Here is a 57671-nt window from a genome sequence, read left to right as displayed (position 1 = left end):
ATGTGTGCGTATGAACATAGAAAACTATACCCTATGCAGATTAGGTGCCTGATGAAATAATCAGAACAGATCTTACTGCAATTTTTATGAATATACCATAGATGATTTCATAAAAAAACAAAGAGCTATACATCAAAAAAGTAAAAAAAATGATGACGTACATTGTACCTGAAATAGATACCATGGACAAAATAAATTTAATTCGTCTACGATTCCAATTTTTGGTTTGCACAGAATATTATTATTTAAAGAAATTCTTCAATTGTTTTCTTAAATTCAATGATATCAATCGGTTTTGAAATATAGCCGTCACATCCAACACTAACAAATTTTTCATCACCCCGCCATTTCCAGGATGGTAAAACCATCATTCCCTTCATTTCATGAGCCGTTATGGCAATGGCTGGAATATCCCTGGTCTTTTCAGAACTTTTGAGTCTCTGAAGAACCTCAAGACCATCCATTTTCGGCATTTGTATATCCATCAGTATGAGGTCAAATTCATTTTTATTAGCAAATTCCAATGCCTGAAATCCATTTTCAGCCTGTGAAACTTTATGTCCTTCTACTTCCAAAAGGTCTACTACAAACTCCCTATTCATAGAATTATCTTCAACAACCAATATGTTTGCCATTTATTGCATACTCCTGAAACGGTATTAATTAATTTATACGGTTATATAATATTAGTTTTTGCTTCTGTCAAATTTATCTTTTCTAATTTAGAATATAATATACAGATATGGTAACAGTAAATCATACGCATAAATTGACACCTAAAAAACAAATGTATAAATGTATTATAACTAACAATTATTTAAATTTTGTTAAACCCACATACAAATAACGAGACCATGGAGCGAACAATATATACTATTGAAATTGATTCAAATGTATTTAGAAGTACTATTGTAGCTTTTGATATTCATGGCGAAAATAAGCAATCCAGAAATAAAAATGACATTGAAAATAGACTGTTCTAAATCAAAGAGTTATTATAAAACTGATAACGTATTAAAGAGTTGATTAAATTACTTTTTGTTAGAAAAATTATTAAATCTGAAGCCTATTTCATAACTGTTTGCTTTAGCAATAAATACAATTAATTCAATCATGACCATAAATGAAACTTAAGAGCCTATTAACACAATAACGGCCAGTTTCAAGAGGAATAACGTATGGAACTTAAATTCAACCTGAAAGGAGCATTCAAGACCAGCGCCGATCCGACCGACGCAAAAGATATTATTGCCCAGTATATCAATGAGGCAAATGAGACCATCCTTACAAAAGGAGCACCAGAAGGACAGGGTGCAAGGATCACAGAATGGAATATTGTTGATAACAGTGTCGAGGTTTCTATAGAATCAGGAAGGTTCGTCAGGGCACATGACGCAATAATCCGTCTCAGGAAACCCCTTGCAGGAAAGCTTGGGAAAGAGTTCCACATAGGCATTCGTGGAATCGATGTGAAAGAATTCACCATTGAAATGCCTGCAGAAGAGAAAATTGACAATATAAAGATCCCACACGTAAGCAACATCACAAATGTTGAAGGCGGCATAGTCCTTGAGCTTGAAGTCGGAGAATCCGAGCTTGAGAACCGTATCCCTGACAGGATACTGACCCTTATGGAAGAAAAGGTCAGGGCAAAGGATTACGGTGGCAAAGCAGAGCACTGGCAGGTCCTCTGGGAAAGTGAAAAGAAGGAACACACATTCCATGGCGATCCAACACAGGAAATGATGAAAGAAGGATGGATCAAACGAGGAGCAAGCCGCGGACAGTGGATCCATGGCCCGCAGTCCACAAAGATGTTCAGGACCTTCGAAAGGATCGTTATGGAAGAGCTCCTTGGACCTCTGGGATACAGGGAAATGATCTTCCCGAAACTGATCCCATGGGAGGTCTGGCAGAAGTCCGGGCATGCAAAAGGCGTGTATCCTGAGATCTACTACGTCTGCCCTCCAAAGACAAGGGATCCTGAGTTCTGGGAAGAGGTCTCTGATCACTACAAGGTCACACATGAGGTGCCCACTGCACTTATCAAAGAGAAGATCGGCGATCCTATCGGCGGCCTGTGCTATGCACAATGTCCTCCATTCTGGATGTACCTGCAGGGAGAAACGATCCCTACTGAGGACTTCCCGATAAAGGTATTTGACAGGTCCGGCACATCACACCGATATGAGAGCGGTGGCATTCATGGAATGGAGCGCGTGGACGAGTTCCACCGTGTGGAGATCGTATGGCTTGGTACAAAGGAACAGGTTGTGGCAACTGCAAAGGAACTGCATGAAAAGTACATGCACATCTTCAATGAGATCCTTGACCTTGAATGGAGAAAGGCATGGGTAACCCCATGGTTCATGGCACAGGAAGGTCTTACAGGCCTTTCAGAGCAGGGTGAAGCAGGTACCACAGACTATGAAGCACCACTGCCTTACAGAGGAGAGGACGGCGAATGGCTTGAGTTCCAGAATGTCAGTATCAACGGTAACAAGTACCCATCAGGATTCAATGTGAAATCCCAGTCAGGTGAAGAACTATGGTCAGGCTGTTCAGGTGTGGGACTTGAGCGCTGGGCATCAGCATTCTTTGCACAGAAGGGGCTTGATCCCGAAAACTGGCCAGAGGAGTTCAGAAAGAGAGTCGGTGAAATGCCAAAGGGAATTCATTTCCTCTGATACCCCTTTTCATCGTACCGATTTATTTATATAGAGACATGTACAGTATTGACCCGCTATTAATAACCATTCACACGGGAATTATAACGGTCAGAATCACGAACATCAAAACTTAATTAGATCAATTTATTGATCAAAAACAACTATCACAATAATAAGGAGGAATTGCTTGGCAAAAAAGAGAGTACAAAGGAAGCTGGATAAGTGGAAATCAAAAGAGTGGTATAACATCGTTGCACCAAAGTTCATCGGTAGCAACCATATCGGTGTAACCCCAACTGACGAACCGGAGAAACTTCTCGGTCGTATTGTGGAGACCACCGTTGGTGAACTCACCAACGATTTCTCAAAGCACAACATCAAACTCAAACTTGAGATCGATAACGTAACCGGTGATGTGGCAAACACAAGATTCATTGGCCACGAGATCACAACCGATTATCTGCGTTCCATCGTAAAGCGCCAGACTTCCAGAATTGATGCAAATCTCAATGTCAAGACAAAGGATGGTTACAAGATAAGGGTCAAACCTATCTGCTTTACAGTCAAGAGAGCAAGGACAAGCCAGATCAAAGGCCTCAGGGATGTCATGACCGAAACAGTAGTAAAACGAGCATCAGAACTCGACTTCGAGCAGTTCGTAGAAGAAGCTATTGTCGGTAAACTTTCCGCAAACATCTACAGGAAATCAAAATCCATCTACCCACTGAGAAGGGTAGAGATCAGGAAGACCGAAGTTCAGGTAGTCCCACCACACGCAGTAGCAACTCCAGTAGTTGAAGAAGCTCCAGTAGTTGAAGAAGCTCCAGTAGTTGAAGAAACTCCAGTAGTTGAAGAAGCTCCGGAAGTTGTAGAAACACCTACAACTGAGGAATGATCTTTTAAAACATAATGGTGACCCATCGGTCACCGTTAACATCTTTTTTAACAATATTCATTTTCAATTAGCTTTAGCTAGGCTTGCAAACGTATGTGCAATGCAGGAATATCCATTTGCTCCAAGATGAAGCAAGTGACCCCGATCATCAATTTGAGAACACACTTTCAGCTAACCAGCCCATATTGCTAAAATAAAAAGAGAAATGGCTGGTTAACCCAGCCTTATAGAAGGATCCAGATCCAGAATTGCAACTTTACTTATGTGTGAAGTATGCAACAACGCCATCATCCACTGAATCGATCTTGCAGAAGCCAAACCTTTCAAACTGGACAACATTGTTAAGCTCTTCAACAACCTGCTTCTCGCCAACACCTGTGAACTCACCATGTGGTGCCAGCACCTTTATAGCGATGTTGCCCTCAGGTGCCCAATGGATTATGCGCATCTTCCTGGTTTTAGCATCTTCCATGGAGTTTCCAATGCAACGACCTTTCAGCGGACTTACAGATGTAACCTCAATATTATAAAGATCCTTCAAACGCAGGACATCACCTTCTTTGACAGACCCTACATCATCATTGCAGACAAATACATTTGATCCGACATTGATGCTACGCCTTCCCCTTTCTTCAGTAGGATGCAATGAAGGTTCCACAACACAGGCTTCTGCATTTTCGATCTCAAGTTCAACAGGATCCCACACGAAGAAATACCTGTTAGCAACAGGATCAATGATCTTCCTGTTCTCTGCGTATAGAGTGTCCATACTGATACTGACATCGGTTTCACCCACACCCATTTCGATCATGAATTTACGGATCGCTTCAGGCTTGATACCACGTCTTCGGAGTGCACGCAGTGTTGGAAGTCTTGGATCATCCCACCCTGAATACTCCCCTTCCTCTATTGCCTGCCGGAGTCCGCTTGTACTGAACTTGCCGAACTCATGCACCTTGATACGGCCCCAGTGAGTAGTCTTTGGATAGTCCCAGCCGAAATAATTATAGATATAACCCTGGCGCTTCTCACTGTCCATCAGGTCCTTACCCCTGATAATATGGGTCATGCCAAGCTCATGGTCCTCAATAGCACCTTCAAAGTCAAGCAAAGGCCAGACCACATATTTGTCACCGATCTCAGGACGTGGGTGAGGGGTCTTGACAATCCTGAAAGCACCATAATCACGAAGTGCAGGATCCTTGTGCTTGATATCGGTCTTTATTCTGACCACTGCAGCCTTTTCCTCATATTCGCCTGCAAGCATCTTATCCCAGTGTTCAAGGTTCACCACAGGACTCTGGCCACGATGAGGGCAGGGTTCCTTGGCATCCTTGAACTTCTTGAAGTCACCGCCTTCACAGAAGCAGACATAGGCATGGCCCATCTCAATAAGCTGCCTTGCATAATCATAATAGACCTCCATCTGATCTGATGCAATTACCACCTGATCCGGTTTTGCATCAAGCCATGTGCAGTCCTCGATGTACCAGTCATAAGCCTCAAGCATCGGACGCTTGGTCTGTGGGTCCGTATCATCGAAACGAATGATGAACTTGCCACCATACTTCTTAACATATTCAGAGTTTACCACAATGCCACGGGTACTTCCAAGTGTAGGAGGACCATTGGGGTTTGGTGCAAAACGCATGACAACGTTCTCACCCTCTGCAACGTCAAGAGGTTTGAGCCCTTTATCAGGCACTTTTTTCGTGTTAAGCTCCTCGATAAGTTCAGGTGCTATCGCTTCAAGGCGGGATTGCCACTGCTCAGGACTCTCTTTTGAAACCTCGTCCAGTATCTGCTGGATGATAGGTCCAACATCCTTTGCAAGAGGACGCAGATGAGGACACGAGCCCATAACACGCCCCATAACAGCTCCAAGCTGAGGGGTCTTTCCATATTTTACAGCGTTTTGAAGCGCAAATTTCTCTATAGTAATCTTATCTTCATCAATCAGGGTCATCTAAAATCCCTCGTAGGATCAAATAATTTTTAGTCTATAATGTATGAATTTAAAAACAGATGAATATCAGAGCCTGTCACCCAGATCGCTGATCAGATTCACCTTTTCCAGAATACTGCCTATATTCTCATTGAACTTTACAACGAACTCTTCTGCCATGTCCCCCGCCATTGCACCGTGTGATGAAGGCTTGATAAGATGTTCCTGCTCCAGTACACGCAACGAATACCTTACCTTATGAGTTGGCATTCCTGTCTCTTCGGCTAACTTCAATATGCCAATAGGTCCTTTTTCAACGACCTTCTGGAGAACGATCAAATGCCTTTCAGTAAGCTCGAGTTCCCTGTTGATCTGGTCAAATAGCATTATACAACCTCATTCATCAAAGTACCAATTCCTTCGATCTTAACTTCCACAATGTCACCACGTTCCAGCTCGCCTACTCCCGGCGGAGTACCTGTCGCGATCACATCACCGACCTCAAGGGTCATGATGCCGGATATGAACTCGATCAGGTATGGAATATCAAATATCAGATTCGATGTGCTTGAACTTTGCCTGACCTCACCGTTCACAAAACTGCTGACATTAACATCAGAAGGATCAAGTTCCTCTTTTGGAACAATGAACGGACCTAAAGGTGCAAATGTATCAAAGCTCTTGGAGCGTGTCCATTGGCCATCTTTTTGCTGCAGGTCACGAGCTGTCACATCATTAAAGCAAGTATAACCTGCAATAACATCCATTGCATTATCTGAGCTGATGTTCCTGCACTTTTTCCCGATCACAACGGCCAGTTCTGCCTCATAGTCCACGCGCTGACTCATGGCAGGATAAGCAATTTTACCACCAGGGCCGATCAACGAAGAGGAAGGCTTCATGAATATTACAGGCTCTGTAGGAATCTCCATATCAAGTTCAATAGCATGATCAACATAGTTCAGACCAATACATATAATCTTAGAAGGAGTTGCAGGAGGAAGTAAAGAAAGCTCGGATAGCTCAAATGTCCTGCCCTCATGGTCCATGGATGTAACGAGCTCCCCGCTGACACTACCATAGAAAACATCATCACCGTGTTTGAATCGACCTATCATAATTGCACATTCTCTATTCTGGTTGTAGTTAAGAACAGAATTGTAGTATAAATTATTTGTTAAACATTCCCCATTACCTGAAATCGGATGAGAACAGCGGGGAATTCCGGAAGAATATAACATGAAAAATAAATATATAAAATATATTTCCCAATATTATATTCGATGAGTGCGAAGGGTAACGACTTTGGGACCATATATGGCAAGAAGAACTACGATATTTTCGCAACGTTGCTGGGATTCGAGTATTCCTTCTATGAAAGAGCCGCATCAGAGATGCCAATTGAAAAAGGAATGAAAGTGCTCGATCTTGGATGCAGTACTGCATCACTCGATCTTGAAAGAGAAGAGAAGATGGAACATAACGGAAAGATCCTGGGAATCGACCTCTCAAATAACCAGCTTGCTTATGCCCATTCAAAAATAAAAGAAGCTTTCAGAGTACTGATCAGAGGCGGATATTTTGTCCTGATAGACTGTGCACGACCACGATTTTCAATAACCAGTATGATGCTGCTGCCATTCTTCATGTTCAAGACCAATGAAGATAACTGGAACAATGCTTATGTGGATATCTGTGAAGAGAACTCCATGACCCTGAAAAGAGAAGCCTATCTGAAATCATACATCAGATGCCAGATCTTCAAAAAGCAAGTTTAAGCCGCAGACTCGTGCTGCGACTCTTCAAGATCTTTTTTGTAAACGATGGTCCTGTATGGGAATGGTATCTCAACTCCTTCAGCATCGAACCTTTTCTTGATAGCCTCTTTCAATTCACAACCAGTGCTAAATGCAACTGAACGGTCATGAACCCACACATATAATTTGAGATTCACTGCGAAATCACCCAGTTCTGTGACAAGCACAGAGATCTCTTCACCATTTAGTGTATTAGGCAGATAATGCAGGAGTTGTTCATAATTCATGACCTTTGGATGTTTACGAGCCTCAGCGATCATTATACTGCGTGCAAGATCGATATCTGAATCATAGCTTATCCCGATCTCAACTGTCCAGTTAACGGAAGGGTCATCAATGGACCAGTTAATGATGGCCTCATCACTTATGATATGATTAGGAATGTTCAGCCTCCTGTTGTCCCATGTCCTGATCTTTGTATAACCCAGCGTGATATCCGTCACACGACCATATTCATCATGTATGGTCAGCAGGTCACCTACACGAAATGGCCTGAAGGTTGCAAGGGAAATACCTGCAATGATATTGGAAAGCGTGCTCTGGGCAGCCATACCAATAACAATACCTGCAAATCCTGCCCCTGCAAAAAGGGCTAGGGACAGGTCACGAAGGCTTTGATTGCTAAAAACGATCACAAGGAAACCGGAGAAATAGACTAGCGCAACTATTATTCGTCTTACAAGCCCATAAGTTGTCTCATCGATGTTCATTTTCTTGCTGGCCAATACAAAATATGCCTTTAGCAACCGATCTATTAGCTTAGCTAACAGGAAGGTCAATATTATGACCAGAACGGAAAAAATTATCGCAACATCCCATGAGAGCCAGGAAGGGATAAGATCCAGAATACCCATAGAATATCATTAGGCACAGATAATATACATATTTGACTATTGGCAGTAGATAAGATCAGGCAAAAGTCACTTTTTAAGCCAGATATATACTTTGAATTTAAGATCCGGCACATAACCAAGTAATTACATCCTACTGTATAAGTAGAACAAAGCAAAGAGCACAGTGACACCAAGGATCAGAAAACTGATGGTGAAGACCAGAAGTGTCCTTTGAAGCCTTTTTTCTTCATCTGTCAGTTCCCGGATGTTATTTTTATGTTTCTTTTCAAGTATAGATCCTATAGCACTTCCAAAGCCTATTCCAAATACAGGACCAAGAGCAATACCAAGTCCGAGATTTCCGGTTAAGATGCCTGCACCAAGACCCAGCGGCACACCAAGCAGGAGACCAAGGGCAATACCCCTTCCAAGCCAGTAGCCTTTGGGATACATTACTGAGCCCTGATCAGTGTCAGAGTTATTCTTTACACCGATCCCAAGCAGAATAACCGCAATTAATACTAAAACAGCAAATAATCCCAATATAAGTAGAAATGCCATGGATACATGATAAGACTGACTGATATAAGCATTTGCGGTAGGAACTAATACATCAAGAACTGTAGCAAAATTGTTCAAATCTAGAATAATAGCGGTCTTACATATTTACGAAGACCTTGCCATCCTCTACTTTGAGCTCGTATGCTTTCTGGTCACCACATTTGCCTGAAAACGTCTCAACTAAAAAACCTGCGCCCCTTTTGACCTTCCCCGAAGTCACATCATAACGGCACCTGTGAACAGGACATATGACAAGGTTATCCCTGAGCCTTCCTTCGACCAATTTGCCACCCATGTGATTGCAGATGGCATCAAGACCATAGAACTCCCCTTTCAGGTTAACCACCAGAACCTCGTTACCCCCGGCTGTGAAGCTCCTCATTTCCCCTTCCGGCACATCAGTTGTACTGCATAGTTCTATATATTCCGCCATGATAGATCACCCCCTTAATTATTTGTGGCATCCGTATAAGAACATTCCCCCGTCCAAAATATATGAATTACATATTATGTATTTATACAAGGATAAAATATACCACAGTGACGTTAATTATTACATAAAGTACTTATCTTCAAGATCCAATTTTTATACATTATTTTTCTGCTAAAGGGGGTTTTAGCATAATAGAGAAAATAAAGAGGTCAGAAGAGGAGTGGAAAAAGCTACTGACACCTGAACAGTATGCAATTTTAAGGGAAAAGAGAACGGAAATGCCGTTTACAGGGAAACTGTTGTCAAACAAGAAAAAGGGAACATACAACTGTGGTGCCTGTGGCCAGGTCATATTTGCATCAGATAAGAAGTTCGATTCACAATCCGGGTGGCCAAGCTTTTACGATGTGATCTCCAGTGATCGTGTGGAACTTGTCACTGATGATAGCCACTTCATGCACCGGATAGAAGTGATCTGCTCCAATTGTGGAAGCCACCTGGGACATGTTTTTGATGACGGTCCGGAACCCACAGGGAAGCGTTATTGTATAAATTCTGCAGCCCTGCAGTTCGGGGAAGATGAATAAAAAACACATCGAGAGAATGGTGAGTAACAATGATGGAAAAAGCCACATTTGCAGCAGGATGCTTCTGGGGAGTGGAGGAAAACTTCAGCCGGATAAAGGGAGTAACATCAACAAAAGTAGGATACACAGGCGGTTTAATGGCAGATCCCGGATACTATGATGTAGCCACAGGAACCACCGGACACGCCGAATCCATAGAGATCATTTTCGATCCGGATATAATTTCATACGAAGAACTGCTGGAAGTGTTCTGGAGCATACATGACCCCACCACAAAGAACAAGCAGGGACCTGATATCGGCACACAATACAGGTCTGCGATCTTTTACCATGATGAGAAGCAAAAAAAAGCTGCCCTGAGTTCAAAGAAAAAGCAGGAAGAAAGCAAAAGATATGATAGCGATATAAAAACCGAAATAGTCCCGGCTTCAATTTTTTATCCTGCAGAAGAATATCATCAGAAATACTTCGAAAAGATGAGATCAAGATAATTTATTTCAAAAAAGAAAATGGAAAATAATGGAGAATAATAAAAAGACTATGAAATAAAGGAGTTTCCGGATCACCGGAAATTCCCTTTACTTCAAAAGAGGTTTACATAAGATGCAAGTCTGAGGAAGGCCATAAGAGCAATGGACACGGTAAGTGTGGCAATGAATGCACCTTTGCCATCAACATTAAGTCCTCTAGCAGTCCATTCAAGAATGTTGTCTTCGTCGTCCATCATGGAACCTTCGTAGTATGTGTCCATTTCTTATTTCCTCCTATTTTTATGAGTGATGATTAATTGTCATGATTAATCATTTCACACATATATAATGATTAATCGTTTATTAAGGTTTCTGTTGCAGACCTCTGAGATGAGGATGTATTAGATATGAAGTGTATCAGGATTACAAACAGATATGATCAAACCACAGCTATTCTTGGATCCTGACCCACATTATTCAAACAAGGCTGGCATAAGATGCAAAACGTAGGAAGGCCATAAGGGCAATTGAAACTGAAAGAGTAACAATGAATGCGCCGTTGCCATCAACATTAAGTCCTCTAGCAGTCCATTCAAGAATGTTGTCTTCCTCGTCCATCATAGAACCTTCGTGGTATGTATCCATTTGTTATTTCCCCCAATTTTAGTTTTTACTTGTTGTGTAGTCAATGATTAATTATCACGATTAATCATTGCACACATATATAATGATTAATCATTTATTAAGGTTTCTATTGCCATCCCAAGCATATAGCCCAACAATCCAATATCAGAATGAGATCAAACTCCCATAAACACAAGGAATCGAGGACATGGACAATAGAGTAGAGCAGTAATCAAAAAGCAAGGGCCACCACAAAGAAAGATCATCGAGAAATTAAGAAATATAATTCTGAATACATGTCCTGACATAAAGGAAGAGCTCAAAATGGGCATCCTCCGTTATGAAGGGAAATATTACCCCGTGGGCCTCAAAGATCATGCGAACATTGGTTTTTCAATTGAAGAAATGTCAGAAGATGAAAAGAAACTTTTTGAAGGTACAGGAAAAACAATGAAACATATCAAGACATTTTCCCAGAAAGAGATAAACGAAGAAGAGATCGTAAAGCTGCTGAAAGTGATAAAGAAAGATTAAGCTGAGAATCAAATGAATGAAATAGAGAAATCAATAAATGAATAAATAAACAACCATTGGGCAAGCCATTGAAAATATAATAGATATGTTTATGTAAAACATCATTATAAATTTCTGCTATGAATAAACTGACAACATCTGATCAGACATTTCTGGGTTTGATAGTGTTAATGCTGCTTGGCAAGGCCACATGGGAATACTTTGATGTTAACCATCCCATCGTGCAACAATGGACAGGCACTTGGTCAGTGATCATTACAGTAGCAGTTCTCGGAGCCATATGCATAAAACTTGCCGGAAAAGCAGGTTTTCCAGAGATATGGGATAAGAGCATCACGAACAAACAGAGGTTCACAATACCAATAGCTCTGGGAGTTAGTTTTTCTATAATAGAGATACTCTTTGGGTTAGCCCTTCAATTGCCCAATATTCATGTGGGATTTCCATACTCAATTCCCGTTTACCTAAGCGGAGGAATCTTTCTTGAGATATTATACCACCTTGTCCCGGTAGTAGCTCTCACATGGATGATCTCGACAGTTGTGTTAAAAGGAGAAAAACAAACTCAGGCATTCGTATCAATTGCGATCATTGCAAGCCTGTGGGAACCCATCATGCAGATTATGGGGATGTCCCAGATGGGGATGCTTACAAGCCCATTCTTCGCAGGAGGGGTGTTCATATTCATTTTCGCAGGCAACCTGATACCGATCACGCTTTTCAGAAAGTACGGATTCCTGGCACCTGTGGTCTGGCGTCTTGCAGACTACAGCATCTGGCACGTGATCTGGCCAATGATATACTACTGACATAATATCAATAGTATTACAGGACAAGATCAATACCAAAATTCTAAGATCACAACGATTTTCTGTCTGATCTCATGACAAGATCCTGTTGGCAAGCCAGGGAGATATTGCGGTTACAATAAGCACAAGCAACCAGATGCGTCCTTGGAGAAAATTGTAATCATGTAGCAGGCGTTCCCATGAATGACCTATGACAAAATGCCCGAAGAGGAATTCAAAGGATATTGTCAGGAATAACCACATCAGGCCTACATATATGAACTGCACAGGAATTCCGGCCACTCCCGAATATTTCAGGAAAACATAGGTAACTGCAAATATGACCGTGCTGAAGATAACCGAACTTATCTGGTGTGCAAGAAGTTCGCCGGCATAAGGCGCATAAAGACCTCTTAATGTACCATTGATTATTGCGAGGAATACAAAAAGCACCCAGACAGCAAGGGCGTAGAAGTAAAGAGTAGAAGACATAATATGAAATTTATACACAAATAATAAAAACTTAATTCATTATTAAAAATAGACAGCCCATTGATCCCTCTAATGAGCCGAAAAATAAATGATCGGAATTAACCGATCAGACCATATATCTTCATCACGAGAGGCATAATTGCAAGAGAGATCTTTGTTCCCATACTCGCATCCTCAGAGGCCTCAATGGTAATAAGACCGGCATCATATGCCTGCCTGAACGTGTCCCCAGGAGTTTCTGAATCCAGAAGTGCTCTTGCAGTATCCTCGTTTGTGGTCACGAGGATCGTTTCAGCAAAAGGCACACCATCCCAATTGTAGTCATCATCCAGTTCACTCCACCTGCCAAAGTCAACAACTGAAGCATCTGAATCAGTGACCGCTACAACCTTCATAGTGACACCACTTTCAGTGACGAACGGACCGGGACTAAGAGTAACATCAAACTCTGGACCCCCCGTAGTCTCGTCTTCAGCATTGTTCATATAAACAGCAAGAACGACATGTTGATCCGCAAGAATTCCCCTCAGAGTCCCAGGTACCTGATCAATTTTCTCATTGTATTCAGGTACTGCTGCATCCATATCATCGAACAGATCTGCACTCGCAGGCACCATTAAAAGCATAGCCACAAGCACCATTGGAATAATTAATCTTGATTTCATGTATAACACCCCAATAGATAATTAGTAAATAAATGGATTTTAACTTAACCCATATTTAAAAGATAAAAGAGGTGGTGAGAGGATAAGGCAAAGTCGTCCGGAAAAGGTATTATGGGCTCTACAAAAATAGATATTCCACCAGTAATAAAATAGAATTGATTGAAAGGAGATAAATCTACATAGATCATAAAGAGAAATAAAAGATAATGGGAAGCTATAAACTATATTAATAATAATTACAGATACAAAAAAGTAAAGTATACTTGAGCTATATTATTTATATTCGTTAGATATAATTATATATTGAAACACACAATATAGTGTATTAGGGCATGACACGGTTGGAAAAAGATTCAGATGAGTGGGGGCTCATCTTTTCACATATCACGATTGATTCTTTGATTATTTGGAAAAACGAAAAACGTTATGGAGATTCAACCTCACAAACAACATGAGATTTGAACCAAAATGATAACTTTACTAAATTACCACCTGGTGATTCGAATTTAAAATGGTGCGGGGGGTGCGATTCGAACGCACGAACTCCTACGAGACAGGGTCCTAAGCCCTGCGCCTTTGGCCTGGCTGGGCAACCCCCGCAAACAGAAACAATCTGTAAACTCATTTTTTATATTTAATCTTATGCAATGGATGCGACAGGATATATTTCCCATGCAACCATATCGCAGCCCGCACAGTTCTCAATTAAAAGATTCAGTCGAAGCTTGTTTGAGGGATCTTACTTCCTTTAAGAACATGACCCCCACAACCAGGAACATCAGATATATACCGAGCGGAGCTGCCATCCAGACACCAATAAGACCGTATTGTTTCGGCAAGATGAACAGTAAGGGGATAATGAAGATGAAGATCTTACCGAAATGAATGAACAATGACGGTTTTATCTTGTTCACGGACTGGTAATAGACAGCGGAGGAGATTATGATACCTTCAACGATTATTCCGAAAATGAATATCCTCATACCTTCAACAGCGGTCACCAACAACTCCGGATCATTGCGGTTGAAAAGCTGGATGATCGTTTCCGGGAACATGTATAGTATGATAAATCCTGAAAGACCTACCAAAAAACAGGATAGCATTGCCATCCTGATCGCACTATAGACGCGGGCATAGAGTTTTGCACCGTAATTGAAACCGATTATTGGCTGGACACCTGCAGAGATGCCCTCGAATATCATGTAGAAGATCGCGAACGAATATTCGATGACACCATAGGAAGATACCGCGACCTCTGAGCCGTATTTCAAGAGCATGTAATTATAGCTCAACACAAGCACTGCGAGAGATATCTGCATGACAAATGCAGGAAAACCGGTCTTTAATATACCGGCAATTATTTTCATATCAGGACTGATATCTGAAAGATGAAGTCTCAAATTTGCATAGCTACTGAAGAAATATGCCGTGAAGACAGCAGCAGAAGCTACAAAAGCTACCACCGTAGCAATAGCTGCACCCTGCATGCCCATCCCCCAGCGCATGACGAAAAGGTAATCAAGAACAATGTTGACCAATGCACTCGCCACCATGACCTTCATGGCGAATGAAGGGCGTCCATCGTTGCGCACAAGAGAATCGAGACCGATACCTGCAATGAGACCGAACGAACCTATGAACATGATACGAAGATAGTCGTTGGCCATATCAAAAACAATCCCACTGGCACCCACCATCCTAAGCAATGGTCCAGTAAAGAATATGCCTAAAATGGCAAAGAACGTACCTACCACAGCTATTAAAGGCAGCATGTCGGAAGCTATGCGATGAGCACGCTTCTTGTTACCCTTTCCAAGCTCAATGGCCACAAGTGAAGCACCGCCAGTGCCGATCAGCAAAGCTGTTGCCACCATGCCAATAAGCAAAGGATAGACGAGCGTCACTGATGTGAGCCCAAGAGTGCCGACGCCATTGCCGATGAAAAAGCCATCAATGGTAATCTGAACGCCACTGATAATGAAACCAAAGACAGCAGGGAGTGCAAATTTACGAAATAGCTTCCCAATACTTTCAACTGCCAGTTCATCTTCACTCATTTCTCACGACCCACTTCAAGATTGGAAGTTATCTTTCCCCACAAACCTGCAAAGACCTCGAACTCATCATCGTTGAGTATTTCCTCGATTTTTTCAAAGAATAGATCATCAGCAGATCTGCTCAGTTCGATCACTTCATTTCCTTCTGCAGAGAGGGTCAACTTTACCACACGTTTATCGCTGTTCGAGCGTTCGACCTCCAGCAGACCCATATCAACAAGTTTTCTGACCATATTGCTTGCAGAAGGTTTCTTAACATCCATTGCAGATGCAAGCTCTGATATTGTAGGGTTCACGAGTGATCGAACCTCCCTAAGATACAATAAAGAAATAAAGCTCACATCGGCATACTTCTCAAGCTTTTCATTAGTATTAAGGATCTTCTGGTAGTATTTATCGAGCTTTTCAAATGAAAGTTGTGCGGGCATTATGATTAGTTAGTCTAACTAATATTTAATCATGATGGGGAGTCACCGGGCAAACAAGAACTTGATACATCTATGAAGATCCTCAGACATCAGCAATCTGACTTGCTGACTTGAACATGAACAATGCCATTTCCCGCTCCTTGCTGTGGTCAACAATAGGTTTTGGATAGTTCAGGACCTCTAACCAACCATCCTTTTCCAGCTTGTGAATATCCGGTGATTCAACATCTGCAAGCTCCGGGACCCACTCTTTGATGTATTCACAATCCCTGTCGAACTTCTTCTGCTGACGCCAGGGATTGAATATCCTGAAATATGGCTGGGAATCCGCACCTGTTGAAGCAGCCCATTGCCAGTTCCCATTGTTCACACAAGGATCATAATCCACCAGTTTACTTGCGAAATAGCGCTCACCCCACCTCCAGTCTATGTGAAGGTCTTTTACAAGGAAGGAAGCTACGATCATCCTCACACGATTATGCATGTAGCCAGTGCTGTTAAGCTGCCTCATCCCTGCATCCACAATGGGGAAACCTGTGTTTCCCGAACACCATGCTTCGAATAACTTCCGGTCATTGATCCACTCAAGATCATCGAACTTTCTTTTGAATGCATGTCTGAAGACCTCAGGGAACTCAAAAGCAAGTTGTGTGAAAAAATCCCGCCAGTACAGTTCACTGATTAGTATGTGATCCCTGCCAAGTTCATGAAGGACCGAATAATAGAACTCCCTTATGGAGATCGTACCCAGCTTGTTGTGTGCAGAAAGGCCGGTCGTCCCCCTTATGTAAGGCAGATCACGTTCACGACCATAGTTCGAGAACTCAGAAAGAGACTTCAGGACGGGCAGGGCATTGCTTCTCCCACCATGTGTAAACAGTTGATCATTGTTCTCAGGAAGCGAGCCTTTCAAAAAAGCTACATCTGAAACAACATAGACCTCACCTGCCCCGAGACCCCCGGTGTAAAAATGATCAGTAATGTCTTCACTTGCACCATTTAACATTGAAGGAGTAAGAACATCCCATTTCGAGGCCGACCGGAAGAACTGTGTGAATACCTTGTACGGAGTACCCTGTTTAGTACGCACGGTTCCGGGCTCAGTGAGCAGGCAATCGTGGAATTGAAGCAGGTCAACATTCCTATTATTGCACAAACTTGCGATTACTTCATCCCTTTTAAAACTGAAAGGAGTGTAATCATGGTTCATGAAGATCGCATCAATACCGGCCCTTTCCAGAAGGTTACCGATCACATCTTCCGGAAGACCTGAAAAGAAGTACAACCTGCCACCCACAGCTTCCAGTTGCTCCCTGAGGTCGTCAAGCGATTCCAGAAGGAACTGAAAGGCATTGCTGTTGAAGTTCTTCCTAGAAGGATCGCTCAGACGAGGATCGAAGACGAAACAAGGGATCACCTCTTCGGACATATCAAAGGCTGCAAGAAGAGCAGTGTTGTCATCGACCCGCAAATCCCTCCTGAAAACAAAGAGAGAACGCTGGAAGCGGGACATTACTCGATCTCCACTGCAAGTTCATTCTTCATAATAAGAGGTGGCACCCACGGTGGATTGTACCTCATGAGGAAGACCTCGCCTTTTGTATCCAGGCCATTCTCGGAGATCTTTTCCTCAAGTATGGCCCTGTGCGATTCAATTTTAGAATCTGTGACATAGCCGGAGAACTTGATCGCCACAAGTTTTCTTGGAGGCACATCATGGATCAGAATATCGTCATCCATAGGAGTGGGTGCATTTTTAGAATCATAACCTTCCGGCAGCACGAAGGACATATGCATAACATCCCCATCCTGCCTTGATATCACAGGAGCTGTCATCGCTATCTTTGTATTTTGTTCATTCTTTCCAAATATGTAGCCGGAGAGTATCCTGAAACCAGAGTTCGAGCCACCTGCGTCTGCAGAGATGAAAGTATTCCCTTCATACTGCCTTATCTCAACACCACCGCCAAGCTCTTCGATCACTGTATAATTAACCTGTTCAGTACCCATAGATATCCTGACCCCCATCAGGAACCAGATTGCAACAAGTACCAACAATGTTGCCACTATCACAAATACTGCCCCCTTATTTTCCATGATAATATATGGGGCAGATAAGTTAATAAATCTTTAGAATGAAAACAAGCAAAGATATTGATAATATTCCAGTAATAACATCAAAAATCATATCAATCATATCTATCATACCAGACCTAGTTCATTCATAATACCAATAGCCTTTAATGCGCTCTTTTCCTTATCCCGAATCTCCAGCATTATGTCAAGGTCAAAATCCCTGACCTCTTCAAGAAAATCCCGAAAAAGCGCAACATCTATGGATGTTGCATGCTTTCCTTTCCTTGCACCTTCCTGCTGGCAGCTGTAGTCGATCATTGGTATGCCATCCCCTTTACACCATGTTGCAGAGGCACTTCCCACAGCACTGAAAAAGTCTTCAGCATTGTTGAGACATTCGTGGTGAAAGCTATCAAAAATAACAGGCACCCCGCATAGTTCATTTATCAGGAGACAATCCCTGAGGCTGTAGAGCCGGTCATCGTTCTCGACAACAAGCCTTTTCCTCAGAGTCTCATCGAGGGACTCATATCTTTCAACAAACCGCCCAACTGCCCGTTTCCGGTCCTTGTAGACACCCCCGGCATGAATCTGTATCTTTGCACTTCTACCAAGCCCCATGGAATCCAGAAGTTTGCAGTGGTATTCAAGTTCTGAGATAGACCTTTGAGTGACATCCATATCAGGAGAGTTAAGAAGTATGAACTGGTCCGGATGCATGGAGATCCTCATGCCATTAGTAATTATGAACCGGCCGATTTCCAGTAGCTTTGAACTGAAATAATCTGCCCAGTCGAAATCACATATTGGGTGTGAAGCAAAGGGAACAGTATCAGAACTTATCCTGAAGAACAAAAGATTGTTCCTGAGATTATATTTCAGTATCCTCTGCATGCAATCCAGATTGTTGGCTACCGTGTTGATCAATTTCTCTTCAGAATATGAAGAAAGCCTGAATTTCCTGTTTGCAGCACAACCAATGCCCCGGTTAATACAGGGATAACCCAATTTCATAGACAAGTCACTCCGGAAAAAATCCCCACTTAAATTGGGTTTCTGAGTGATTTAATTCTTTTGATGTATAGAAACAAACAAACAAACAAACAAACAAACAAACAAACTATATGAGAAAAGATCAATTAAAGGCGATTATAATTCCAAAGTCAGATCCAGGGACTAAAAAATGATAAGAAAATTCACCTCCCTTTTCCCTTTGTGGGCAATCATCTTCGCAATAGTAGCCTTTATGCACCCTGATGTTTTTTCCCCCTATAAGGATGCAATAACCCCATTACTCGGGGTCGTGATGTTTGGTATGGGAGTTACCCTCTCAGCAGAGGACTTCCTACTTGTGCTCAAAAGGCCGGGTGCAATTGTACTTGGAACTGCCATGCAGTATATACTGATGCCATTTATTGCATTTCTCCTATCATATATACTTCACCTTCCCACTGAGATCATGGCAGGGCTGGTACTGCTGGGTTGCTGCCCGGGAGGGACTGCTTCAAACGTCATCTGCTATCTTGCAAAAGGTGACGTGGCTCTTTCAATAACGCTTACATCCGTATCCACAGTAATGGCATTTATCCTGACTCCCACACTTACATGGCTCTACATTGGACAAGCAGTACCTGTCGAGGTTGGAAGCATGATGATGAGCATTGCAAAGATAGTGCTCATCCCGGTGGCACTTGGAATCATCATAAACACACTTTTCGACAGGCATATTGAAAGATTCAAACATGCATTTCCTGCACTATCCGTAGCTGCCATAGCATTTATCATTGCCATAATAATTGCCCTGAACAATGATAATATTCTCACTGCGGGAAAAATGGTGATAATCGCGGTGGCCCTTCACAATGGTTTTGGATTTGCCAGTGGGTATTTCCTTTCAAAAGCGATAGGGCTTGATGACAAAGATGCCAGAACATTGGCAATAGAAGTGGGCATGCAGAACTCAGGATTAAGTGTCGCACTTGCTGTAAAGTATTTCTCACCCCTGGCTGCCCTGCCTGGCGCTTTATTCAGCATCTGGCACAATATAATGGGCTCTGCGCTGGCTGCATACTGGTCATCTGGTAAAGACAAAACTGACATAGAGATGCTAACTGATGCTACCCAAAAACGATGGTGATCTGTTAAAGGCAGTTATTTTGATATGGATGGTGTGCTAGTGGATACCATGTCCTATCATGCACAGTCTGTTAATAGACAGATCACGTCAAAGCTGCTGATTAATTCCACTCACAGCCCCGTTTTATTAGAAGTAGTATTTATACCACACATGGACACGTATAAGATTTATGAGACGCAGTGCTAATATTTCCAGACCGTAAACAAGTATAAAAAATTCTATTGGAATTTTGAAACATAAAACAAGAAGAATAATAAAAGAGAGATGCGCCGACCGGGATTTGAACCCGGGTTTATGGCTTGGAAGGCCACAGTCATAGCCGCTAGACCATCAGCGCACTTGCATTCCCTAACTTGCATTTTTAGAATATAACCTTTTCGCCTAAATTAACTGACATGTGAAAAAGTATTGCGACAGATACAATACAGAGATTATTCGGTTATAAAATATATGTGCTGCGAAGTTCTTTGATCTGATCCCTTAGCGCCGCTGCCCTCTCAAATTCCAGATTTGCAGCCGCAGAGTGCATCTCTGCCTCAAGGTCAATGATCATATCAGCAAGTTCCATGTCGGAAAGATCCTCTGCAACCTCAAGAACCTCGGACTTAACTTCCTCATATTCTGCCTCTACAAGCTCTTTCTGTAAAGCCTTCCTGATGGTCTGCGGGATTATGTTATGCTCCTTGTTATACGCAATTTGCATCTCACGCCTACGACTGGATTCCTTTAGTGCGCCTGCCATTGAGCCAGTCATATTGTCAGCATACAGTATTACATAACCTTCCGCATTCCTGGATGCCCTACCGATCGTCTGTATGAGTGACCTCTCAGAACGCAGGAATCCCTCCTTGTCCGCATCGAGGATCGCAACAAACGCAACCTCAGGAATGTCAAGACCTTCCCTCAAAAGGTTGATGCCGACAAGAACATCGAACTCGCCTTTCCTTAAGTCCCGGATGATCTCCGCCCGCATCAGAGTGTCAATGTCCGAATGCATGTACCGCACCCGTACCCCCATTTCCAGCAAGTAGTCGGTCAGGTCTTCAGCCATTCGTTTGGTAAGGGTTGTCACAAGAGTGCGCCAGCCGCGTTCTGTGACCTTGTTGACCTCACCGATAAGATCATCGATCTGGTTCTCCACAGGGCGCACGAATACTTCAGGGTCCACAAGACCTGTCGGCCTGATTATCTGCTCCACGACTGCACTGCTGAGCTCAAGCTCATAGTCTGCAGGAGTGGCTGACACGTATATCGCCTGGTTTATCTTCTGGTGGAACTCATTGTACCTCAAAGGTCTATTATCAAAAGCAGAAGGTAAACGGAAACCATAGTTGACCAGGGATTCCTTCCTGGCCCGGTCCCCATTATGCATCCCCCTTATCTGCGGGATGGTCACATGGGATTCATCGATCACCAGAAGAAAATCGTCAGGGAAGAACTCAAGCAGAGAGGACGGTGGATCCCCCGGGCTCCTACCATCGAAATGACGGGAATAGTTCTCGATACCACTGCAGTATCCCAGTTCACGGATCATCTCCATATCGAATTTCGTACGCTGCAACAGCCTCTGAGCTTCAAGTATGCGGTTCTCAGACTCAAGCTTTGCGACCTGGTCCTCAAGCTCTTTCTCAATAGAGTCCAGCGCATGCACCATCTCTTCCTGAGGCATGACAAAATGCTTTGCAGGATAGATGACAATACTGTTATCCTCTTTCACAACCCCGAGCGTCTTACCGGTCAGAGGATCAAAGGAAGATATCCGGTCGATCTCATCCCCGAACAGCTCTATACGGATACCATGGGTTTCCTGTGCAGGGAACACCTCCACAGTATCCCCTTTGGAACGGAATGTACCTTTGGCATAGTCCATTTCGTTGCGCTCATACTGTATATTGATAAGACGTGCAAACAGGTCACTCCTTTCGATCTGTTCACCAGGCCTCAAAATTACAGACATCGACCTCCATTCTTCCGGAGAACCGATGTTGTAAATACTGGAAACACTGGAAATAACAATAACATCCCTGCGTTCTATCAGGGACTTTGTGGCTGAAAGCCTCAACCTGTCGATCTCCTCATTCACAGAGGAATCCTTTTCGATGTAGGTATCAGTGGTAGGAAGATAAGCCTCAGGTTGATAGTAATCATAATAACTGACAAAGTATTCCACAGCATTATCAGGGAAGAACTCCCGGAACTCCGAGAACAACTGAGCTGCAAGGGTCTTGTTATGAGCAATTACAAGCGTAGGCTTCTGCACTTTCTGAATTACATTTGCAACTGTGAATGTCTTACCGGACCCGGTCACACCCAACAATACCTGATGTTTTAACCCCTTGTCCAAACCTTCCACCAGCTTCCTGATAGCTTCTGGCTGGTCTCCTTTTGGATCATATTCAGATACAAGCTTAAAACTGCTCATCACTCTGTGAATATGTATGTGAATATCTATAAACGTATGTATGCGACACTTTGAACCTATTCACAATACAACAGAATCTGAACACGCAATTACATGTCTACAACATTTAGCCACAGCACCCATATGCAAAAACAAAGAGATCCCAATGATAATTAACATAAAAACAAATAGATGATCATCATTTTCTGATCTCATAGAAAACAATTAAAGTAGGTCAATGAAATTCATAACCTTTGCATCTGCCAAGCAGGAGCATACCCTTGTTGTGTTGCCTGGGCAGCAACCTCTTCCCGGTCACCGATATAGAAATATTCACGCTGTGTGCGGTTACCACGACGTTCCAGAAGGTTCTTGCGATACATACGGGAGAGATAGGTAGAAACTGTGCTTAACTTGATCTCACCATAAACACGTTCATAGTTCTCCTGGATCTGTTGTGAAGTGGACCAATCGCGAGGATGCTCGTACTTCAGGAAAAGCTCAAGCCTTTCGTTGATCGTAAGCTTTGAATTACTGACCTTGTCGCGAAGTGGCGCGTTAGGAACAGCATTGTTGTTAACCTGTGGAACCTGTTGTTCTGTCATAGCAGCCTGAACCGGACGAATGGGAGCGATGTTACCAGAAGATACATTCGCTTGCTGTGGTTGTACAGGTTGTTGATAGCAAACCGGCTGGTTCACCACAGGATTCACACCCGGATTTACTGTTTGCTGGTTCACAGGCAAATAGTACTGTGGATACTGTTGAGCTTGTTGTACCGGCATCTGCACAGGCTGATAATAAGGCTGTGCTTGTTGTGGAACAGGCATCACAGATACAGGATAATAGTGTGGTGCCACAACCTGTGGAGGTTGTGAAACAATCGTTTTCGGAGTTGTCGCGGAAGTTTGTTGTGAAAAAAGTTGCTGAACTTTCTGTTCAGATTGCAGATTGGAGGATGAAGAACCGGTCGAACGAGGTTGTACCTCATCTAAAGTATCAATAAACTTGATAACCCGTTCTTTCACATTCTCACCAGCAAATTCAATACTGGTGTTCTCTTTTCCTTCGTCATCGATTATTTCGATCCGAATCTTCATCTTCTACGCCTCTGCAGCGGATCCATCCATCCCCTCAGATCGGTGGATTCACAAACCATTCATCCCCTCAGATAATGGCTCAGCTTTTATGTGAATACAGTTTCATGAAATCGATTTGTACCGTGATAGTACAATTGATTTGAACTGCAATATATCCATTATACTTAATGATATATAAAAGTTAGCATTAAAATATAAGTCATTATCTGTATTATACTAAATTAAAGCTTTTAAAACACTTATTTTTAATAAAAAGCACATAAAAACGCTTTAAAAAATACCCAAATTACGTGTCTAAAAACAAGAAAATCCGAAATCACAACGTATTATAGTTAAGACTCCAGTGGAAGTAAAGGGGTTTGTTTTCATATACTTTTTACTGTGATTATCTACCTAAAAACAAAATAAAAAGTTATAAAGCCATCATAATATAAAATAAAGATAATTACTCATATTTAACTGCATAAAATGTATAGAATATTCTTAAATTAAAAATAAGGTCTTAAAAGAAAAGGAAAATTGATCCAGACTTAATCCAGAAACGATCCAAACACCTGCCGCACAAACCATTATTGCCCCAGTCAGTTGCTTTTATATTACATGATGTTTATAAGAACGAAACATGACCGACGTAAGTGCAGGATCATCAACGGGAAATGATGTACCGGACATGAATTCCGACAAAGTAACCCGCGAAGCAGAAGAAGTTGAAGACATGGACGTCCAGTCGATACTCAACGAGAATGAGGTCCTGAAGGTCCAGAACGAAACTATGAAAGCAAAGCTCCTTGAAGCCAACATGATGGCTAACAAGTATCTTTCAGAAATAGAGAAACTGAAGGAGCAATTGGACCACCTCACCACACCACCACTGTTCATTGCCAGTGTCATGGAAGTGGATGACGACATGGTGCTTCTGAGGCAGCATGGCAACAACCAGGAGGTTATGACAAGAGTGCCACCTGGAATGGAAGGCATTATTGAGCCAGGCATGCGCGTGAGCATTAATGCAGCATTTTCCATCATATCCACGATCAGTAAGGCAGCAGACGTACGTGCCCAGGTCATGGAACTTATCAATTCACCAGGCATCGACTATGATATGATCGGCGGCCTTGACGATGTTCTCAAGGAAGTCATCGAATCAGTTGAACTTCCGCTGACCGAACCGGAACTTTTCGAGAACATAGGAATAGAACCACCAAGCGGAGTTCTCATGTACGGAAACCCGGGAACAGGTAAGACACTGATAGCAAAGGCAGTTGCATCAAGAGCAAATGCTACATTCATCCGCATGTCAGGTTCAGACCTTGTACAGAAGTTCATCGGAGAGGGCGCAAGACTTGTCAAGGATGTGTTCCAGCTGGCAAGGGAGAAGTCCCCGTCAATACTGTTCATCGATGAGATCGATGCAGTCGGAGGTATGCGTACCCACGACGGTACAACCGGCTCTGCAGAAGTGAACCGAACAATGTTGCAACTCCTGGCAGAGATGGACGGATTCGACCCCAGTGGTAATGTAAAGATAATTGCAGCAACCAACAGGATCGACCTGCTTGACCCGGCACTCCTGCGCCCTGGAAGGTTCGACCGTATAATCGAAGTACCACTTCCGGACGAGAAAGCAAGGGAAGAGATCCTGAAGATCCACACAAGGAAAATGACCCTCGAAAAAGACCTCGATCTCGCCAAGATCGCAAACATGACGGACGGCCTTAGTGGTGCTGACCTGAATGTGATAGTCAAGGAAGCAGGCATGTTCGTCCTGAGAAGAAGAGGCGACATGATAACCATGAAAGACCTCATGGATGCATTCGAAAAGGTCGTATCGGAAGAAGAAGTGAATGCACCATTCGGAATGTTCGTTTAAAACGAACTTCCAACTACTTTTTTAGACGATAAGTATAAATATAATTGGTTGCTTTTAGGGGGTGCTGAAAAGCGCGAAACCGTGTGCTCCGATAGTGTAGCACGGCCAATCATGCAGGACTCTCACTCCTGCGACTGGGGTTCGAATCCCCATCGGAGCACTTGTCTACCCTCTTCTAACGTGATTTTGTACATACACAAATACACATATTTTACACAAAACGGACATTTTGCCGTTAGATATCCCCCAGTCCAAGTACACGTTTTATCACAATTGTACACAAAAAGAACAACACAAATATTCTTTTAGAAGTCGACCTATCAAACCGGCCGGTGATAGTATTTGGATTATTTAAAAGAGTTCGCTATTGATTGCGATATTAGAGGATTTCACAAACACACAACAACAACATATGCAAGCCATCTAAAAGATTTCCTTGAGATAATAGATGACCCTATTTCTATAGATCAGAGCGAATTACGAGCGCATCTTGCCGCACTGCAGAAGAGAAACTACAAAGCAAGTACATACAACTCATATTATGCAGCATTGAACACGTTCTACGATTTCTTAATATTTGAAAAACTGATAAGGAAGAACCCTATACCGGAATTCAGGAAAAGATATCTAAGCCACGTGATGAAGATCTCCCAGGGAGAAAAGAGACAGATCATTTCAGTGCAGGACATGAAGGATCTTTTACACCAGGCCAATGATCTTCAGGAACGAGCTCTAATAACAACACTAGCAAAGACCGGACTTAGAAGAGGGGAACTTCTGGACCTTCAGGCCAAGGACATTGACCTAGATAAACAAGAGATCAGACTGAAGGACAAAGCGAAGAGATCCAGAACAGTTGTATTCATGGATGAGGAACTAAGCAAAATCATGGAAGAGCATTTGTCCTGGAGAGAATGCAATGCACAATCACACTGGTTGTGGATATCTTCAAGAGGTGGGAGGATCCACAAAGATGATCCAGGAAGGATTATAGCCAAAAATGCATTGGCACTGGGTCTGCATCAGCACGGAGGCCCACTTGAACAACGACTAACCTGTCATTGTTTCAGGCACTTTTTTACAACAGAATTATTCAGAGCTGGCATGGATCCCCAATATATCAAATGGTTGAGAGGAGACTCCCTGCAGAAAGAAGCCTGGCAGATCTACAACCACATAGATCCGGAACATGTAAGAGAAGAATACGAGAAATGTATTCCGAAATTATTCCTGTAATACATACACGACTGTGGTCTTGTTCCAAGACACGATGCAACGATGCTCTGCGCTTTCAAGGATAGGGTATGGTGGAGCTGGTCAAAGAACAACAATACAGAGTAACACGAATGAAGAATTCATCGTTGTTCCGGATCTTCCTGCAGCTGCAAGATCAGGATCCTGGCCAATTTTAAAAACAGCATCAACAGAGATAGTGACATTTCAGTAATGAAAAAAGACATTTTTTCGAGTAACACGAATGTGAATAAAGACAGCCAAGACAGCCGGGTCGGACATAGCCGACGCCGGCAGGGAGGTTGATCATATTTTATGGACATCGTCATCGATATGAGCAGTAGCAGCAGCTACACGAGAGATAAATCCGGATTGTTCCAGGGCTTTAACCCGACCCAGTCTCTGGACCTTATCACGATATCGCAGGAAGGCCTTATTTTTAATTCCCAAGGAATCCAGATATGAAACCAATTCACCATGAGAGTTAAAGGCAAGATCTTTAGAGTCTGGATCCTGACGGACAAGATCAGCGGCTGCAATTTCGTTAATACGAACTTGTAAGAACTTTTCAGGTAATGTATCAGACATAGTTAACACCTCGAAACTAAGCGAATATACCAAACAAAAGAGTAGTAGAGGAAAGCAATTGAGAATAGACTTAGAAGGATAGAGACAAACCCTTCAGTAGAACGAACAAAAGCTAAGAGAGGACAAGCCAAAGAAGAGATTAAGACAATATAAAGAAAAGAAAGAAAAAGAACTTTAGACATTAAGTTTCACCTCATCGAATGCTTCAGATAAATCTTGAGACCACCAAGAAGGAAGATCATTTTCTATCCAGCCGTGGAAGTGGGGAGAGAATACATAGGAAAGCCTTTTGGAATCAAAGCCTTTGGAGACTCTACGATCAAACATTTTTTGAACAGGATTAATAACGGCCTGGAATTCGGAACGCTCAAAGGTTCTGGATACTTCATCATAGCGTTTAAAGAACATATTGATATAACCAAACCTGAAAGAGTCCAGGGAGACAATAGCAGTATTCTGGATAGTCATCAAGAGAGTTATACGCCTCTGACCCATGACAGCAAGGAAACGAGCCCACTGTTTAGCATCAGCGGACCTGGAAGACTTAGCATTAACATCATCATTAAGACCGGAATCATCCTTTACCAATACAGCACCTTTTGGAACATCATCGACATTATTAACGATCTCCACCCAATCCGGCAGGAGATGCATTTTAGTCCTGGGGAACTTGTGAAAATATACAGGCCTATCGGGATTTTCTTCATGAATTATATCAACCATGCGCATTATTAGACCGGTTTTACCCTGGCGAATGGATCCAAACGCCAGATATGAACCGTAGCCATAGCAAAGATCATGCAGGAAGTCAGACAGCGACATTTTCAACCTCAGAAAGTTGTTGTTCAGTTTTAGGATCATATCGATCTTCAAGGACAGAATCAAGGCCCTGGCCGGAATTAAGTTCAGGCTCAGACATGATCTTATCAAAATTATCCCAATGAACATTCAGACGTTCAGATACACCAGCTTCTACCCTGGCAGAAAAGGCAGCCCTAAGATCTGAATTTGTCCGGATCTCCTCTTCGAGCATTTTCCGAAGTTTCAGGAAAGACAGTTTTGATCGGAAGAATTCCAGATTTGAGAACTCAGTGAACCAGGGAGTTTTAATGGTCCATTCTTCAAAGTCCAGAGAATCACACACAGCTACTTGAGTACCCTCAATGGTTGTGATATAGTAGAAATCCGAGCCTGTACGCTTGAACCGTTCCAGCATATGATCAGGTATAGCATACAGGGCGAAATAGTCAGCATCGTCCTCACCATCAGCTACATGCATACTCATGACAAGAGTTCGAGGAACTTTTGTAACATGGATCACAAACCAAGCAAGAGGAATAGACGAAACAACAAGACCAGCGAAGAACCAGAAAGAAAAGAGTTTCCAGAGTACAAAAAGAGCAACGGCTCCAAGAATACCGATAAATAGCTTTTTCAGAGCATCTTTAAAGTCATGATAGAACTGGGAAGCAGTCACAGTAATGCTTTTTTGTTCCACGACCTCATATTCCTGATCAGTTTCAATTTCTGGCATTAAATGACCTCCTGAATCTCATGTTCTAAATGATGTTTCCAGAACTTCCAGAAAAGGAACACAAAGACAACAGCAGCAACGACACCACCAGCAAAGGACTGAGCAGATTTAAGCCACATCTCTTTTTTAGTGATCTCAGCTTCAGGAGAGGAATAAACAGTTTCCTCATCAATGGCCTTGTGCATGATCTTGACATTTTGCCATTCATATTTTTCAGGACCTACGAGAACAACGATCTTCCGGATCTTCTTGACTCCTTCAGGAACCATGAAGTTTTCCACAGCCACAAATGATGTCTGACCTTCCATGACGTGAGGATCTTCCAGGGAATTAACATAGATCGAAATCTTATAATCCTGAAGATCTTCAGAATAAATATAGAAATCAATATCATTGTAGAGGATATTATCAGAACTTCTCAATGCCGGATGTATCGGATTATTCAGATATGATGAAATGACCTGGACATCAGATCGACCTTTGTCCTGGAACACATCAGGTTCTGTCATGTTCTCAGATTGCACTGATCTATTTAGATCCACGTCCTCCAACGCACTCACTGGCATAGAATACAGGACCACAGAGAGTAAAAGAAACGCAATACCCAACACAATATACCGCTTTTGATACTGCATTCAATACCTCCGTTTATTACCCCTGTCACGAAGAAGGGTATCTTTTATCATACTTGCACCTACAGCACCAATCAAGATAACACCAAATTGAACAGCCACACCAGCGAGATTAAAACCACCAATGACGGTATCAGTAGTACTGCTTAATACATCAGTTAAAAAAACAGAAGGAAGAAAACTGGCAACAAGTACCAGGACAATTCCACCTAACAATTTGAATTTTGGTATTCTCATTTTCCACCTCAAATATATTTATCCAAATAACCCTCGATAGATGTCGCATTATCTATTATCCAATCCATCCCAGGAATCCTGCGAATAATTGCTTCAGTAAGTGCTTCAGTACCATCCCACAGATTACTCAAAAGACTGGCATTATAGTTCCATTGATAATCTGCCATCCAATCAAACAGCGGATCAAGGCCCTCTGCTATGAAGTAGTCGTTAATAGTGTCCATCACAACATTTTCAATCTGGTCCTTAGTCTGACCCACAAAATCATAAGTCGAATCGATCTTGTCCTGGATGAATGTCCAGATATCGTTCATAGTAGGAACAGCATAATCAATCATCATTTGCACATTGCCTTTAATTTCATCCCAGATACCAGACAAATCTGGAACATATGACATTACACGATCCTTCAGGCCTTCCCAAATATCATCCATGGAAGGAATCAGACCTTTGATAGCATCCATAACATTATTGAATCCATTTTTAACAGAATCGATTATGGACCCGAAGAAATTGCTGAATATATCAATCATTGATTCAAAACGATCCTGAATCGTATCCCCAGTATAGACATAAGAAGTTGTAAGAGATAATATCAGGAACAGACCAACGACCACCGCTATTATAGGCAGAAGATAAGGTGCAATCGTAGCATAAGCAACATTAAAAAAAGAAAAATTGGTGACACTCATAATATCACCGCTTAATATAGTCGTACATGTCCTGGAACACATTTCCAAAGTTGTCAAAAACCCATTGTGCAAGATAGCGAGTATCGAACTCAGTAGGTTTAAAGCTGTCCGGGTTCAGTAGTGTTCCTGTGGTAAGCGTCCATGATTCCAAAGACTGGTAAGTACCGCCTACGTGCTCAGTGACATACTGGAAGATGGTATCTATCGAAGATATGAAAACATTGAGAATTGCATTCATGATAGTGGCTATGAACCAATAGAAACCATTGATGATCCAAGCCATTGATAAATACAGACCCCATCCTGCATACTGAAATGCACCGAACGGAATGAAGAAGATCGCAAATGCAAGAACAAACGCCAAGAGACCTCTCAACTTCCATGACATCTGAGTCCAGCTACCAGATACAGCACCTGCAGTATTTTCAGTAGCTCTTGCAATTCCTGAGACAATACGACCACCACGATTGATAGTGGACCTACCTGCATACCCATACCCAGAAGCTTCAAAGTATTTCTTCTTGGAATAATGTTCACCGGCACCATAGGCATACTTTCCAGCTCTCGAAACTGACTGACCAGCATTTGAAGCATATGACCCAGCTCTCGAAACTGACTGACCAGCATTTGAAGCATATGACCCAGCTCTCGAACCAGCATTCCAAGCAGATCTACCAGCACCAGAAGCAGCTGATCCAGCTTTAGAACCATAGTTCGAAGCAGTATCACGAGCTTTTTTTATCCTCTTACCTCGCTTAGTACGATAGTCAATCCATTTACCCATACTTTACACCCCAAAAAAAGGAAAAGTACGGTCACTGCACCGGACTTCTAAAATCAGTCAATAGCAGGTTGGAAAGCATCACAAGTGCAAGGATACAGACACCAGCAAGAGCAAACATGGCATAGTAATTGCCCGCAAGTGCAGGTTCCCATACCATAGCTGAAAAGCTTGTTTGGATATCGGCCCAAAGGCCAGTAATGCCTGCAGTTGATCCGGACACAAGTGCTCCGAGCTTGGATGTGTAATTGGTCAATGCATAGATTGCAATTGCTGCAATAGCAAACAGTACCAAAAGAATACTGATCATGATTAGTACCTCCTGTTGCCAGATTTCTTCTTTGAAGATCTACTTCCGGGATCCTTACGTGGATTGTAACCCTTTTTATAACGCTGACCATTTGCACCATCATTTGAAAGAGATTCAAGCCCAACATATGGAGTAGCCAGGACAGCACCAAGTAAAGCAATAAGACCAGTTGCAATTAAACAAGCGTTCCAGGTAGATGTAAGAGAATATGCTTTTTCCGGACCATAGAACTCTACACCAGTAACAATTCCGTTTGTCTCACTCAAAGCAGACTTATCGACATCAACAAAGGTAATGAAAACATAACCATCATCATACAAAGTTGAAGCAGTCAACAAAGCAGTTGCAGGAATTTCGACATCGATCCATGTGCCGTTAGTAGATGTTACAATATCCCCTTTGGTAACAATTTCATAATTGTTATTAGTTGAAGAAGTTACACCGGTTGATTCAACGCCAGTTGTACCAGCGAAATTATCAGAAGCAGGAACAGCATCGGCATCATAAACACCAACAACAACACTAAGATTTAGTTCCTGGTTATTTTCCCAATATAAACGCATTGAGCTTACACTAGATTCCAGTAAATCATCTGGAGATAATGTAGTTACAACTGCAATATTTGGATTTGCAAACTCAGAAACAGGAGTTCCAAAAGTCAAAGTTGCATCAGCATCATCAGCATCTTGTTCAGGTAAGAAGAATATCTTATCAGATGACTCTGACCAAGAAATTGTATTATACATACTGTTTCCGCTACTATTCGCATATACGAAATTTACAGCAGCAATATCGGATATATAATTAGCTAAAAGCGTAGTTCCATCAGATTTGTATTTTGAATATGTGTACACAGAACTTACATTATCATACTCGACATTAGCAGCAGGATACAAAGTATCACTTGGCTCATCATTAAGAGTAAAAACGGCCTGTTGAACACCAAAATCGTTCATATTCCCAACAACATAAGCACCTACGGGCAGGGGCAGCAGTATCATCAGAACAGCCAAAATCGTTCCGATCTGTGCCCTCTTACGCCGGCTCATTATTTCATTACTTACCATTTATTAACCTCCGTTAAGGTTTCCATAGATGAATCTATGAATGTGATACAGAAATCAGAAGAATCATGCAGAAACAGGATCACTTACAGGATCCTCATCAACGGCAAGATCTTCCTGAAGGAGAGCACGCCACTTGGGAAGTTCCCTTTCGATGACATTAAGATCATCAATAGTAAGCTGGACGTTATCATATCCCTCCTTTTTTTTGTTGAACTGTGACAACTGCAAAGTACGGAAATGTGCTGTAGATTCAGCATTGTGCGTATTGTGTGCACCATCGTACTCACTGATCTTCACATTACCAGAGAATAAGCGAGTTCTAACAACATCTCTAAAGCCATAATCATTGTATTTATCAGACATTTTGATCACCAAATGAAAAAAACACCGAACTATATATAAAAGCATCAAAATATTAGAAAAATCTTAAGAAAAGACAATAGAAAAAACAAAAGCGGATAAGGCATACGTAGCACACTCTTAGGTATAGCAGGATAGGGCAGAATTGACATTTTTTGTTTTCACAACGCAGTTCCGGACGTGAGTGCAACATACTTGCATAACCATAAGAAGAGTAACACGAATTGAAGTCCCATTGTCGTTCCGGATCTTCCTGCAGCTGTACGGATGAGCTGACCAGGGAGAATTAAAAACAGGAACACGCAACACTTTTAAAACTAATTAAGATTTAAAAAAGAAAAGGAGGAGTAACACGAATGTGAAATTAAAACAACCCACTAATCTCTAACAGATCAGAATCAATATTACGAATACGCCGTTACAAAATATAACGTTCAGTTAAGGACAAAGATCTATCTTCAAGATCTACAACTAAGCGATTCCTTTTATCAATCATCTCTTGTTCATATTCACCGATCTCCATCAAATCACCCTTTCCGGCACTCTTTACAAACATAGTCCTTTTCCTGTTCTCCGCAAGCTACAGGCGAACATCCATAAGGATACTCACAAGTACACTTATCACAACGTTCACCACACAAACAACAGACAACAAGATACTTTGCAGGTGCTCCACAAATATTGCAGGTACGTTTCATTACACCACCATCCTGAACTCATCCTTACTTACAAAAAGAAGATCACCACGCTTTTTCAGATGCGACAAGACCTCATTGATCGAATCCCGGGTAAAATCATAACAAGAACAAGCCTCACAGAGTTCAGAAACTGTTATTAAACCACTATCAGCAGATGTAGACAATTTGAGGATAACACCAACTAACGTAACAATAGGCCAAGCACGTTCAGAACGAGTTACAGGAGTCTTTTTTACTTCGGGCTTTTCAACCTTCAGATATCCGAGAGAATCAACATGCGAGATCTGACAATAACAATTAGATTCCTGGCACTTACGAACATATGTTCCCTTCAAACTCTTGATCATCTGGGTATCATTGAGATCAGTAAGACCAGATGCACCAAATACGCATTTAGTCCTTAGTACATCCGAATGTACACAATCACCACAGGGACTTACTACAAGGTCCACAAGGGCATTAATCTTCATGTTCCTGGCCTCCATCAAGACCTTCAAAGACGAAGGATGACGGGGGAGCTTCAAGATCATCTATATTTTGACGACAGGCATACACACCTTTAGAATCGATATCTTGCCATAACTTAGTTACAAGGTACTCGACATACATTCTATTTTCAACATTAGGACCATTCCGGATCCATTCACGGATGATCTCACGGCACTCGTGGTTCTGAGTCATGAACTCTGTTATCGGGACACGAAGGACACCATCATCATCTTCAGGAGCAGAGAAACGAAGAATACCATCTTCATCATAAACAAGCTTATTCTCACGGTCCTGATTGATAATAAGTAAAACTTCCTGGCGAATTGCATCGAGTTCTTCAGGACTTACATAATTCAAGGGCTGAGCTTTATCAGAGAGACCACCGCAACCGGAGACGGCTTTTATTTTTGATTTCCCGGCATGGGTCAAGATACCACAGTGAGAAAGCAAGTACATAATATGCTTAAAAACATCTTCAACAGTCTTCAATTCATAGACCTTATCTTGATCATAGCCACCGGTTTGTTTATGGATCAATAATTCTGCATCACCGGTTACCATTGCATCACCAGGGAAGCACAAGTAGTGGTAATGAGGAGATACTTCTACACAATCACGCCAGGACTCGACATAATCAAACGCTTGAGAGATTTCTTCCATACCGGATTCAGAGAGAATGTAGTTCCAGAAGGAGGAAGAGGAACGAGAACCAGAATGAAGTTTAACGAACTTCAGGATATCGGATTTCAGACGGAAGGGATGCATTATGGAAAGGGCAGAATGTACACCCTGACGAGAAAGCCTGGCATTGGCATTGGTACGCAGAGCACGCACCTCTTTCAGAGTATAACGACGATCACGAGGAACGGATGCAACGACACGGCAGGGATGTTCACCGGTTATTTTGGTCATGACCTCACATTTTACAGTCCAATCAAAAGCACGTTGGAGCTTCCACAAAAAGGAGCAATCAGGACATGCAGCTTCTTTACAATGGGAAGCAGACACACCTGCACCTTTCTGATCCAGACGAATAGAACTCCAATAAAAATCACCGCATGCATCAGGTTGGTTACCTTGACCAGGAACAAGGAAGTTGCCGGTATTAAGCAAGGTTTCAGAAGGCATGAATTTAGAAGGAGACTCCATTTCCTGCAGCTGCAGCATTAGTTCTCACCTGGCCTGTCATACTTCGCAGGTACGATCTTACCAAATGGACCATTATCATCAAAGTCCACGGAAAAACGGACACATTCAGCATTATCAGCCATTCCAAGAGTCTTCATGAGCCATCTGGGAAGAGTTACAAACTGATATCCGTTAGAATCGTGTACCTTGTACCGGTCTTTCAATTGTTCACCCCCTTCGAGTTGTTCAAAAAAAGATCGAGTTTGCACTCAGAAGTTGGCCTGGAGATCTCCCAGGGATGAATAACAATATCAGGATCATCGTTGGAGATCTTCAATGACCTTTGAGAGGGAATATCTACAAATGCGGACAAAGTTACTGGTGTTAAGTCAGCCCGGACAAGGCCAACATGATTGTTATTGGATTTCATGTTACTACATCGGAAATAATTCACTTGCTGGAATCTGGACAATCCCAACAGCAAAAAAAAGATTTAAAATAATAATATATAAATGTTTCAATTAACGCAGTAAACATTGACAACGAAATATTATAAATACATGAAAACATAATTTGTACATGTCAACTGATACCACGTGCATGCTGGACACATGTTAACTTGGCCATGGTAGCTTTTTAAAATCTACATCGGAAACATGGCCAAGCAACGTGTTTTATCGGGTAGACAGGGTTTCCGAGGGGCTAAATCTCAACGGGGTTTAGTTCCCCATCGGAGCACCACTAACTTTTTTATGATTCTACTCTTTTTGAACTCAACTTCGAAGAAATATAATTTGTGTTTGATACTAAATATTGCATCATGAGATCAGTTGGCCCATCAGTCAGATCCAGACAGTTCGAGCAGCAAAAATATATTAAGCACAGAACCATACATTTATTACAATACGTATTAAGACAACGTGGCCAGAGAGAGAGATATAATGGATCAGAGAAAATTAGCACAATTGCCCTTAGTAGGAACGCTGATCGGCGCATTAATCGCATATTTATTAAGACCGGAAGCTCCACAAGTAGGCAAACTACCATTAGGAGTGGTCATGACAAGGGGAGCAGACCTAACCGGCACAGAGGAGATATTGATACCAATCGCAGAAGCATCATTTAACTATACGATCACAGGTGCAATAATAGGTGCGATAATTGGTGCAGTAGTATTCTGGATCATGTTCAATAAAATGAACAATTAATGTACATATTCAACAAAATAATAATTAACATACATCGAATACATGGCTTGTTGGAGACATGTTTTCAACTTGCTGTTTTTTTAATTATAGTTGGCAGAGTTTCCGAAAAGTTCAGGCATCAACATGATCAATATACCCACCTGACCAACACTAAATTTACTAGGATATTATTTTGACTTTTAGAAAAATGTCAATTGATCAACATTAACAAGTCAAAAAGGAGTTTACCTTATTCGAAATTTTCAAGCGGAATGGCAAAACCGAAGATGCTGAACGTACCATATTCACTCTTGACCCATACATGCCCACCATGAAGCTCAACAAACTTTTTGACCAGAGAAAGACCTAAACCAGTCCCATCATACTTTTTTTGAGAAGAAGAATTAATCTGGCTAAATGGCTTGAACAACTTGTCAAGATCATTTTCTTTGATCCCAATACCACCATCATGAACTTCAAACTCCACATAATCCTGCACCATACGGCACTCTACAGATATATCCCCACCATCATTGGAGAATTTGATGGCATTACCGATCAGATTATAGAGAATCTGCTTGAGTTTACCGGCATCAACTTCAAGAACACAAACATCAGGTGAGATCAAAGTACTGATCGTTATCCCCCTTTTACTGGCCGACGTACCCATGAACTCAGACATTTCTAAGAGAAATTGAGGGAGATATACTTTTTCATAAGACAGTTCCATTTTACCGGCTTCAGCTTTTGAAAGATCAAGTATGTTATTAATAAGACCCAGCAGATGAGTACCACTGGAAGAGATATTCTTTGCATATTTTACCTGTTTTTCGTTAAGTGGCCCAACACCCCCCTCGACAAGAAGATCAGAGAAACCAATAATCGAATTCAGTGGCGTCCTGAGCTCATGACTTACATTTGATATAAATTCACTTTTAGCATTGTTCGAAGCTTCAGCCAGGTCCTTTGAGACCATAAGCTCAGTTTCCATTAATTTCCTTTCAGTCAGATCAATCTCCATAGAAAATATACCCAGTTGATCCTCCGGCAACAGAACGGTTGAGTAACTGGAAAATACAGGGAGACTCATTTTACTCTTTGTTAAAAAAGTAGTTTCACAAAATCGTTCCATTTTTTGACCGGTTCTGTCCGAGTTAATGATTTCAAACAGACCACTAGCATCGGCAATAGGAACTATAAGGTCGGTCATTTTTTGACCGATCGCTTCTTCCTTAGAATAACCATACATTGTTTCGCTGGCACTGTTCCAATACTGAACAAAGAGATGCTTATCAAATCCCTGAATTGCAACATTGGGAACATCATCCATGAACTTACGGAAGTTCTCATCAAGCAAATGAAGCTCAGATTCCTGCTTTTCAACAGTCCTTGAAAGACTTACATTCTTACTCAATACCATATAGGAGATATTGGCAGACATAAGGAGTAGTATAAAAGAAAGAGCTTTGATAAAGGAGAGATCTGTTGAAGACAGACCATTTACCATTATATACTGGAACCAATCAATGACATAAAGCCATGAGGGATAAAGAACCAATACAAAAAACAGGACAATTGTAACAGGAACAGAATATGATCGTTTGAACCACTCTTTTATACGAAGTGGATCCATATTTTCTGACTCTATTTTCATCCTGCCACCCCACTAAATTAATGATAAGATTTTATATAAAGAATTGGATAAGACACATGTTATAAATAAACATTACATTGTTAACGCAGCATAATATTCCACATGTATAAAACAATACAAATTCAGAAAGAGAAGAAAAACATGAAACGAAATATAGAATCTGTTTCAATGTACCTGAACATCTTCCTATTTCTGATATTGGCAAATTCACTCCTCTCAAGATTCGCAGTTGTAAATTTCACATCCTCGCCTGCAACAGGAGTATCAAACATGTATATTGCGGTTGCTTTTATGATCGTCTTTGCTTTGTGGTATGGCCTAGGAGGTGCACTGGCAGCATATCTTGGTTGTATTGTAGGAGCAGGCATCCTTGCTGATATGCCAACCTCATTGAATATCATATGGTCCCTTGCAGACCTATGGCAGGTCCTTATACCACTTGTTGCATTCACCTATTTTAAAGTAAACTTAAGACTAAAGACAAGAAGGGATGTTGCATACTTCCTTGTTTTTGCAGTCTTCCTAAATAACATCATAGGTGCCTCATGGGGCACATACATGCTAATGATCAATGGAATTATCCCTTATGAGGAACTCTTTCTGACCTTTGAAAGATGGTTTACAGGAAACGTGATAGCCACAATCCTGATAGTCCCATTTTTACTAAGATACCTCACACCATACATCCAGCAAACAGAGTCATATGTGGAAAACTACTGGAAATAAGACACATATCATAACCTCGCCGGGATGCTACTTGACTCTTTTTAAAGCACCTTAACTAAAGAGCAATGCACATATTACTGCATATTGCAATAACCTGAATTTTGATGATGGGAACAGTTATTCGCCATCAGTTACTTTCCGATACTGCAACTCACATGCATATAAACAAGCTGCCAGCTTCTTGTCCTTCAGATCGTCCACAGTCCCTTTTAGCCCAAGCTTTGAACATTCTTCATAGACTTTACAAACATCACAACAATTAGTACTCATAGAGAAGTCTCCCGGAACAGATCTTCGAACATATCAATGAAGGATATAACTTAAATTTTCCGTTCGTCCTAAAAAAACCAGATTGCTATAACGAAATAACATAACAAATAAAACAGGAAATAAATATAGGCATATGACCATTAAAAGCAGAAAGATACGATGGTGTAGACCCACACCTCCATACGCCAGCATATGGAGGAAATGCCTCACCATCAAAGACTTGACAGGAAGGACACTTTGCTAAGTGCAAAAACGACAAAGGAACCAACTGCAACATCCTGAAGGTTTAGAGGGATTATTCCACCAGGATTTGTAAGTACATAAATCATCAATGTTGCTATTCCTGCAAATGCAAAAGCTCCAATAATAACATCTTCTATTTCTACCATTTTTTATCACGCTCAATGAGGGGGGGCTAAGCATGCGATAGAGGTTGAAAGTTAACCGGTATCGTATATACACAAACCGCGACTCGTTTTGTTATTTAGAAGTGTTTTTTCCTAAAAGATGATGTTGTATATATAGGTTTCGATTTTTTGATAGGACAATACCTTTAAAGACTAAAAAAAAGTAGACGATATCGGCAAATTGCCTTTGTGGAAAAATACAATAAAAACGAGTTGCACCCCAGAAGTGTCCAAAAAATAACGGCATCAATAAAAAAAATAAAAAAAGATTGGAAAAGGAAAGAGAAGCCACGATTAAACCTGAACGCAAATCAGGCTGAAACGTTAACTTCCCCCACCCCATCCACGGAGTTGTAAAACACAGAATGAACAATATTTCCCAGATCTTCATCCATAAAGGGCTTCGTGAGGTAACCCTGAGGACCTGCCAGATTTGCCCGTTCACGAGTAGCCTTAGAAGAATCTGCTGTAATGAACACTATAGGAATTTTATATGAATCACGTATCCTCATCGCTGTTTCGATGCCATCCATACCACCCTTTAATCTTATATCCATAAGTATCAGATCAGGATGTATCGCACCCACCATGGAAATGGCATCTTTGCCCTTAGAAGCAAAGCCAGCTACAGAGTAACCCATCTTCTCAAGTTTCAACTTGATCATCATACCAACGATCAATTCATCTTCAACAACAACTATTTTTTTACATTCCATATTAACTATCCAGATCATCTCAAAAAGAGTGTTCCCGTACCCATACTCCAACATATACCCATTCATGCAGTACTGTAATGCATACCATTACTCATTACGGACATCGTCATATTACTGATCATAAGACCAGCCAACGACTTGATCACATCAAGACTGTCACGATCACATTCAGGAATAATGAATTCAGAAGAGGATGAAGCGATCAATAATCCCACAAAGCGGTGTTCATGATGAATAGGAATAATAGCAGTACCCTGCAAGCCCTCATCCTGCATCCGTGGACCCGTAATGAAAGGATAGACCTCTGAATAATGTTTGTATATAGGGAAGCCTTTCTGTGCAAAGTTCACCTGACCGGAATCAGCACTAAAATACGAGATACTGTTCACAAAGTCATTTGAAAGTCCTTTATGATTCACAAGTACCAGCCCCCCGGTAACCTCATCAACCACATACAAAGCACAAATATCAATAGCATCGAGCTGAGTGGTCAGCTCAAGAAGGACATCCATTGAATCCTCCAGATTAACAGGCCAGCTGAGATCACTGCCCAGCTCGTCCTGAATGAACATAAAATCATCATGTTGTTTTTCATCATTGATATCAACGATCTTCGCATTCAAGTATTGCATTTGGCCATCCATATCATAGATGATCTGCGTCTTCTCACGGACCCACCTGATATCACCATCTGCTTTCAATATCCGATATTCCTGTACCAGACCCCCTACGGAACTATCAGAGTAATTCTCCAGGGCTTTTCTAACCATTTCAAGATCAGCAGGATGAATAATATCCTCATAAGAAAGGCCACCAATTAGAAAATCATCGGGTTCATAACCGAAAAAAGACACATTATCTGAAACGGATTCCAGTGGCCAGCCATATTCAGACCTCCACACGAATGCCACTTCAGGCATTTCATCTTGAATATCCGGTAAATTTACGATTCCTTTCATTATAGCACCCACACTAGTCCAAAATATAAATTGAATAAATAAGATTTTTAATTAATATAGCTAAAAATATAGCAGTACCCGGAAATATCCGGGAACCACTTGACAAATAAAGGAGTTGTTTATCATTTCTCCTTTGAAATTGCTGATACCATACTTACAGCAGCGATCTTATCGACATGAGCCTCGTGCTGCGAGTAGAACCACATTGGAACATAGAGACCAAGCACACATATTCCGACAATGGTTGAGAACCAGCTGCCTTCAACACTGTTAAGGTAGATCACACCGACCAGACAGAGTGGAAGGTTGAAGAGACCGAACAACAGTGCAACGTTCTTCCATCCGGCTGGTGCCTTGAATGGCCTTTCGAGTCCAGCAAGGTCAGGCCTTGATTTTGCCTTTACGTATGCGAAAAGACTGATACCGTTAGCACAAACATATCCGATTGCTGATGCAGCAAGGATAGCTGATGGAGTACCCATTGAGATCAGGATCAGGTTGAAGATACCGATAACGACCATTGCAAGGATTGGAGTACCGTGTGCATTTGTCTTTGCGAATACTTTAGGAAGGTTTCCTTCAGTTGCCATTGAGTGCATTGCCCTTGAGGAACCAAGATATGCAGTCTGGATGATCAATACCATTGCTGCAATGAGCATGACAATAGCTACTGTTGAACCGACATCACCGAGTGCTGCCTGTGCAAGTGGAAGCATTGGATCAATTGGTGCAGCTGCAATACCATCGATACCGAGTACACCGGTAATGGTCATCTGTACAAGGACGTAAGCTACCAGACAGATAGCACCACAGGAGAACAATGCCTTTGGTACATCAGAACCTGGCTTCTTATATTCAGGACCATAGATAGCTGCAGTTTCCCATGCACAAGCACTCCACTGAGCCATTGCAAAGATACCAAGCAAGATCAGGATATGATGGAAATCCCATGCCCAGTCAGTTGGCAGCCATGTGCTGGTGATATTAGTCATTGCGAAGTCACCGGTTGCATAAGGCGCCAGTGTAATAATTGCCATTGGAATAAGTGAGAAAGCTGCAAGAATATAACCTACAAGCGCACCACTTGAAAGTCCACGGTAGTTAACAAGTATCAAACCACCGAAGATCACAACACCTGCGATCATTGCAAGCTGGTACTCACTGAAAGTTGCTGCAAGTGAAGGGAACAGACTGTGAAGATAGAAACCTACAAGGATTGCGAAGATAGCAAGTACAGGGTTCCATGCGAACCAGTAACTCCATGCACTGAATCCACCGATCAATTTACCCTTGTCATACTTTCCTTCATGATTAGGTGACTTGAAAACGTTCTGCGCAAATCCAGGCAGACCGGATGCATTAGGGAAAGTTGTTGCAAGTTCACCATAAGCGAGGTTCTGCATAAATCCCTGGAAAACAGAGAGACCCCATACAATAATAGCAAATGACCATAGATAACTAGCAAAATAACCAATAGATGGCAAGATCAACAAAGGTACACCAATAGCAATAGCCAGTCCCTGTTTCCAATCGATCGATCGTTCGAGTTCACCGGCGTCACAGACTACTTTAGCACACTGCTCTGCGTGTGCCCAGTCTACACCGGATCCTTTTTCTTCAGACATATTCCATCACACTCCTTTTTAATAACGATTCATAAATAAAGATAAAACCGAAATAGACCTGATATTCGCCAGGCCCATATCGGCAAATTACACAGTTTAACCTGTGATTTCCCTGAACTTGTCACAGCAGTTGATGTTGATACCGAGAAGTTTCTCAATATTCATCTTAGCTGCAATACCCTTTGCACAGCCAGGAACTGATGTGATTACACCAATGTCGAGCTCTTCCCTGAGTTCCCTCATGACATATTCATCAGAGAGATCTGCGGTTGAGACACCAAGTTTCTTTGCAACAAAGTCCTTTGCTTCACCGATTCTCATGTTCTTGTCAAACTGCATCCTTGCAACAAGGTCACCAGCTGCCCTGATACCAGTCATACCGGAAGCCATGATATGTGAGATTGGCATACCCACCGGGTCGCCAACACCGATCTATATACCATCGACACCAGCGATCTCGACCATTGCCTTGCTTGCACGAGTAACTGCATCGATTGGTGGGGTCTCAAGCATTGGGATACCACCGACACCCATACCCATATCGACGTGACATGGAATTGTTGATGCTTCAACAGCTGCTTTCATGAATGTAACTGAACGACCAAGGTTCCATGCAGATGACTTACTGGTGTTGGTGTTACATACAGGACCGAACACGTTTGCTCCTGCCTTTGCAATAAGTGGTGCCTGCTGATGTGGCCACAGACCTGCAAGTGTTGTGCCATCATACTCAAGCTCTCCATGCATACCGAGAACGAGTTCTCCAGCCATACCTGCTTCAATGTAGATTCCCGGGAATTCTTTTCTCAGTGCTTCGATAGCATTGAGGGATGCATACATATCACCATCACCGGCTGCACCGATGGTATCGAAGTTGACACCGTCACAACCTACGTGCTGGAGTCTCTGCATGATCCAGACCATATCACGAATACCGTGGTCACCAGCATGCTGGATGGATTCCTGAGCTTCAGAGATCTTGAATGCCTTCATGAGGTCACCTGGGTTCTCGAATGGACCGTCAGGAGTGTAGTACAGACCCATGTTTGGCATTGCACCGTAGAGCATAGGAATGATCATGTTCTGCTGGCAAACTTCCATTGTCTGCTGTTCCTGAGAGATAACTGGCTTCACAGGCTTGTAACTGTAGTCAATGTGACCGAGTTCCATTGTATCTGCACCAAATGCACGCTCGTGCATCATTGAACCTACCAGTCTGCTGGAAGGAATACCTACACCACTGTTACCCTGGTCACCATCAATACGGATGGAACCTATATCGTGAGTTACAGGAACTTCCATACCTGGCTCAACACCGACGATCCTGTTAGGGTTGATGATGATCTCAAGCATCTTGTCCATCTGGTCATCGGTAAGTGCAGGGATGTCACCAAGGTCTGCTGCATCTGCGGAACCTGCCTTGATATCAGCAAGGATGTCTTCCTTGCTCATGAAGATCTTTGCACCGTCACCCATTCTTAAGAAATATTCTGTTGCCATTTTAATAACCCCATAAAATTAAAGAAGTAATTCCTTAGCTTTTACTACAGCTTCACTTGCATTTTCTGCATAGCAGTCTGCACCGATCTTCTTTGCCCATGCATCCGTTGCTGGAGCACCACCGACCATGACCTTGATATTATCCCTCATGCCGTTTTCCTTGAGAAGTTCAATAACTTCTTTCTGGCCCTGAAGGGTTGTCGTCATAAGTGCGGAGAGACCGACCATGTCAGCATTGGTTTCCTTGCACTTGTCAATGAAGTTCTGGAGTGGAACATCCCTTCCGATATCATGAACTTCGAAACCTGCTGCCTGAAGCATTGTTGAGACAATTGCCTTACCAATGTCGTGAACATCACCCTCGACGGTACCGTTTACAATTACCCCGAGCTTAGCGGCTCCGCCTTCTCCGGATGCAAGCTCATCCTGAAGTAATTCTACACCAGCGGACATTGCGTCAGCTGCCATCATAACGTGTGGAAGGAAGAGTTTTCCTCTCTCGAAGAGTACACCAACTTCATTCATACCTGCTGCAAGACCATTGTCAATAAGTTCTACTGCTGGAGCCTGGCCCTTTGCCTTGCCTACTGCAGCTATTACATCATCTTTCTTGCAACTTACTACCGCATCGGATAGCTCTTTGAATAATTCCTCGTTTGTCGTGTTACAACCTCCATTAAAGTTGTGGATTATTTACCACATGATTATGGTAGCAGGATTACTCCTCACCACCATATATTGAAAAACCAGAATCATATATAGCATAATTTACGTTGAAAGTTCGACTGATGTTGGAAATGGAAAAGCCCATGAGAGATGACCATTGCCTTTGGATATTCCAAAGGCGTGAGAAAATCCAAAGGCTTTGGTATATATGTAAAATGAAAGATCAATTGAGTAATCAACATCAAAAGGCATCTTTTTTGAAAATATGACTATTTGACCCATAAAAGAAGTTAATCCCGAGGAACAACCGAAAGGGTCATTAATGTTAATACTGAATTTTATAGAGGAGTCTCGATGAAATCCTCATTAAGTGATACAATATGGCTTTCTGAAAAAAGGAAAAACCTTCTTTTACTGCTCGTTGAGGGACCAAGGAATATCGATCAGATAAAAGCTTCCCTGAATGTCACGTCAAAGGCAATGATGCCACAGATAAAGATACTCAAAGAGCAGGATATGATCATCCAGAATGAAAATGATGAGTATGAACTTTCGGATGTTGGAAGGATAATTGTCAAGAACATGAGTCCCTTATTAAAGACTCTCGAAGTAATAGAAGAGAACAGGGAATACTGGGCTACCCGTGACCTTACAGCAATACCGGAACCTCTTGCATACAGGCTGGGCGAGTTAGGACAATGCATGCTGATAGAACCTGACCTGAACCACATGTTCGACCTTCCTGTTGAATTTACAGAGAACCTGACAAGATCAAAAGATGTGAAGATGTTTGCATCATATTTCCACCCCCTATACCCGGAACTTTTTTCAGAGATTATTGAAAAAGGAATCAAGTTCGAGCTTATTCTTACTGACTCTGTCCTCGAAAGAATGAAAAACGATTGTCTTGAACAGCTAAGGTCACTTGCATCATCCAAGAACACGGAACTTCATATCTGTGATGATAGTATCAAACTGACGACCATATCGGTCACCGAACGTTTTACTTACATATGCCTCTTCAACAAGGATGGCAGGTACGACCACACTAAGCTCATGAGTTTTGATGATAGTGCTCGCATATGGGGTGATGAATTGTTCTCATACTACCAGAAACAATCCCGCCAATTGAAAGACATCTAACAAGGAACATCCAATATGGCTTTGAGAAAACTAGAATGGAAAAACGTACCCCTCAGGTCCAAATTGATCCTTTTTATTGTAATAGGTGTCCTGCTGGTACTTGTAACATCAACTGCAGTTATTATATCCACGGTCACTAGCCAGGAAGTTGATCTGGCCTACGAGCAATCCATCGAAAAATCCAGAGGTTATGCAAACCAGTTTGATGTTGACATGCGGAAAAATCATGCAATCGGTCAGACAATAGCAGATTCCATGGCAGCATATGAAACTGCTGATCGGGATGAGGTCAATGAAATATTAAAGGAAATAGCGGTAAAAAACCCGGACCTCCTTGGAACTTATGTTTGTTATGAACCAAATGCCTTTGATGGCAATGACATGGCTTTTGTAAATGCGCAGGGACATGATCCTACAGGAAGGTTCATTCCATACTGGAACAGGATCAGCGGAGATCTTCAACTTGATCCGCTACTAAATTACGATACTTCTGATTATTATCAGTTGCCAAAGAAATTGAAGGTAGACCAGATCATTGACCCTTACTTCTATGAAGGAGTCTTCATCGTAAGTTACGTGACTCCCATAATAAAGGATGAGGAATTTGTTGGCATAGGTGGCGTGGATGTATCCCTCACATACCTTGACGAAGTGGTAAGCGAAGTGAAGGCATTCGATACAGGATATGCATTCATGACAGGAAATACGGGCATCCTGATCTCACAACCCGAACAGAAGGACTGGATCGGTTACAAGACCCTGTATGATTTTGATGTCCCTGAAATAACCGCCATGGCAGATGATATCAAAAATGGAGGAGATGGATACATAGATACCATCGACCCTACAACAGGAAAAGAAGTTGTAATGTTCTACGAACCGATCAAGACCGGTAATTTTTCATTTATACTTGTAGTCCCCAAAGAGGAAATGCTTGCTGGTGTTGTTGAGCTTCGCAACAATCTTATCGTGATATCTACCATATCGATCATATTCATGACAGGACTTGCAGCCCTCATTGCAGGGTTTGTAACACGGCCCATCAATGATATTGTAGCCAGTTTTAAGGACGTTTCCGATGCAGCGGTGGGAGGGAAGATATATGCTCGTGCGGATACCGATGTCGATATCGACTTCAAGGACATACCATCAGGTTTGAACGAGATCCTTGATGCTTTTACAAAACCCATGGCTGAAACCATGCGTGTAGCCAACGGCCTCGCAAAAGGAGAGCTTGAAACACGTGTCAACCCGGGTCTCAAAGGTGATTTCAAAGACCTTGGTGATGGCCTTGACAGGTTTGCTGAAAAGATCAATAACATTATTGATGAATCAAATTCAGTGCTGATGGCTTTCCAGAAAGAGGATTTTACACACAAGATAAGCATCAAAGGAGAAGGTGATTTTAGAATACTCACAGACGGTATCGAAGAAACAAGGCAAGCCCTGTACAAGATCACCAGCGAACAGAAAAAAGCCAAACAGGAACTAATAAAGTATGCAGAAGACCTTGAACACTCCAATCAGATGAAAGAGGAGATGGAAAGGGTCATCGAGAACAGCCCTGTTGTCGTATTCAAATGGAAACCAGAAAAAGGATGGCCTATTGAATTCGTATCCAAGAACATCTCACAATTTGGATACTCACTTGAAGATTTTAAATCCGGTAAAGTAACGTATGCAGATATTGTCCACCCACAGGACCTTGCACGAGTTGAAGCCGAACTGCAAAAAAGATGCGATGAAGGAGATACTAAGTTCAACATCGAATACAGGATCCTGACCAAATACGGCAATATACTCTGGGCAGATGAAAGGACATTCATACGTCGTGATGAAGAAGGGAATGTTAACTACCTGCAAGGTATCATTGTTAACATCGATGAAAGAAAGCGTGCAGAAGAGGCTCTAATAAAGATAGAGGATATTCGCAAGAAAGAAATTCATCACCGCATAAAGAACAACCTGCAGGTCATATCCACATTACTATACCTGGAATCTGATAAATTCAAGGATAAAAAGGTAAAAGAAGCTTTCAGAGATAGTCAGGACAGGGTCAGGACAATGGCACTTGTACACGAGAAGTTATACCAGTCCGAGGATATGGAAAGCATCGACTTTGCGGACTATAGTAAAAACCTGATCAATTACCTGTCACAGTCATACGTTGTCGGCAACCGTGATATAAAGATAGACCTGAAAGTGGAAGATATATTCCTGAATATGGATACAGCGGTGCCACTTGGAATAATTATCAACGAACTTGTTTCGAACTCACTGAAGTATGCATTTAAAGATAAAAAGGAAAAGGGCATCATCTCAGTAGACATAAAGCGGGCTGGAGACAATTTCACACTAACGGTCTGCGATAATGGAAGTGGCATACCTGAAGAGATCGACTTCAGAGATACAGAATCCCTTGGACTTCAACTTGTGACGAACCTCGTCGAGCAGATCGATGGAACAATCACACTTGACAAGGATAAGGGGACAAAGTTCATAATAGAATTCACAGAAGAAAAATATGAATTATGAGAGGGAATTGATGACTCAAACAAAGATCCTGGTCGTAGAAGATGAAAAGATCGTTGCCTTAGGTATCAAGAAGATGCTAAAGAACATGGGATACCTTGTGCCCAGCATTGCATCTTCCGGAAAAGAAGCCATCAGTAAAGCAGAGATCACATTTCCGGATCTTGTGTTGATGGACATCATGTTGAAAGGTGACATGGATGGGGTCGAAGCTGCTGAACAGATACGTCAGCTTTTCGATGTTCCTGTAGTCTACCTCACGGCATATTCCGATGAAAAGATACTGGCTCGAGCCAAGAGGACAAAACCTTTTGGATATCTTACCAAACCTTTCGAGGAAAACAGTCTTCATAGCACCATAGAACTTGCACTCCATAATTACAGAGTGGAAAAAGGGCTTGAAAAGCCTGATGAATGAGAAGGTAGTCTATTAAAAATTGCTGTGTGGTACCACACATCTAAATTAAATGATAGTTGCTTTAGTAATAGATATCTAAATTAGAAATGGATACTTTGGCAATAAATATCTAAATTAAAAATTGATGCTTTGCTATGAACACCTAAATTAAAATGGTGCTTTACTCTACATACCTAAATTAAAAGAGAAAAGCATCACAACATCAAGTTGCGATGCATAAAGTCGGAATTATTTCTTGAATTCAGTGTATCCGCATTTACCACAGGTAAGTCTGTCCTTGTGGTCTGCAAGATATACACCATCGCCGCAGCGTGGGCAGAACTGCCTCAGTCTTTCGATGGAATCGCCGGTTACTTTGTAGTAGTCTTTAACTGCCATTATGATCACTCACTGTCTGCTTCTTCAGCTGGTTCTTCGGATGCTTCGTCTTCGACAACTTCAGGCTCTGGAAGTTCGTTCCTTTTAAGGACATATTCCTTCTCGACTACCTTCATGCGATCTGCATCTTCATAGATCTTTGCGTATCCTTCAGCTGCAGATATACCGTAGCTGTTATCGAACTTCTGGAGAATGACGAGCTCGAGTGGCACGTTAAGCATTGCAGCCAGTCTGTTCTTTACATCGAGCCTTGAAGGTGTTGCACCATCGAATGTAGCATCGAACCTCACTTCCCTTCTGTTGAGAAGTGCGTTGTTTTTATCTTCCGTAATATTAATATCCATTTAATTTCCTCCGCACGTTATTGAACTGTTCTTTATGATCTTGTTTTTCAAGAATAATATCAAATAGATCCTTTATTTCTGCTTTTTTGGGTTCTGTGACCCTTACAAGTATTACACCTTTATCCGGTTGCCCATACATGATAACCGAACCTACAGGTGCCATCATCATCGCAGGTAAAGCGGCAAGATCCTCTTCGCCTTTTACGAATATCCGGACATTCTGATCGGACACTAATGCATCGCCTATCACAGATATCAGTTCTTCGGTGATCACACCAGCAGGATTATCGACTGCAATTTCAGCAAATCCCTGATGTTTCGTACCATCGACAACCTGTGAGGAAGCCGGTGCCCTTTTCGTCCTATCGTCCACGATCAGTACATCTGGAATGATGTTTGATTCGAGCAAGTGGAAAGTAGTAACATCACCCACAGATATAAGTTTTGTGGGATTACCAAGATCCTTTACCGAACTTCTGACGGCATCACCGCCTACACCTTCATACAGGATACCAAAAGGTTCCCGGAAAAGGTGACGAAGACTTTCCGGTAAAAGGATCTGTAAACCCAAAATTACCGCACCTTTAAAGCATACTTGTCGGCAACTGTCACGCCGATCATCTCTGCGATCTTAGATCGCTGAGGATCCACGATAATAACAAGTCCGCTCCAGTCAGCGCTCAAATTACTTGAACCACAGACAGGGCAGGTCTGACCTGTTACCAACCTGTGACATTCACGACATACCTGATCTACCATTAGATACACTCCGGTTTACTCATTAGATTCCTCGGATTTTGGCTTGCGTGCATCTTCCAGCCATTCCAGCCTTCCAAGAGCATGCTGACGCATGGTCAATCCGATCTTGCTGTCCCTTGGCTCTCTTTCGTTAGTGCTTACAGCAACTATACGGGCACGCACCTTGTCGCCTTCTGAAAGGGTACGATCTCCGTTCTTGCTAAGGAGCCTGCCGTTCTTACCGTCATATGACATGAAGTCGTCAGTTACCTGGCTTACGTGTAAAAGACCATCCATAGCACCTATGCTGACGAAAGCACCGAACTCAACTGTCTCGACCACAAGTCCTTCAATGACTTCCTGAAGCTGCGGGATGAACACAATAGCATCGAAAACAACATCGTAATAGACCGCTCCGTCACCAACAAGGATATGACCTTCTCCAACTTCTTCAATATCCGTGACCGCAACAATTGCACCAAGCGTCTTATCGACCCTGCCCTCAAGTTTCTCCTTTAGTGCATCCTTCACACTGATCCCGACATCCTCACCCAAAAGGCGGGGAGCCACACGGATCGTGTCCGAAAGTTTCATCCTTTTATACATATCTCGATCTCCAATATGCCCTGCATTAATCTAAACTGCCACTATAATTGTAATATGAAATGATGATCATGCTATATCCAAACGGCTCTTCTGGCGCAAACGCACAACGGCCACATCCACTTCCTTCAGACGTTTGACCAAACCGACATCATTGGTCAACACCGCTGCCCCAGTATCGAGAGCAAGCTGAAGGATGACATCATCAGCACTTCCTGTCCGTTCCACAATGGTACATCTGTCTGATAATGAAAGTGCAACCTTTGCCGCTATTCTGTTCTCACCCTTATACCTTTTGACCAGGATCTTTATCTCATTTATGACCGCCTGGGGAACAATGAGCTCATCATAGCCCAGACGTTTTAGTTCTGTAAAGATATCGACCTTGAACTGAACTGGTATCATTAAACCGTTTGTATCGATTATAACCTTCAAGCCTTAATGACTCCCACACCTATTAGTCTCCAACGGGAACCAACACGCCTGCTGATAGCAACCATAGAGCCAACTTCAGCACAGACCGGCCTCTTGAGCTTGGTCTCAGCAACATTTTCCCTGGCACTTGTTACAATACCAACAGTGGTAGCAGTTCCAACATTGAGCATCAATGGTTCACTGGTCTTGATCTTACCGATCTCGATCGGCTCATCATCTGAAATACCAACTACACGTTCAAGAAGCTTAAGGTCCAGAGTGAATGAATCGTGGGTAGGAGGTAATGTGTCTGGCAAACCTGCAACCTGACCTGTGAGCGAATCACTCTTTGTTATACTTGGGTCAAGTCCTGTACCCAATGCAAGCAATCCTCCCGGAGTTGCCTCTTCTACCTTGTCACTGCCTGCAGCGATCATATTGATAGTCGTGAATATAGGTTCCCAGTGGATAGCATTCTCGCTTTCCACCTTACGACCAGGACGGATCTCAAGTTCATCACCCGGATGCAAAGAACCAGCTGTAAGTGTTCCGCCGATGACACCACCTGCGATCTTATCGATAGATGATCCAGGCTTGTTGATGTCAAAAGATCTTGCAATAAGCATATGTGCAGGCTTGTCAAGTTTCTGCACAGGCGTTGGGATCACTTCGTTCATAACATCGATCAGCACATCGATATTGATGTTCTGCTGTGCAGAGATAGGAACGACAGGTGCATTCTCAGCAACAGTTCCCTTTACGAACTCCTTGATCTGATGATAATGCTCTATAACCTTCTCCTTTGGAACAAGGTCGACCTTGTTCTGGACGATAACGATGTTCTCGATACCGATGATATTCAAAGCCATAAGGTGCTCTTTTGTCTGTGGCTGCGGACATTCCTCGTTCGCAGCGATCACAAGGATAGCACCATCCATAATAGCAGCACCTGAAAGCATTGTGGCCATCAATGTTTCGTGACCAGGAGAATCCACAAAAGATACGGTCCTCATATCCTCGGTCTTTTCACCACAGTGCTCACATTTCTTGGCTACAGTATAACACTGGGGTTCGGGGCAAGTTGGACACTTCCTGAAGGTAGTATCTGCATACCCTAACCTGATCGAAATACCACGCTTCAACTCTTCACTATGAGTATCGGTCCATACTCCAGATAACGCGCTTACAAGCGTCGTTTTCCCATGATCGACATGACCTACCATGCCAATATTAACACAAGGCTGACTCAATTTTTGATTTCCCTCCCTATCGGGCTAAAATAAAAGTGTGATCTAATATAATTATACAAATTCAACGTAACTACTCTGAAGTTTGTGATACCATGTCATTCCTAATATATAAGTGATTTCAACCGTTATAATATCATACCATATTACTACTGATCAAAAAATGTCAGGGACATCATAGAATGAATACGAATCACATCAATAAAAAGAAAACGATGAGAGAATGATCACTCATCGTTGCTGTTATTTGAAGACCTGCTGCGATAGACGAAATAAGCTCCACCGGCGATCACTATTACCAGTACTACACCAATAATGATGCCAGTCATGCCGGAGCCACTGTCATTTGCAGATGCAGGAAGGACTTCCGTCTTGATCTTCACAGTATCTGATATACGGTCATGGCCGTCAGTATCCTCATACTTGATCTCACTATTCAGTGCATAAGCCTTCGGTACTGCAAGGTCATCTACCTTCAGCTTGAACACTGCAACAGTGCTCTCACCGGAATCGAGGGTACCAAGGAATGCCTGATCATCAGTAGTGCTGAAAGGATCGGCAGCACTTATCCTTACCGTAGCATCCTTTGCAGAAAGGTCACCCACATTCTCAAAGGTAACATACAACAAACTTTCAGAATCAGGATACAGCTTACCAGTTACGTTGGTCACTTCAAATCTTGCCTCATCCTTCACATATATATCAAAGGTCGTGTTCTGTGTGCCCATATCATACCAAAGTCCAACCTCCATATTTGTAATACCAAGGTCAGTTTCATTGTCACCATTTATCTGAACATTCTTCTGGTATCCATAATAGAGATCAAGGCGCATGGGGTAGCCGCCTGCCTCTGCATTATCCGAGATCTCGATATTAAAGCTAACAGGAGAGTCGGTCTTCTGCCCTGATACAAGAGTACCTGCTTCCTGAGGACCGGACTTTACTTTAACAGCAGGATCAAGAGGGGTCAGGATAGCAACAATACCGATAGCTGTCGTTCGCTGGGACTCATAGGACATTTCAGTTTTCTGCAACTTCTGTTCCAGCTGAGTAAGGTAAAAGTCATCTTCCTCCGATCTGAAACCCGTGATAAGACCCTTGTTCATAAGATCGAGGTTCAGTGTGACAGTATCACCGCGTTCAAACTCATTGTCGCCGAGGAGAGTCGCTGTCACGTCCGGACCACCGAATACAGTATAGTAGTTCTCATCAAAATTGAAGAACTCAGGTAGTTCCGCATTGGCTGCCGTAAACTCACCATTTGAGGGCAGTGTGGAAGATGCATGTACCGGTGCTACAAACAGCAACAATAAAGCAAGTGAGGCCATAATTGGCAAAGCGTATCTGGAATCTGTCATTTTAAACATAATTAGTCCTCTTCATAGTGTTAATTTGATAATTATTCAGTTAAAGTATTATTTTTTGTCATTCTTCTTCCGCATAGTATTGTATCCCATGTAAGCTCCTATCAGCAGTATTCCTGCAAGTGCCAGCGTAGTGATGCTTATACTGGCATCCCTTGATTTGAGCGGGACCTCAACAATAATGTTTTCCGAGAACTCAATTTCACCGTCCTCATCACAATACTTGATCTCACTGTCAATTCCGTAGTCCTTCTCCACCGCAGAGATATCTGCAGCAAGATCGAATGATGCAGTCTTGCTCTCCCCCGGTGCAATAGCACCCAGGTTCACAACTGACCTGTCGGAACTCAACGGTTTCATAACAACTATCCTGGCAAAAGCATCAGATGCTTCGACCTCACCAACATTTGTGTAGGTTACATTGATGATACCTGACTGACCGGACGTAAGCTCACCCTCCACATCAGACACAACGAACTTTGCAGCCGGTTCTACCATCACCGGGATCTGAAGAGTCGTATTCCTTGTCTTGTAGAATGTGGTGTGGTCAAGATCAGGCAGACCAAGCCTGACAGTACTTCCATCGGTCATCTCGACCTGGCTCTGGAATTCATAGCTGACAGGCAGTAAGAGCATATAAACACCAGCCGGTGCATTATCGGAGATGGTGATAGTAAAGGACATCGGATCCTCCGGCAATACTCCCGGATACAGACTATCAAGTGTCTGAATACTTGTGATCGGATCGACCTCTATATAATCTGTAGTCGAGACCATCTCAGCCTTTAGACCAAAAGCAGTGGTTCTCAATGACTCATATTCAAGCTCTTTCAGGGACTTTGCATGATCTCCATTTTTCGTATCCACATTGGTCTTGGACTTGAATCCATACAGTACTCCTCTGTTTGAGAGGACAACGCGTACCTGTGCGGTCTCACCCCTCTCGAATTCAGTGTCCCCGAGGACGGAAACATATAGATCAGGTTCACCGTAGGCATCATAATAATTGGTAGAGAACTCATAGGTCGGCTGTACGAACTCTTTTGCCCCTGCTGCAGGAGATGCAGTGACCACGAACACCGCCGCGGTCAGCAAGATAGCCACCATGACCACTGAATTCACATATCTGTTCTTTTGTTTGTTTTTACAGTTCATCAAAAGGCATCAGCCTCCGGGTCAGTACTATGTTTTACAATTTCGATCGTTTCTATATTATCTTCGAATACATCCGACATTATTTTTTTTGCTTTCCTCTTTTCACGGAAATTGTCCAGCAAGACCATCACTGGTGGGAAAACCACAAATGTTGCGAACAGGGCAAGCCCTACATCTATTACAGTGATCATGCCGAAACCGCTGATCATACTGAAATCAGATGCTACCAGAGCACAAAAACCGAAGAGTGTCGTAAGTCCGGAAGTAACTATCGCTTTTCCAATCTTGACCCCTGCTTCGGTCATTGCTTCTTCAGGATTTGCACCTCTGTCCTTTTCCTCGAAGTATCTCTCCATCATAAGTACAGCATACTCGGAACCCACACCAAGAATAAGTGCACCCAGTGTAGCTGTCATTGGATTGTATTCCATACCCAACAGGTACATCAGTCCACCGGACCAGCCAATGACCATGAACATTGTCACTACGGGCACAAGAGCCTTGAGAAGATCACGGTAGATCAGGAGCAGACCACCGAATACCATTCCCAGTCCCAGGTATGTCATAAAGATACGTCCTGACGTAAGGGCTCCAATAACTTCTATGAACACGACATTGCTTCCGGTGATCGTAGCAGTCATTCCGGGGGGTGGGGACATCCACAGAATATCATCCTGGACAATATCCGTGAGAACTTCTATCCCTTCCATACCAAGGCTTCCCATCGCATCACCAATATTCAGGTTGAGCAGAAGCATATTTTCACCGTACATGAAACGGTCCTTTTGCTGGTCAGGCATCTGTTCATACAGCAACCTTATCTCAGACTCACTTTCAGGGATCACACCACTGTTCATTGACTTGATGACACTGGCCATGCTTTCCGCTCCGTAGATATTATTCCTGCTATCCACTTCATGAGAACTGAACTCATCCATCCATTTCAGGGTTTTAGGATCTGCAACGTTGTCGGTCTTGATGATAATGTTCAGCTGTTCCTCACCACCGGTGATATCAGAAAGATGCATCAGGTCGATCAATGCCGGCAGGTCCTGTGGGACAAAGGTTTCCGTATCGGTCTGAATCCCTACCTGAGTATCAGCCACCAAGCCACCAGCACAAAGAAGAACGGCAATTAACAGGATCATGAAAGGATGTTTTATGGTGAAATGGGTTGTACGACCCAGAAGCCTATCCAGAATATCCGGTTTGGGCTCCTCCGGAGATGATGTCTTGGACTTGTTCTTGCCTGTCAGGGATAAATGTCCAAACTTCTCCTTGCGTACGGATTGCATGTTGTCGAGACCATATATCACAGTCACACCGACGAACAGGGAAGCAAGGAAGCACATCGCAATACCTATGAGAAGCAGCTTTGCAAAGTCCTGTATCATAGGAACGCTTGATGTAAGAAGGGAAAAGAATCCCAGTGCTGTGATAATAAGTGCAATAAGCACAGCAGGACCGGTATGCTTGATAGTATCCACAACCGCCTCTGCCGGCGTCTCACCACGTTCAAGCTCCTCTTCTATTCGATTATGGAACTGGATGGCATAATCTATACCCAATCCTATCAATACAGGGAATGCTGCCATTGAGACCATGGTCATTGGGATCTCCAGATAGCCCATGGCACCAAAGGTGTAAATGATACCCAGCAATACGATAGCAAGAGGCATGAGCCTCCATCTGACGTGACCGAACACGAGATACAGCACAACGATCATCAGGACGACTGAAAGCCCAAGCAATACACCCATACTTGACATCATTGCATTGTTCATGGAAACCATGAACGCCGGATCTCCTGTAACTATTACATTATAGTCAGGAGGAAATTCTGCAAGACTTACCGATGTCTCGATCTCCCCCAGGATCTCCTGTTTCTGTTCATCTGTTGTCGAACCCGCTACTTCAACATAGATAAGTGTATGAGTGCTGTCCGGCATCAGTTGTTCAGGAACATAATTATTGATCAGGAACTGCAGTTCTGCCTTGTCTTCAGGAAGTGATGCATCACCGGTAAGACCGAAGTTTGCTTCCTTGACAACCGTTGCAACACTTTGAACATCTACTACTCCGGGCAATGTCGAAGACATATGATCAAGCCGATCCATCGCCTGCAACAAAGCAGGATCACTTACCTGACCATCCTCCACTATTATAACAATGGCTTCCGTACCAAAGATATTCATATAGAGGTGATCAAAATCCTGATAGAGCTGGGAAGTCTTCTCAACAAATGTTTCGGTTCCCGATTCCATAGTTATGTTCTGTGCGCCCTGAACAGATACAAGGACGAGCAATAAGGCTACTAATATTATAGGGATAGTATTGTTCTCAATAAAGACCCCCAGTTTTCCGAATACATTTTTTATGCTGGTCGCCTCCTCATCTATTATTATTAAATGTATTATTCAGAAGTACATTTTTTATCGAGCAGTTCAATCGATCGGGCATACATATGGCGCTGTAAGTTGAGTAGGATTCGCTG

General features: G+C 42.4%; 67 protein-coding genes, 3 tRNA genes and 1 pseudogene (1 of these 71 cut by a window edge). 17 read left to right on the top strand and 54 right to left on the bottom strand.

All coding sequences use genetic code 11. The features are described 5' to 3' along the window. Positions 1–245: 245 nt before the first annotated feature. Complete coding sequence (locus LI82_RS04940; protein ID WP_048193795.1) at positions 246–635, bottom strand: response regulator; 390 nt, start codon at positions 633–635, stop codon at positions 246–248. 543 nt (positions 636–1178) lie between these two features. Between LI82_RS04940 and LI82_RS04935 the strand changes: the two genes are divergently transcribed. Next, a complete protein-coding gene (locus tag LI82_RS04935; protein ID WP_048193794.1) occupies positions 1179–2687 on the top strand; it encodes a serine--tRNA ligase in 1509 nt (502 codons plus the stop codon). A 169-nt stretch (positions 2688–2856) separates the two neighbouring features. Beyond that, positions 2857–3564, top strand: a complete 708-nt coding sequence (locus tag LI82_RS04930) for a 30S ribosomal protein S3ae (protein WP_048193793.1) — start codon at positions 2857–2859, stop codon at positions 3562–3564. Positions 3565–3820: 256 nt separating this feature from the next. Here the strand turns inward: LI82_RS04930 and LI82_RS04925 are convergent, their stop codons facing one another. The 3 genes from LI82_RS04925 to LI82_RS04915 all read right to left on the bottom strand — a co-directional run bounded on the left by LI82_RS04925 (position 3821) and on the right by LI82_RS04915 (position 6627). Next, positions 3821–5530: a glutamate--tRNA ligase gene (locus LI82_RS04925; RefSeq protein ID WP_048193792.1), complete on the bottom strand. Its 1710-nt coding sequence runs from the start codon at positions 5528–5530 to the stop codon at positions 3821–3823. 66 nt (positions 5531–5596) lie between these two features. After that, complete coding sequence (locus LI82_RS04920) at positions 5597–5896, bottom strand: hypothetical protein (protein WP_048193791.1); 300 nt, start codon at positions 5894–5896, stop codon at positions 5597–5599. Next, positions 5896–6627: a fumarylacetoacetate hydrolase family protein gene (locus LI82_RS04915; protein ID WP_048193790.1), complete on the bottom strand. Its 732-nt coding sequence runs from the start codon at positions 6625–6627 to the stop codon at positions 5896–5898. The genes LI82_RS04920 and LI82_RS04915 overlap by 1 nt, the downstream gene beginning before the upstream one ends. A gap of 165 nt (positions 6628–6792) precedes the next feature. On the opposite strand from LI82_RS04915, the gene LI82_RS04910 reads away from it, so the two are divergent. Further along, positions 6793–7287, top strand: a complete 495-nt coding sequence (locus LI82_RS04910) for a class I SAM-dependent methyltransferase (protein ID WP_048193789.1) — start codon at positions 6793–6795, stop codon at positions 7285–7287. On the opposite strand, the gene LI82_RS04905 is transcribed toward LI82_RS04910, so the two are convergent. From LI82_RS04905 to LI82_RS04895, 3 genes are all read right to left on the bottom strand, one after another. Beyond that, entirely contained in the window at positions 7284–8180 is an 897-nt protein-coding gene (locus LI82_RS04905) for a mechanosensitive ion channel family protein (protein WP_048193788.1), read from the bottom strand. The genes LI82_RS04910 and LI82_RS04905 overlap by 4 nt on opposite strands. Positions 8181–8303: 123 nt before the next feature. Further along, a complete protein-coding gene (locus tag LI82_RS04900; RefSeq protein ID WP_135607281.1) occupies positions 8304–8720 on the bottom strand; it encodes a hypothetical protein in 417 nt (138 codons plus the stop codon). A gap of 97 nt (positions 8721–8817) precedes the next feature. Then, complete coding sequence (locus tag LI82_RS04895; protein ID WP_052402731.1) at positions 8818–9153, bottom strand: Rieske (2Fe-2S) protein; 336 nt, start codon at positions 9151–9153, stop codon at positions 8818–8820. Positions 9154–9341: 188 nt separating this feature from the next. Between LI82_RS04895 and msrB the strand changes: the two genes are divergently transcribed. Continuing rightward, a complete protein-coding gene (msrB, locus tag LI82_RS04890) occupies positions 9342–9740 on the top strand; it encodes a peptide-methionine (R)-S-oxide reductase MsrB (protein ID WP_048193786.1) in 399 nt (132 codons plus the stop codon). Between the two features lie 32 nt (positions 9741–9772). Continuing rightward, a complete protein-coding gene (msrA, locus tag LI82_RS04885; RefSeq protein WP_048193876.1) occupies positions 9773–10231 on the top strand; it encodes a peptide-methionine (S)-S-oxide reductase MsrA in 459 nt (152 codons plus the stop codon). Positions 10232–10323: 92 nt separating this feature from the next. Here the strand turns inward: msrA and LI82_RS13055 are convergent, their stop codons facing one another. Both LI82_RS13055 and LI82_RS13050 read right to left on the bottom strand, forming a co-directional pair. Further along, positions 10324–10491, bottom strand: coding sequence for a hypothetical protein (locus LI82_RS13055; protein ID WP_160174946.1), 168 nt, complete (start codon positions 10489–10491; stop codon positions 10324–10326). Between the two features lie 196 nt (positions 10492–10687). Beyond that, positions 10688–10855 (bottom strand): hypothetical protein, encoded by a 168-nt coding sequence (locus LI82_RS13050; protein WP_160174945.1) that lies wholly within the window; start codon positions 10853–10855, stop codon positions 10688–10690. A 210-nt stretch (positions 10856–11065) separates the two neighbouring features. Here LI82_RS13050 and LI82_RS04880 point away from each other — a divergent pair, with 210 nt between their 5' ends. Next, positions 11066–11368 carry a DUF1801 domain-containing protein gene (locus tag LI82_RS04880; protein ID WP_081955735.1) on the top strand — a complete coding sequence of 101 codons (303 nt, stop codon included), beginning with the start codon at positions 11066–11068 and terminating at the stop codon, positions 11366–11368. 119 nt (positions 11369–11487) lie between these two features. Then, a complete protein-coding gene (locus LI82_RS04875) occupies positions 11488–12177 on the top strand; it encodes a hypothetical protein (RefSeq protein WP_135607280.1) in 690 nt (229 codons plus the stop codon). Between the two features lie 72 nt (positions 12178–12249). On the opposite strand, the gene LI82_RS04870 is transcribed toward LI82_RS04875, so the two are convergent. From LI82_RS04870 to uvsE, 8 genes are all read right to left on the bottom strand, one after another. Continuing rightward, a complete protein-coding gene (locus LI82_RS04870; protein ID WP_048193783.1) occupies positions 12250–12648 on the bottom strand; it encodes a hypothetical protein in 399 nt (132 codons plus the stop codon). A 98-nt stretch (positions 12649–12746) separates the two neighbouring features. Then, positions 12747–13313 (bottom strand): hypothetical protein, encoded by a 567-nt coding sequence (locus tag LI82_RS04865; protein WP_048193782.1) that lies wholly within the window; start codon positions 13311–13313, stop codon positions 12747–12749. Between the two features lie 512 nt (positions 13314–13825). Then, positions 13826–13913, bottom strand: a tRNA-Leu gene (locus LI82_RS04860). A 101-nt stretch (positions 13914–14014) separates the two neighbouring features. Continuing rightward, positions 14015–15370 carry an MATE family efflux transporter gene (locus LI82_RS04855; protein ID WP_048193781.1) on the bottom strand — a complete coding sequence of 452 codons (1356 nt, stop codon included), beginning with the start codon at positions 15368–15370 and terminating at the stop codon, positions 14015–14017. Beyond that, positions 15367–15798, bottom strand: coding sequence for a MarR family winged helix-turn-helix transcriptional regulator (locus LI82_RS04850; protein WP_048193780.1), 432 nt, complete (start codon positions 15796–15798; stop codon positions 15367–15369). Before LI82_RS04850 ends, LI82_RS04855 begins: the two co-directional genes overlap by 4 nt. Positions 15799–15880: 82 nt before the next feature. Further along, a complete protein-coding gene (locus tag LI82_RS04845; protein WP_048193779.1) occupies positions 15881–17311 on the bottom strand; it encodes a cryptochrome/photolyase family protein in 1431 nt (476 codons plus the stop codon). Then, on the bottom strand, positions 17311–17895 hold the full coding sequence (locus LI82_RS04840; protein WP_081955734.1) for an SOUL family heme-binding protein: 585 nt from the start codon (positions 17893–17895) through the stop codon (positions 17311–17313). Before LI82_RS04840 ends, LI82_RS04845 begins: the two co-directional genes overlap by 1 nt. A gap of 105 nt (positions 17896–18000) precedes the next feature. Then, complete coding sequence (uvsE, locus tag LI82_RS04835) at positions 18001–18888, bottom strand: UV DNA damage repair endonuclease UvsE (RefSeq protein WP_048193777.1); 888 nt, start codon at positions 18886–18888, stop codon at positions 18001–18003. Positions 18889–19057: 169 nt separating this feature from the next. Here uvsE and LI82_RS04830 point away from each other — a divergent pair, with 169 nt between their 5' ends. Further along, positions 19058–20011, top strand: coding sequence for a bile acid:sodium symporter family protein (locus LI82_RS04830; protein WP_048193776.1), 954 nt, complete (start codon positions 19058–19060; stop codon positions 20009–20011). Positions 20012–20276: 265 nt separating this feature from the next. On the opposite strand, the gene LI82_RS04825 is transcribed toward LI82_RS04830, so the two are convergent. The 3 genes from LI82_RS04825 to LI82_RS12410 all read right to left on the bottom strand — a co-directional run bounded on the left by LI82_RS04825 (position 20277) and on the right by LI82_RS12410 (position 23512). After that, positions 20277–20348, bottom strand: a tRNA-Gly gene (locus LI82_RS04825). Positions 20349–20450: 102 nt separating this feature from the next. Then, positions 20451–22433, bottom strand: a complete 1983-nt coding sequence (gene uvrB / locus LI82_RS04820) for an excinuclease ABC subunit UvrB (protein ID WP_048193775.1) — start codon at positions 22431–22433, stop codon at positions 20451–20453. A gap of 224 nt (positions 22434–22657) precedes the next feature. Further along, complete coding sequence (locus LI82_RS12410; RefSeq protein ID WP_052402728.1) at positions 22658–23512, bottom strand: BlaI/MecI/CopY family transcriptional regulator; 855 nt, start codon at positions 23510–23512, stop codon at positions 22658–22660. Between the two features lie 670 nt (positions 23513–24182). Between LI82_RS12410 and LI82_RS04810 the strand changes: the two genes are divergently transcribed. The 4 genes from LI82_RS04810 (at position 24183) to LI82_RS13045 (ending at position 26829) form a co-directional block, all read left to right on the top strand. Further along, positions 24183–25382: a proteasome-activating nucleotidase gene (locus LI82_RS04810; RefSeq protein ID WP_048193874.1), complete on the top strand. Its 1200-nt coding sequence runs from the start codon at positions 24183–24185 to the stop codon at positions 25380–25382. Positions 25383–25467: 85 nt separating this feature from the next. Beyond that, positions 25468–25542 (top strand) — tRNA-Glu (locus LI82_RS04805). Positions 25543–25724: 182 nt separating this feature from the next. Beyond that, positions 25725–26618, top strand: a complete 894-nt coding sequence (locus tag LI82_RS04800) for a tyrosine-type recombinase/integrase (protein WP_052402726.1) — start codon at positions 25725–25727, stop codon at positions 26616–26618. 34 nt (positions 26619–26652) lie between these two features. Continuing rightward, a complete protein-coding gene (locus LI82_RS13045; protein ID WP_160174944.1) occupies positions 26653–26829 on the top strand; it encodes a hypothetical protein in 177 nt (58 codons plus the stop codon). A 92-nt stretch (positions 26830–26921) separates the two neighbouring features. Here LI82_RS13045 and LI82_RS04795 read toward each other — a convergent pair whose 3' ends face one another. The 15 genes from LI82_RS04795 to LI82_RS12885 all read right to left on the bottom strand — a co-directional run bounded on the left by LI82_RS04795 (position 26922) and on the right by LI82_RS12885 (position 35561). Beyond that, the gene (locus LI82_RS04795; RefSeq protein ID WP_048193773.1) at positions 26922–27203 is read right to left on the bottom strand and encodes a hypothetical protein; all 282 of its coding nucleotides are present in this window, start codon (positions 27201–27203) and stop codon (positions 26922–26924) included. A 174-nt stretch (positions 27204–27377) separates the two neighbouring features. Next, on the bottom strand, positions 27378–28025 hold the full coding sequence (locus tag LI82_RS04790; protein WP_048193772.1) for a hypothetical protein: 648 nt from the start codon (positions 28023–28025) through the stop codon (positions 27378–27380). Beyond that, a complete protein-coding gene (locus LI82_RS04785; protein ID WP_048193771.1) occupies positions 28012–28737 on the bottom strand; it encodes an ATP synthase subunit I in 726 nt (241 codons plus the stop codon). Before LI82_RS04785 ends, LI82_RS04790 begins: the two co-directional genes overlap by 14 nt. Further along, positions 28737–29279, bottom strand: coding sequence for a hypothetical protein (locus tag LI82_RS04780; RefSeq protein ID WP_135607278.1), 543 nt, complete (start codon positions 29277–29279; stop codon positions 28737–28739). The genes LI82_RS04785 and LI82_RS04780 overlap by 1 nt, the downstream gene beginning before the upstream one ends. A gap of 93 nt (positions 29280–29372) precedes the next feature. Then, complete coding sequence (locus LI82_RS04775; RefSeq protein ID WP_048193769.1) at positions 29373–29606, bottom strand: hypothetical protein; 234 nt, start codon at positions 29604–29606, stop codon at positions 29373–29375. 8 nt (positions 29607–29614) lie between these two features. After that, positions 29615–30298 (bottom strand): hypothetical protein, encoded by a 684-nt coding sequence (locus tag LI82_RS04770; protein ID WP_048193768.1) that lies wholly within the window; start codon positions 30296–30298, stop codon positions 29615–29617. Positions 30299–30302: 4 nt separating this feature from the next. Further along, the gene (locus tag LI82_RS04765) at positions 30303–31082 is read right to left on the bottom strand and encodes a hypothetical protein (protein WP_048193767.1); all 780 of its coding nucleotides are present in this window, start codon (positions 31080–31082) and stop codon (positions 30303–30305) included. A gap of 31 nt (positions 31083–31113) precedes the next feature. After that, positions 31114–31389: a hypothetical protein gene (locus tag LI82_RS04760; RefSeq protein WP_048193766.1), complete on the bottom strand. Its 276-nt coding sequence runs from the start codon at positions 31387–31389 to the stop codon at positions 31114–31116. Positions 31390–31391: 2 nt separating this feature from the next. Further along, a complete protein-coding gene (locus tag LI82_RS04755; protein ID WP_048193765.1) occupies positions 31392–32456 on the bottom strand; it encodes a hypothetical protein in 1065 nt (354 codons plus the stop codon). Positions 32457–32519: 63 nt separating this feature from the next. Beyond that, the gene (locus LI82_RS04750; protein ID WP_048193764.1) at positions 32520–32819 is read right to left on the bottom strand and encodes a hypothetical protein; all 300 of its coding nucleotides are present in this window, start codon (positions 32817–32819) and stop codon (positions 32520–32522) included. A gap of 524 nt (positions 32820–33343) precedes the next feature. Next, a complete protein-coding gene (locus LI82_RS13040) occupies positions 33344–33514 on the bottom strand; it encodes a hypothetical protein (RefSeq protein ID WP_160174943.1) in 171 nt (56 codons plus the stop codon). Beyond that, entirely contained in the window at positions 33514–33984 is a 471-nt protein-coding gene (locus tag LI82_RS04745) for a hypothetical protein (protein WP_048193763.1), read from the bottom strand. The genes LI82_RS13040 and LI82_RS04745 overlap by 1 nt, the downstream gene beginning before the upstream one ends. Continuing rightward, the gene (locus LI82_RS04740; RefSeq protein ID WP_048193762.1) at positions 33974–35170 is read right to left on the bottom strand and encodes a hypothetical protein; all 1197 of its coding nucleotides are present in this window, start codon (positions 35168–35170) and stop codon (positions 33974–33976) included. The genes LI82_RS04745 and LI82_RS04740 overlap by 11 nt, the downstream gene beginning before the upstream one ends. Then, the gene (locus tag LI82_RS04735; protein ID WP_048193761.1) at positions 35170–35355 is read right to left on the bottom strand and encodes a hypothetical protein; all 186 of its coding nucleotides are present in this window, start codon (positions 35353–35355) and stop codon (positions 35170–35172) included. Before LI82_RS04735 ends, LI82_RS04740 begins: the two co-directional genes overlap by 1 nt. Then, a complete protein-coding gene (locus tag LI82_RS12885; protein ID WP_152567532.1) occupies positions 35352–35561 on the bottom strand; it encodes a hypothetical protein in 210 nt (69 codons plus the stop codon). The genes LI82_RS04735 and LI82_RS12885 overlap by 4 nt, the downstream gene beginning before the upstream one ends. 535 nt (positions 35562–36096) lie before the next feature. Between LI82_RS12885 and LI82_RS12710 the strand changes: the two genes are divergently transcribed. After that, entirely contained in the window at positions 36097–36339 is a 243-nt protein-coding gene (locus LI82_RS12710; RefSeq protein ID WP_236622663.1) for a hypothetical protein, read from the top strand. Between the two features lie 229 nt (positions 36340–36568). On the opposite strand, the gene LI82_RS12405 is transcribed toward LI82_RS12710, so the two are convergent. Continuing rightward, positions 36569–37972, bottom strand: coding sequence for a PAS domain-containing sensor histidine kinase (locus tag LI82_RS12405; RefSeq protein ID WP_052402724.1), 1404 nt, complete (start codon positions 37970–37972; stop codon positions 36569–36571). Between the two features lie 141 nt (positions 37973–38113). Here LI82_RS12405 and LI82_RS04725 point away from each other — a divergent pair, with 141 nt between their 5' ends. Then, positions 38114–38698: a hypothetical protein gene (locus LI82_RS04725; RefSeq protein ID WP_048193760.1), complete on the top strand. Its 585-nt coding sequence runs from the start codon at positions 38114–38116 to the stop codon at positions 38696–38698. Positions 38699–38815: 117 nt separating this feature from the next. Here the strand turns inward: LI82_RS04725 and LI82_RS13035 are convergent, their stop codons facing one another. From LI82_RS13035 to mtbC, 7 genes and pseudogenes are all read right to left on the bottom strand, one after another. Further along, positions 38816–38968 carry a hypothetical protein gene (locus tag LI82_RS13035; RefSeq protein WP_160174942.1) on the bottom strand — a complete coding sequence of 51 codons (153 nt, stop codon included), beginning with the start codon at positions 38966–38968 and terminating at the stop codon, positions 38816–38818. Between the two features lie 212 nt (positions 38969–39180). Beyond that, entirely contained in the window at positions 39181–39357 is a 177-nt protein-coding gene (locus tag LI82_RS13030; RefSeq protein WP_160174941.1) for a hypothetical protein, read from the bottom strand. A 329-nt stretch (positions 39358–39686) separates the two neighbouring features. Continuing rightward, positions 39687–40091 carry a response regulator gene (locus tag LI82_RS04720; protein ID WP_048193872.1) on the bottom strand — a complete coding sequence of 135 codons (405 nt, stop codon included), beginning with the start codon at positions 40089–40091 and terminating at the stop codon, positions 39687–39689. 62 nt (positions 40092–40153) lie between these two features. After that, complete coding sequence (locus LI82_RS04715; RefSeq protein WP_052402720.1) at positions 40154–41050, bottom strand: GAF domain-containing protein; 897 nt, start codon at positions 41048–41050, stop codon at positions 40154–40156. 122 nt (positions 41051–41172) lie between these two features. Next, complete coding sequence (locus tag LI82_RS04710) at positions 41173–42675, bottom strand: APC family permease (protein ID WP_048193759.1); 1503 nt, start codon at positions 42673–42675, stop codon at positions 41173–41175. Between the two features lie 96 nt (positions 42676–42771). Then, positions 42772–44175, bottom strand: a pseudogene (mtbB, locus tag LI82_RS04700) ([dimethylamine--corrinoid protein] Co-methyltransferase). A gap of 18 nt (positions 44176–44193) precedes the next feature. Beyond that, on the bottom strand, positions 44194–44865 hold the full coding sequence (mtbC, locus tag LI82_RS04695; RefSeq protein ID WP_048193756.1) for a dimethylamine corrinoid protein MtbC: 672 nt from the start codon (positions 44863–44865) through the stop codon (positions 44194–44196). Positions 44866–45195: 330 nt separating this feature from the next. On the opposite strand from mtbC, the gene LI82_RS04690 reads away from it, so the two are divergent. The 3 genes from LI82_RS04690 to LI82_RS04680 are packed head-to-tail and all read left to right on the top strand — an operon-like array spanning position 45196 to position 48934. Then, positions 45196–45984, top strand: coding sequence for a helix-turn-helix transcriptional regulator (locus LI82_RS04690; protein WP_048193755.1), 789 nt, complete (start codon positions 45196–45198; stop codon positions 45982–45984). A gap of 21 nt (positions 45985–46005) precedes the next feature. Continuing rightward, positions 46006–48519 (top strand): histidine kinase dimerization/phosphoacceptor domain -containing protein, encoded by a 2514-nt coding sequence (locus LI82_RS04685; protein WP_236622662.1) that lies wholly within the window; start codon positions 46006–46008, stop codon positions 48517–48519. Positions 48520–48529: 10 nt separating this feature from the next. Beyond that, complete coding sequence (locus LI82_RS04680; RefSeq protein WP_048193870.1) at positions 48530–48934, top strand: response regulator; 405 nt, start codon at positions 48530–48532, stop codon at positions 48932–48934. Positions 48935–49162: 228 nt separating this feature from the next. On the opposite strand, the gene LI82_RS04675 is transcribed toward LI82_RS04680, so the two are convergent. The 11 genes from LI82_RS04675 to LI82_RS04625 form a co-directional block, all read right to left on the bottom strand. Next, positions 49163–49312, bottom strand: a complete 150-nt coding sequence (locus LI82_RS04675) for a 30S ribosomal protein S27ae (RefSeq protein WP_048193869.1) — start codon at positions 49310–49312, stop codon at positions 49163–49165. A 5-nt stretch (positions 49313–49317) separates the two neighbouring features. Continuing rightward, complete coding sequence (locus LI82_RS04670) at positions 49318–49656, bottom strand: 30S ribosomal protein S24e (RefSeq protein WP_048193753.1); 339 nt, start codon at positions 49654–49656, stop codon at positions 49318–49320. Beyond that, positions 49646–50227, bottom strand: a complete 582-nt coding sequence (locus tag LI82_RS04665) for a GTP-dependent dephospho-CoA kinase family protein (protein ID WP_048193752.1) — start codon at positions 50225–50227, stop codon at positions 49646–49648. Before LI82_RS04665 ends, LI82_RS04670 begins: the two co-directional genes overlap by 11 nt. A 2-nt stretch (positions 50228–50229) precedes the next feature. Next, positions 50230–50415 (bottom strand): transcription elongation factor subunit Spt4, encoded by a 186-nt coding sequence (spt4, locus tag LI82_RS04660; protein ID WP_048193751.1) that lies wholly within the window; start codon positions 50413–50415, stop codon positions 50230–50232. A gap of 15 nt (positions 50416–50430) precedes the next feature. Next, complete coding sequence (locus LI82_RS04655; protein ID WP_048193750.1) at positions 50431–51000, bottom strand: DNA-directed RNA polymerase; 570 nt, start codon at positions 50998–51000, stop codon at positions 50431–50433. A 66-nt stretch (positions 51001–51066) separates the two neighbouring features. After that, positions 51067–51432, bottom strand: coding sequence for a DNA-binding protein (locus LI82_RS04650; protein ID WP_048193749.1), 366 nt, complete (start codon positions 51430–51432; stop codon positions 51067–51069). Next, on the bottom strand, positions 51429–52661 hold the full coding sequence (locus LI82_RS04645) for a translation initiation factor IF-2 subunit gamma (RefSeq protein WP_048193748.1): 1233 nt from the start codon (positions 52659–52661) through the stop codon (positions 51429–51431). Before LI82_RS04645 ends, LI82_RS04650 begins: the two co-directional genes overlap by 4 nt. 224 nt (positions 52662–52885) lie before the next feature. After that, positions 52886–54025: a COG1361 S-layer family protein gene (locus tag LI82_RS04640; RefSeq protein ID WP_048193747.1), complete on the bottom strand. Its 1140-nt coding sequence runs from the start codon at positions 54023–54025 to the stop codon at positions 52886–52888. 48 nt (positions 54026–54073) lie between these two features. Beyond that, positions 54074–55177, bottom strand: a complete 1104-nt coding sequence (locus LI82_RS04635; RefSeq protein WP_048193746.1) for a COG1361 S-layer family protein — start codon at positions 55175–55177, stop codon at positions 54074–54076. Further along, positions 55177–57534 (bottom strand): hydrophobe/amphiphile efflux-3 (HAE3) family transporter, encoded by a 2358-nt coding sequence (locus tag LI82_RS04630; RefSeq protein ID WP_394297409.1) that lies wholly within the window; start codon positions 57532–57534, stop codon positions 55177–55179. Before LI82_RS04630 ends, LI82_RS04635 begins: the two co-directional genes overlap by 1 nt. A gap of 56 nt (positions 57535–57590) precedes the next feature. Then, positions 57591–57671: the 3' portion of a MarR family winged helix-turn-helix transcriptional regulator gene (locus tag LI82_RS04625; RefSeq protein WP_048193745.1), read on the bottom strand. It continues 246 nt past the right edge of the window; the window shows 81 of its 327 coding nt (coding positions 247–327); its start codon lies off the right edge, out of view — the gene reads right to left on this strand; its stop codon occupies positions 57591–57593.

It is taken from the genome of Methanococcoides methylutens, from assembly GCF_000765475.1.
Classification (GTDB): Archaea; Halobacteriota; Methanosarcinia; order Methanosarcinales; family Methanosarcinaceae; genus Methanococcoides; species Methanococcoides methylutens.
The sequence above is the reverse complement of the archived record's forward strand: the minus strand, read 5'-3'. Positions and strand labels throughout refer to the sequence as shown.

Bases quoted from the DNA above. Each gene is read 5' to 3' on its own strand.
- LI82_RS04655 (WP_048193750.1), bottom strand. From the start codon at position 51,000: ATGTATAAAAGGATGAAACTTTCGGACACGATCCGTGTGGCTCCCCGC.
- uvrB (WP_048193775.1), bottom strand. From the start codon at position 22,433: ATGAGCAGTTTTAAGCTTGTATCTGAATATGATCCAAAAGGAGACCAG.
- LI82_RS13055 (WP_160174946.1), bottom strand. From the start codon at position 10,491: ATGGACACATACTACGAAGGTTCCATGATGGACGACGAAGACAACATT.
- LI82_RS04795 (WP_048193773.1), bottom strand. From the start codon at position 27,203: ATGTCTGATACATTACCTGAAAAGTTCTTACAAGTTCGTATTAACGAA.
- LI82_RS04900 (WP_135607281.1), bottom strand. From the start codon at position 8,720: ATGGCATTTCTACTTATATTGGGATTATTTGCTGTTTTAGTATTAATT.
- uvsE (WP_048193777.1), bottom strand. From the start codon at position 18,888: ATGAAATTGGGTTATCCCTGTATTAACCGGGGCATTGGTTGTGCTGCA.
- LI82_RS04915 (WP_048193790.1), bottom strand. From the start codon at position 6,627: ATGATAGGTCGATTCAAACACGGTGATGATGTTTTCTATGGTAGTGTC.
- LI82_RS04940 (WP_048193795.1), bottom strand. From the start codon at position 635: ATGGCAAACATATTGGTTGTTGAAGATAATTCTATGAATAGGGAGTTT.
- LI82_RS04785 (WP_048193771.1), bottom strand. From the start codon at position 28,737: ATGCCAGAAATTGAAACTGATCAGGAATATGAGGTCGTGGAACAAAAA.
- LI82_RS04775 (WP_048193769.1), bottom strand. From the start codon at position 29,606: ATGAGAATACCAAAATTCAAATTGTTAGGTGGAATTGTCCTGGTACTT.
- spt4 (WP_048193751.1), bottom strand. From the start codon at position 50,415: ATGGTAGATCAGGTATGTCGTGAATGTCACAGGTTGGTAACAGGTCAG.
- LI82_RS04765 (WP_048193767.1), bottom strand. From the start codon at position 31,082: ATGGGTAAATGGATTGACTATCGTACTAAGCGAGGTAAGAGGATAAAA.
- LI82_RS04895 (WP_052402731.1), bottom strand. From the start codon at position 9,153: ATGGCGGAATATATAGAACTATGCAGTACAACTGATGTGCCGGAAGGG.
- LI82_RS04855 (WP_048193781.1), bottom strand. From the start codon at position 15,370: ATGAGTGAAGATGAACTGGCAGTTGAAAGTATTGGGAAGCTATTTCGT.
- LI82_RS04720 (WP_048193872.1), bottom strand. From the start codon at position 40,091: ATGGAATGTAAAAAAATAGTTGTTGTTGAAGATGAATTGATCGTTGGT.
- LI82_RS04865 (WP_048193782.1), bottom strand. From the start codon at position 13,313: ATGAAATCAAGATTAATTATTCCAATGGTGCTTGTGGCTATGCTTTTA.
- LI82_RS04905 (WP_048193788.1), bottom strand. From the start codon at position 8,180: ATGGGTATTCTGGATCTTATCCCTTCCTGGCTCTCATGGGATGTTGCG.
- LI82_RS04910 (WP_048193789.1), top strand. From the start codon at position 6,793: ATGAGTGCGAAGGGTAACGACTTTGGGACCATATATGGCAAGAAGAAC.
- LI82_RS04680 (WP_048193870.1), top strand. From the start codon at position 48,530: ATGACTCAAACAAAGATCCTGGTCGTAGAAGATGAAAAGATCGTTGCC.
- LI82_RS04750 (WP_048193764.1), bottom strand. From the start codon at position 32,819: ATGTCTGATAAATACAATGATTATGGCTTTAGAGATGTTGTTAGAACT.
- LI82_RS04875 (WP_135607280.1), top strand. From the start codon at position 11,488: ATGAATAAACTGACAACATCTGATCAGACATTTCTGGGTTTGATAGTG.
- LI82_RS04770 (WP_048193768.1), bottom strand. From the start codon at position 30,298: ATGAGTGTCACCAATTTTTCTTTTTTTAATGTTGCTTATGCTACGATT.
- LI82_RS13040 (WP_160174943.1), bottom strand. From the start codon at position 33,514: ATGAAACGTACCTGCAATATTTGTGGAGCACCTGCAAAGTATCTTGTT.
- msrA (WP_048193876.1), top strand. From the start codon at position 9,773: ATGGAAAAAGCCACATTTGCAGCAGGATGCTTCTGGGGAGTGGAGGAA.
- LI82_RS04810 (WP_048193874.1), top strand. From the start codon at position 24,183: ATGAATTCCGACAAAGTAACCCGCGAAGCAGAAGAAGTTGAAGACATG.
- LI82_RS04710 (WP_048193759.1), bottom strand. From the start codon at position 42,675: ATGTCTGAAGAAAAAGGATCCGGTGTAGACTGGGCACACGCAGAGCAG.
- LI82_RS12405 (WP_052402724.1), bottom strand. From the start codon at position 37,972: ATGAAAATAGAGTCAGAAAATATGGATCCACTTCGTATAAAAGAGTGG.
- LI82_RS04640 (WP_048193747.1), bottom strand. From the start codon at position 54,025: ATGTTTAAAATGACAGATTCCAGATACGCTTTGCCAATTATGGCCTCA.
- LI82_RS04675 (WP_048193869.1), bottom strand. From the start codon at position 49,312: ATGGCAGTTAAAGACTACTACAAAGTAACCGGCGATTCCATCGAAAGA.
- LI82_RS04830 (WP_048193776.1), top strand. From the start codon at position 19,058: ATGATAAGAAAATTCACCTCCCTTTTCCCTTTGTGGGCAATCATCTTC.
- LI82_RS04690 (WP_048193755.1), top strand. From the start codon at position 45,196: ATGAAATCCTCATTAAGTGATACAATATGGCTTTCTGAAAAAAGGAAA.
- LI82_RS04670 (WP_048193753.1), bottom strand. From the start codon at position 49,656: ATGGATATTAATATTACGGAAGATAAAAACAACGCACTTCTCAACAGA.
- LI82_RS04870 (WP_048193783.1), bottom strand. From the start codon at position 12,648: ATGTCTTCTACTCTTTACTTCTACGCCCTTGCTGTCTGGGTGCTTTTT.
- LI82_RS04790 (WP_048193772.1), bottom strand. From the start codon at position 28,025: ATGTCGCTGTCTGACTTCCTGCATGATCTTTGCTATGGCTACGGTTCA.
- LI82_RS12885 (WP_152567532.1), bottom strand. From the start codon at position 35,561: ATGAAATCCAATAACAATCATGTTGGCCTTGTCCGGGCTGACTTAACA.
- LI82_RS04840 (WP_081955734.1), bottom strand. From the start codon at position 17,895: ATGGAAAATAAGGGGGCAGTATTTGTGATAGTGGCAACATTGTTGGTA.
- LI82_RS13045 (WP_160174944.1), top strand. From the start codon at position 26,653: ATGCAACGATGCTCTGCGCTTTCAAGGATAGGGTATGGTGGAGCTGGT.
- LI82_RS13035 (WP_160174942.1), bottom strand. From the start codon at position 38,968: ATGAGTACTAATTGTTGTGATGTTTGTAAAGTCTATGAAGAATGTTCA.
- LI82_RS04755 (WP_048193765.1), bottom strand. From the start codon at position 32,456: ATGGTAAGTAATGAAATAATGAGCCGGCGTAAGAGGGCACAGATCGGA.
- LI82_RS04920 (WP_048193791.1), bottom strand. From the start codon at position 5,896: ATGCTATTTGACCAGATCAACAGGGAACTCGAGCTTACTGAAAGGCAT.
- LI82_RS13030 (WP_160174941.1), bottom strand. From the start codon at position 39,357: ATGGTAGAAATAGAAGATGTTATTATTGGAGCTTTTGCATTTGCAGGA.
- LI82_RS04745 (WP_048193763.1), bottom strand. From the start codon at position 33,984: ATGAAGATTAATGCCCTTGTGGACCTTGTAGTAAGTCCCTGTGGTGAT.
- LI82_RS04925 (WP_048193792.1), bottom strand. From the start codon at position 5,530: ATGACCCTGATTGATGAAGATAAGATTACTATAGAGAAATTTGCGCTT.
- LI82_RS04740 (WP_048193762.1), bottom strand. From the start codon at position 35,170: ATGCTGCAGCTGCAGGAAATGGAGTCTCCTTCTAAATTCATGCCTTCT.
- LI82_RS04850 (WP_048193780.1), bottom strand. From the start codon at position 15,798: ATGCCCGCACAACTTTCATTTGAAAAGCTCGATAAATACTACCAGAAG.
- LI82_RS04725 (WP_048193760.1), top strand. From the start codon at position 38,114: ATGAAACGAAATATAGAATCTGTTTCAATGTACCTGAACATCTTCCTA.
- LI82_RS04715 (WP_052402720.1), bottom strand. From the start codon at position 41,050: ATGAAAGGAATCGTAAATTTACCGGATATTCAAGATGAAATGCCTGAA.
- LI82_RS04760 (WP_048193766.1), bottom strand. From the start codon at position 31,389: ATGATCAGTATTCTTTTGGTACTGTTTGCTATTGCAGCAATTGCAATC.
- LI82_RS12410 (WP_052402728.1), bottom strand. From the start codon at position 23,512: ATGAAGATTCGGATCGAAATAATCGATGACGAAGGAAAAGAGAACACC.
- LI82_RS04935 (WP_048193794.1), top strand. From the start codon at position 1,179: ATGGAACTTAAATTCAACCTGAAAGGAGCATTCAAGACCAGCGCCGAT.
- LI82_RS13050 (WP_160174945.1), bottom strand. From the start codon at position 10,855: ATGGATACATACCACGAAGGTTCTATGATGGACGAGGAAGACAACATT.
- LI82_RS04845 (WP_048193779.1), bottom strand. From the start codon at position 17,311: ATGTCCCGCTTCCAGCGTTCTCTCTTTGTTTTCAGGAGGGATTTGCGG.
- LI82_RS04635 (WP_048193746.1), bottom strand. From the start codon at position 55,177: ATGAACTGTAAAAACAAACAAAAGAACAGATATGTGAATTCAGTGGTC.